Annotated in this window: 33 protein-coding genes and 1 pseudogene (1 of these 34 running past the window's edge); 31 read left to right on the top strand and 3 right to left on the bottom strand. The window is 59.7% G+C overall.

The features are described from left to right. Window positions 1-676 carry the 5' portion of an alcohol dehydrogenase AdhP gene (gene adhP / locus PP263_RS09335; protein WP_308368146.1) on the bottom strand. Its footprint begins 335 nt before the window's first position, so 676 of the gene's 1011 nt are visible here — the first part of the coding sequence; its start codon is at window positions 674-676; its stop codon lies beyond the left edge, outside the window. Between the two features lie 414 nt (window positions 677-1090). On the opposite strand from adhP, the gene PP263_RS09330 reads away from it, so the two are divergent. The 11 genes and pseudogenes from PP263_RS09330 to PP263_RS22700 form a co-directional block, all read left to right on the top strand. Further along, entirely contained in the window at window positions 1091-1702 is a 612-nt protein-coding gene (locus tag PP263_RS09330) for a CoA pyrophosphatase (protein ID WP_308368145.1), read from the top strand. A gap of 182 nt (window positions 1703-1884) precedes the next feature. Further along, window positions 1885-3702, top strand: coding sequence for an ABC transporter ATP-binding protein/permease (locus tag PP263_RS09325; protein WP_308368144.1), 1818 nt, complete (start codon window positions 1885-1887; stop codon window positions 3700-3702). A gap of 188 nt (window positions 3703-3890) precedes the next feature. Further along, complete coding sequence (locus PP263_RS09320) at window positions 3891-5612, top strand: Zn-dependent hydrolase (RefSeq protein WP_308368143.1); 1722 nt, start codon at window positions 3891-3893, stop codon at window positions 5610-5612. Window positions 5613-5848: 236 nt separating this feature from the next. Beyond that, window positions 5849-7309 carry an AlkA N-terminal domain-containing protein gene (locus PP263_RS09315; RefSeq protein ID WP_308368142.1) on the top strand — a complete coding sequence of 487 codons (1461 nt, stop codon included), beginning with the start codon at window positions 5849-5851 and terminating at the stop codon, window positions 7307-7309. Beyond that, a complete protein-coding gene (locus tag PP263_RS09310; protein WP_308368141.1) occupies window positions 7309-7809 on the top strand; it encodes a methylated-DNA--[protein]-cysteine S-methyltransferase in 501 nt (166 codons plus the stop codon). The genes PP263_RS09315 and PP263_RS09310 overlap by 1 nt, the downstream gene beginning before the upstream one ends. 134 nt (window positions 7810-7943) lie before the next feature. Then, the gene (locus PP263_RS09305) at window positions 7944-8474 is read left to right on the top strand and encodes a gamma carbonic anhydrase family protein (RefSeq protein WP_308368140.1); all 531 of its coding nucleotides are present in this window, start codon (window positions 7944-7946) and stop codon (window positions 8472-8474) included. Continuing rightward, a complete protein-coding gene (locus PP263_RS09300; RefSeq protein ID WP_308368139.1) occupies window positions 8474-8677 on the top strand; it encodes a DUF1289 domain-containing protein in 204 nt (67 codons plus the stop codon). Before PP263_RS09305 ends, PP263_RS09300 begins: the two co-directional genes overlap by 1 nt. A gap of 107 nt (window positions 8678-8784) precedes the next feature. Continuing rightward, a complete protein-coding gene (dnaE, locus tag PP263_RS09295) occupies window positions 8785-12342 on the top strand; it encodes a DNA polymerase III subunit alpha (RefSeq protein WP_308368138.1) in 3558 nt (1185 codons plus the stop codon). A gap of 122 nt (window positions 12343-12464) precedes the next feature. Further along, entirely contained in the window at window positions 12465-13421 is a 957-nt protein-coding gene (locus tag PP263_RS09290; RefSeq protein WP_308368137.1) for an acetyl-CoA carboxylase carboxyltransferase subunit alpha, read from the top strand. A gap of 207 nt (window positions 13422-13628) precedes the next feature. Beyond that, complete coding sequence (locus PP263_RS09285) at window positions 13629-13883, top strand: hypothetical protein (RefSeq protein WP_308368136.1); 255 nt, start codon at window positions 13629-13631, stop codon at window positions 13881-13883. 307 nt (window positions 13884-14190) lie between these two features. Continuing rightward, window positions 14191-14502, top strand: a pseudogene (locus PP263_RS22700) (cellulose binding domain-containing protein); the annotation flags it as partial. On the opposite strand, the gene PP263_RS09280 reads toward PP263_RS22700, so the two are convergent. Continuing rightward, a complete protein-coding gene (locus PP263_RS09280) occupies window positions 14469-14720 on the bottom strand; it encodes a hypothetical protein (protein ID WP_308368135.1) in 252 nt (83 codons plus the stop codon). The pseudogene PP263_RS22700 and the gene PP263_RS09280 overlap by 34 nt on opposite strands. On the opposite strand from PP263_RS09280, the gene PP263_RS09275 reads away from it, so the two are divergent. Together PP263_RS09275 and PP263_RS09270 are read left to right on the top strand one after the other, a co-directional pair. Continuing rightward, complete coding sequence (locus PP263_RS09275) at window positions 14719-15654, top strand: glycoside hydrolase family 5 protein (protein ID WP_308368134.1); 936 nt, start codon at window positions 14719-14721, stop codon at window positions 15652-15654. The two genes, PP263_RS09280 and PP263_RS09275, sit on opposite strands and share 2 nt — an antisense overlap. A gap of 226 nt (window positions 15655-15880) precedes the next feature. After that, window positions 15881-17557: a cellulase family glycosylhydrolase gene (locus PP263_RS09270; protein WP_308368132.1), complete on the top strand. Its 1677-nt coding sequence runs from the start codon at window positions 15881-15883 to the stop codon at window positions 17555-17557. Between the two features lie 239 nt (window positions 17558-17796). Here PP263_RS09270 and PP263_RS09265 read toward each other — a convergent pair whose 3' ends face one another. Further along, window positions 17797-18699 (bottom strand): DegV family protein, encoded by a 903-nt coding sequence (locus tag PP263_RS09265; protein WP_308368131.1) that lies wholly within the window; start codon window positions 18697-18699, stop codon window positions 17797-17799. A 962-nt stretch (window positions 18700-19661) separates the two neighbouring features. Here PP263_RS09265 and PP263_RS09260 point away from each other — a divergent pair. The 18 genes from PP263_RS09260 (at window position 19662) to PP263_RS09175 (ending at window position 57425) form a co-directional block, all read left to right on the top strand. Continuing rightward, complete coding sequence (locus PP263_RS09260; protein WP_308368130.1) at window positions 19662-22946, top strand: TonB-dependent receptor domain-containing protein; 3285 nt, start codon at window positions 19662-19664, stop codon at window positions 22944-22946. A 343-nt stretch (window positions 22947-23289) separates the two neighbouring features. Continuing rightward, window positions 23290-25128 (top strand): cellulase family glycosylhydrolase, encoded by a 1839-nt coding sequence (locus PP263_RS09255; protein ID WP_308368129.1) that lies wholly within the window; start codon window positions 23290-23292, stop codon window positions 25126-25128. A gap of 89 nt (window positions 25129-25217) precedes the next feature. Beyond that, entirely contained in the window at window positions 25218-28595 is a 3378-nt protein-coding gene (locus tag PP263_RS09250) for a family 43 glycosylhydrolase (protein ID WP_308368128.1), read from the top strand. A 378-nt stretch (window positions 28596-28973) separates the two neighbouring features. Next, window positions 28974-29918 (top strand): LpqB family beta-propeller domain-containing protein, encoded by a 945-nt coding sequence (locus PP263_RS09245; RefSeq protein WP_308368127.1) that lies wholly within the window; start codon window positions 28974-28976, stop codon window positions 29916-29918. Beyond that, window positions 29915-30583: a hypothetical protein gene (locus tag PP263_RS09240; protein ID WP_308368126.1), complete on the top strand. Its 669-nt coding sequence runs from the start codon at window positions 29915-29917 to the stop codon at window positions 30581-30583. The genes PP263_RS09245 and PP263_RS09240 overlap by 4 nt, the downstream gene beginning before the upstream one ends. 224 nt (window positions 30584-30807) lie before the next feature. Next, entirely contained in the window at window positions 30808-32520 is a 1713-nt protein-coding gene (locus tag PP263_RS09235) for a glycoside hydrolase family 6 protein (protein ID WP_308368124.1), read from the top strand. Between the two features lie 152 nt (window positions 32521-32672). Continuing rightward, entirely contained in the window at window positions 32673-34076 is a 1404-nt protein-coding gene (locus PP263_RS09230) for a cellulase family glycosylhydrolase (protein ID WP_308368123.1), read from the top strand. A gap of 73 nt (window positions 34077-34149) precedes the next feature. Continuing rightward, entirely contained in the window at window positions 34150-36873 is a 2724-nt protein-coding gene (locus PP263_RS09225) for a cellulose binding domain-containing protein (RefSeq protein ID WP_308368122.1), read from the top strand. 118 nt (window positions 36874-36991) lie between these two features. Then, window positions 36992-38530, top strand: a complete 1539-nt coding sequence (locus tag PP263_RS09220; RefSeq protein WP_308368121.1) for an RICIN domain-containing protein — start codon at window positions 36992-36994, stop codon at window positions 38528-38530. A 240-nt stretch (window positions 38531-38770) separates the two neighbouring features. After that, a complete protein-coding gene (locus PP263_RS09215; protein ID WP_308368120.1) occupies window positions 38771-40159 on the top strand; it encodes a DUF1295 domain-containing protein in 1389 nt (462 codons plus the stop codon). Window positions 40160-40798: 639 nt separating this feature from the next. After that, window positions 40799-43606 (top strand): glycoside hydrolase family 9 protein, encoded by a 2808-nt coding sequence (locus PP263_RS09210; RefSeq protein ID WP_308368119.1) that lies wholly within the window; start codon window positions 40799-40801, stop codon window positions 43604-43606. Between the two features lie 60 nt (window positions 43607-43666). Then, window positions 43667-45805 (top strand): cellulase family glycosylhydrolase, encoded by a 2139-nt coding sequence (locus PP263_RS09205; protein WP_308368118.1) that lies wholly within the window; start codon window positions 43667-43669, stop codon window positions 45803-45805. 128 nt (window positions 45806-45933) lie between these two features. Further along, window positions 45934-47529, top strand: a complete 1596-nt coding sequence (locus tag PP263_RS09200; protein ID WP_308368117.1) for a cellulase family glycosylhydrolase — start codon at window positions 45934-45936, stop codon at window positions 47527-47529. 617 nt (window positions 47530-48146) lie between these two features. Further along, the gene (locus PP263_RS09195; RefSeq protein WP_308368116.1) at window positions 48147-48620 is read left to right on the top strand and encodes a GNAT family N-acetyltransferase; all 474 of its coding nucleotides are present in this window, start codon (window positions 48147-48149) and stop codon (window positions 48618-48620) included. A gap of 1503 nt (window positions 48621-50123) precedes the next feature. Further along, window positions 50124-51065, top strand: a complete 942-nt coding sequence (locus PP263_RS09190) for a hypothetical protein (RefSeq protein ID WP_308368115.1) — start codon at window positions 50124-50126, stop codon at window positions 51063-51065. Between the two features lie 146 nt (window positions 51066-51211). After that, window positions 51212-54469 carry a M36 family metallopeptidase gene (locus PP263_RS09185; RefSeq protein WP_308368114.1) on the top strand — a complete coding sequence of 1086 codons (3258 nt, stop codon included), beginning with the start codon at window positions 51212-51214 and terminating at the stop codon, window positions 54467-54469. A 690-nt stretch (window positions 54470-55159) separates the two neighbouring features. Continuing rightward, window positions 55160-56125 (top strand): glycoside hydrolase family 6 protein, encoded by a 966-nt coding sequence (locus tag PP263_RS09180; protein ID WP_308368112.1) that lies wholly within the window; start codon window positions 55160-55162, stop codon window positions 56123-56125. Between the two features lie 208 nt (window positions 56126-56333). Continuing rightward, the gene (locus PP263_RS09175) at window positions 56334-57425 is read left to right on the top strand and encodes a hypothetical protein (RefSeq protein WP_308368111.1); all 1092 of its coding nucleotides are present in this window, start codon (window positions 56334-56336) and stop codon (window positions 57423-57425) included. Window positions 57426-57671: the final 246 nt, after the last annotated feature.

The following is a 57671-nucleotide window of genomic DNA, read 5'->3' as shown; positions in this document are numbered from 1 at the left end:
TCTGCACTTCAGTTACCGGATCTGTATTTTTAGCGTTGAGGGTCAAATCCGCCCCCAGGGAACTGGCCAGTTTCAGCTTTTCATCGTCGATATCCACCGCAATCACTTTCATCCCCATGGCTTTGGCGTACTGAACGGCCATATGCCCGAGTCCGCCAATACCTGAAATCACGACAGTTTCTCCGGGCCTGCATTCGGTTTCCTTCAAGCCTTTATAAACCGTTACCCCGGCGCAGAGAATCGGGGCGGAACTGTCGAACGCCAACCCTCTGGGCAGACGGGCGACATAATCAGCATCCGCCAGCACATACTCGGCAAAGCAGCCATTGACGGAATAACCGGTATTCGACTGCTCTCCACAGAGAGTCTCCCAACCTGTTACGCAATGGTGACAGTGCCTGCAGGCGGTGTGCAGCCAGGGTACCCCGACCCGGTCCCCCTCTTTGACGATCTTTACGCCTTCACCGACCTGAACCACAACACCGGACCCTTCGTGCCCGGGAATAAATGGCGGATTGGGCTTGACCGGCCAATCCCCTGCCGCGGCATGCAAATCGGTATGGCAAACGCCGGAGGCTTCTATTCTGACAAGAACTTTTCCTGGAGAAACATTGGGAACCGTCACTTCCTCGATGGGTAACGGTTTGCCAAATTCATGTACAACGGCAGCTTTCATAGTCCTGGACATTTGTTGACCCGCCTTTTTACTTTGATTCTGTTGGTATGGAATCTGTTCACTAAAGCCCGCAGACCTCTGTCGCCGGGATAACACACGGGGAGTATAGATAGGGCAAACAAGGTTGAATTGAGGTACATCAATCAACAGGTGAATTACCATAGATAGTGTGAAGAGGGCAGGCCGATTACAGCAGTGTTGCCGTCGGCCAGGAGCGAGAAAACAATGATGGGCTAGAGGGTTGTTGTTGGCGCAACCTACGATGCTTATGCTGCCTATAGTGGTTTTATGAGTCGTATTGTGGTTGGTAGGGGCGGAGGTGACAGGTAACGGGAGCAGTCAATTTGATCACTTTTGGCTTTAGCGTATAGTTTGTACAGCCACCTTATGATTTGGTGGTATGAGCGTGACCCTATGTTGGATGTAATCGAAGACAAACTTGCCAAATTACGCGGTCAATTGGTGGAAAAGGTGCCGAAAGGTCCCGATCTTCAAGGGCATGCCGCAGTATTGCTGGCGCTGACCGAAGAGCCGGACCCACAGGTCATCCTCACTCTTCGCGCCCGCCACCTCTCCACCCACTCCGGGGAAGTGTCCCTGCCGGGTGGCCGCTGGGACGAAACCGACCCCTCGCTGGAGTTCACCGCCCTGCGGGAAACCGAAGAGGAGATCGGGCTCCCCGCCGGCCAGATTCGCCTGCTGGGCCCGCTGTGGTCGCGCAGCACCCGCTGGCAGGTACAGGTTACTCCCTGGGTGGGCGTGGTTTCCCCCGATGTGAACCTGACCCCCAACCCCGGCGAACTGGATGCGATTTTCCGCGTGCCGCTGTCGTTCTTCCTGGCCGATCCCCGTATCCGCACCGACCGGATCACTATCGACCAGCGCGCCGTTTACCTCCCCGCCTATCTCTACCGCGGCTACGAAATCTGGGGTTTTACCGCTGGCGTGCTGACCGAGTTCCTGGTCAAGGTACTGGATGCGCCCATAGGCCGTCGGGACGATGTGCCGCTGCGGGCACTGAATTAAGGCGAGCCGCATTGCTCTTGCCTGTAGGAGCGGCCCATGGCCGCGATCCCAGTTTTCAGTCAGCGCTGTGCCGGTCCCGCCGCCGGAAGCCTGTTGACCTCAAGCTTGCTTGAGGGCCTACCCTTACCGCATTGCTGTCAACCGCGTGCGTATAATGCGCGCCAGTTATTCGCGAGAGAGCCATGCCCAGACCCAAATCCGATATCGCCCTGGACCAAGTGCACTGGGGCGCACTGAAGTCCCTGTTCCCCTACCTGCTGGAATTCAAGCGCGCGGTCTCGCTGGCGCTGCTGTGCCTGGTGGGGGCCAAGGTGGCGGGGGTGGGGCTGCCGTTTCTGCTCAAGCATATCGTCGACGATCTGGACAACGCCGGCGGCGCGGCCCAGGCCGTCGCGCTGCCGCTGGGGTTGCTGCTGGCCTACGGTGCGGTGCGTTTTTCCAGCGTGTTGTTCGGCGAACTGCGCGATACGGTTTTCGGCCGCGTGACCGAGCGCGCCCAGCGCCGGGTGGGGCTGGAGGTGTTCGAGCACCTGCACAGGCTGGATATGGATTTCCACCTCAACCGCCGCACCGGTGGCCTGTCGCGGGATATCGAGCGCGGCAATGCGGGCATCGGTTTCCTGATGCGCTTTATGGTGTTCAACATAGTGCCCACACTGGTGGAAATCGCCATGGTGGTGGGGTTGTTGTGGTGGAACTACAGCGCCGCCTTCGCGCTGCTGGTACTGGGCGCAGTGGTGGCCTATATCGGTTTTTCCGTGGTGGCCACCGAGTGGCGCACCCGCTTCGTGCGCGAACTGAACCAGGCGGAATCCCAGAGCAGCAGCCGCGCGGTGGACAGCCTGCTCAACTACGAGACGGTGAAATATTTCGGCAACGAAACCCACGAGGCGCGCCACTACGACCGCGAGCTGGCTTTCTGGGAATCCGCGCGGCGCAAGAACCGTCTATCCCTGTTCGGCCTCAACGCGGGTCAGGCTTTGATTATCGCCAGCGCCATGTGTGGCGCCATGGTGCTTGCCGCCGTCAATGTGACCCGCGACGCGATGACGATTGGCGACTTTGTGCTGATCAACGCCATCATGATGCAGATCTTTATCCCGCTGAATTTTCTCGGTTTTGTCTACCGGGAAATGAAGGGCGCCCTGGCGAATATCGAGAAAATGTTCGCCCTGCTCACGGTGGAGCCGGCGGTAAGCGATAACCCCGATGCTCGTGAGCTGGAGGTGCGCAGCGGCCGCATCGATTTCGAGGAGGTGCACTTCGGCTACCGCGAGGACCGGGAAATTCTCCGCGGCGTCAGCTTCTCGGTGGCGCCGCGGCAGAAAGTCGCCATCGTCGGCGCCAGCGGCGCCGGCAAGTCCACCCTGTTCAAGTTGCTGTTCCGCTTTTACGACGTCAACGATGGTCGCATCCTGATCGACGGTCGGGACATCCGCGAGGTCGACCAGCAGTCGCTGCGGCGCGCCATCGGCGTGGTGCCCCAGGACGCGGTGCTGTTCAACCAGTCGATTCTGGAAAACGTGCGCTACGGCCGCGTGAATGCCAGCGATGAGGAAGTAATGGAGGCGATACGCCACGCGCAGCTTGACGACTTTATCCGGCAACTGCCGGAAGGGGCGGATACCCTGGTGGGGGAGCGCGGGCTGAAACTCTCCGGCGGTGAGAAACAGCGGGTGGCCATCGCCCGCGCACTGCTCAAGCGGCCCCCGATCATGGTGTTCGACGAGGCCACCTCATCCCTGGACAGCCGGTCCGAACGGGGCATTCTCGCCGCCATGGGGGAGATCGCCCGCGAGCAGACTACCCTGGTGATCGCCCACCGGCTGTCCACGGTGGTGGACGCGGATGTGATCCTGGTGATGGACCGGGGTCGTATCGTCGAGCGGGGTGCCCACGGCGAGCTGCTGGCCCGGGACGGCCACTACGCGGCGCTGTGGCGGATGCAGCAGGAGGAGCACAGTGGGGAGGTGTTGCCTTCCGCCGTGTCATCCGCGTAGATACTCTGCTCACCGGTATCCAGTCTAGTGGCTCCTGGGTTCCGGCCTGCGCCGGAACGACGAGTTAATGAGAACCTCATTTGAAACGGAGTTCTTACAACCTGGACTGACCATTCCCCCTTCTTGATAAAACAATGGCGCCGGACTAATGTGGCGCCGGAGTAAAGATAACGACAGGCACAATTCCTATGAAAACGCCGATAAAAACTGTACAGATTGTCGCCACACTGCTGGCACTGATTTTTGTGTGCGCCTGCTCGCCGCGGGAGAAGCAGGCGGAAAACACGGAACAGGCTGAAACTGAAGCCCGTATCGTCGAATCGGAAACGGTACCGGCGGCTAAAAAACAGCCGGTGGAAAACGCCGACGACCGCTTCGATATCTATGCGCCGGTGGTCCTGAATGCGGACCTCTCCGATCTCTCCGACAACCAGCGGCAGATGATCGGCCTGCTGATCGACGCCAGCAAGATCATGGACCGCCTCTTCTGGCTGCAATCCTACGGCCCTGCGGAGGAGCTGTTGTCCAGTATCGAGGACAGCCGCAAACGCGAATTTGCCAAAATCAATTACGGTCCCTGGGACCGCCTGAACAACAACGAGCCCTTTATCGAAGGCTACGGACCCAAACCGCTGGGGGCCAACTTCTACCCCGCGGATATGACCAAAGCCGAATTCGAGGCCTGGAAACAGCCCGGCAAGGATGGCCTCTACTCCCTGGTGCGCCGCAACACGGAGGGCAAGCTGGAACTGGTGCCCTACAGCCAGGCCTACAAGGATCAGCTGACCCGCGCCGCAGAAATCCTGCGCGAGGCCGGCGGGCTGGCGAAGGACGAGGAGTTCGCCAACTATCTGCGCCTGCGCGCCGACGCCCTGGTGAGCGACGACTTCCGTCCCAGCGATATGGCCTGGATGGATATGAAGAACAACGAAATCGACGTGGTGATCGGCCCCATCGAAAACTACGAGGACCAGCTGTTCGCCTACCGCACTGCCTACGAGGCTTATGTGCTGCTGAAGGATAAAGAGTGGAGCGAAAAGCTGGCCAGGTTCGCCGCCTTCCTGCCGGAACTGCAAAAGGGCCTGCCGGTAGCGGAGAAATACAAATCGGAAACACCGGGTACCGACTCCGACCTGAATGCCTACGATGTGCTCTACTACGCGGGCCACAGCAACGCCGGCTCCAAGACCATCGCCATCAACCTGCCCAACGACGAAGAAGTGCAACTGGCCAAGGGCACCCGCCGCCTGCAGCTGAAGAACGCCATGCGCGCCAAGTTCGACAAGATACTGGTGCCCATCAGCGATTTGCTGATTGCCGACGACCAGCGCAAGCACATCACCTTCCCGGCGTTCTTCGCCAACACCATGTTCCACGAAGTGGCCCACGGCCTGGGCATCAAGAAAACCGTTACCGACGGCAGCAATGTGCGCCAGGCATTGAAGGAGTCCTCCTCCGCATTGGAAGAGGGCAAGGCGGATATCCTCGGCCTGTATATGGTGACCGAGCTGCACGAGAAGGGCGAACTGGAAGACGGCGAACTGATGGACAACTACGTCACCTTCCTCGCCAGCATCTTCCGCAGCGTGCGCTTCGGCGCGGCCAGCGCCCACGGCAAGGCCAATATGATGCGCTTCAACTTCTTCAAGGAGCAGGGCGCCTTTACCCGCGATGCCGAAACCGGCGAGTACAGTGTGGATTTCGACAAGATGCAGGACGCGATGACCAAACTGTCGAACCTGATCCTCACCATCCAGGGCGACGGCGACTACCCCAAAGCCAAACAGCTGCTGGACAGCAAGGGCGTGGTCGGCGCCGAACTCCAGGCCGACCTGGACCGCCTGTCGGAAGCGGATATTCCGGTGGACGTCACCTTTATCCAGGGCAGGGAAGTGCTGGGCCTGAAATAGGATAAAGCCGCTGGCACGGCCCCGTTTGTGGGCCGTTGCCATTGGTCCGCAGGTGAACAGTGCCCTGCTGTTCATCCGCGAGAACACCGGCCGTTTTCATATCGACTCCTCAGTCTTTGTGCTCGCTCTCCTTTCCGGCCAGACGCGACACAGAATCTCCTTTCTGTCACTTCCGAAAATGACTAGTACACGATGCCGCCTGCTCCTAAACTGGCCCGCAACCAGAGGAGATTGCCGTGCAACTCGACCACAGTATCTGTTCCAGCGCCCGCCTCGCCCGCGACCGGCGGTTCGACGGGCGATTCTTTACCGCGGTGAAAACCACCCGGATCTTCTGCCGGCCCATCTGCCCCGCGCGGCCGCCGCTGGAGCGCAACGTCACCTACTACGCCACCGCCGCTGAGGCGGCGAACGCGGGCTATCGGCCCTGCCTGCGCTGCCGGCCGGACGCGGCGCCGGGCAGTCCGGCCTGGGGGCTGGTGTCCACCACGGTGCAACGGGCGCTGAAGCTGATGCGCGCTGAGCGGGAGGCCCAGTCCATCGAGACGCTGGCAGACCGGCTCGGGGTCAGCAGCCGTTACTTGCGCCAGCTGTTCGCGGAGCACCTGGGGGTGAGCCCGCTGGCGGTGTGGCAGGCGGAGCGGGCGCTGTTCGCGTTCGGGCTGCTGCGGGATACCGGCCTGCCGGTGTCGCAGATTGCCTACGAGTCCGGCTTCAACAGCCTGCGCCGCTTCAACGGGGTGTTCAAACAGATCTACCGGCGCACCCCCTCGGAGGTGCGCCGGGAATCGGTGGAGGGGGAGGCGGGTGGCGCCGGGGCTTCGGGCATCCGCCTCTACCTCCACTACCGACCGCCGTTTCACTGGCGGGAATTGCTGACGTTTTTCCGCGCCCGGGCTCTCGCCGGTGTGGAGCAGGTGGAGGGCGATGTGTACCGGCGCAGCTTTGCGCTGGACGGGGTGCGCGGTGTGCTGCGGGTGCGCGACCAGGGGTCGAGGAACCGCCTGGTGGTGGAGATCTCCGGGGAGGGCGGCGCGGCGCTCTACCTGCTGAACCAGCGTCTGCGCCGGCTGTTCGACCTGGACGCGGACACAGCGGAGATCACCGCGCAGCTGGCCGCGGACCCGCTGCTCGCGCGGGAGATTGCCCGCACACCGGGCGTGCGCCTGCCCGGAGCCTGGGACCCGTTCGAATACGCTTTGCGGGCGATTCTCGGCCAGCAGATCTCGGTCGCTGCCGCCACCACCATCGCCGGGCGGGTGGTGGCCCGCTATGGCGAATCCTTTGTCGACGACTCGGGGGAGGAGCACCGGTTGTTTCCGACTCCCGAGCAACTGGCGGATGCTGATTTCGACGGACTGGGGCTGACCCGCGCGAGGGCGCAGACCCTGCGCGAATTCGTCGCCGCCACTCTGGACGGGCGGGTGAATTTCACGGAGACGGAACTGGCCGACTGGTGTGCCCGGGTCACCGCGCTGCCGGGTATCGGCGACTGGACCGCGCAGTACATCGCCATGCGCGGCCTGTCCATGCCGGACGCCTTTCCCGCATCCGACCTGGGCATATTGCAGGCACTGGGGGAAAACGGCGAGAAGGCCAAACCGAAGCAGGCCCTGGCACGGGCCGAGAACTGGCGCCCCTGGCGGGCCTACGGCGCGCTGCTGTTGTGGCAGTCGCTCAAGAGCGGAGAAGACTGATGGTTAATTACGAAATCTATTCCACCGAATTTGGCGAGGTGGGTATAGCCGCAGACGACGAGGGTATAGTGGCACTGGAGTTCCACAGCGCCGAGCGCCCCATGCGACTGGAGAAAGACTGGCAGCGACAGTCCACGGCGCTGACCGACCTGGCCGCGCGGCAGCTGGAGGAATACTTTGCCGGCGGCCGCCGGAATTTCGAGCTGCCGCTGAATCCCCGGGGCACGGATTTCCAGCGCAGTGTCTGGGATGAGCTGCTGCGCATTCCCTACGGGAACACCCGCAGCTACCGGGAGCAGGCGGAGGCGCTGGGCAACCTGAAGGCGATCCGCGCGGTGGCAAGGGCCAACGGTGCCAACCGCATTGCGGTGGTGATTCCCTGCCACCGAGTGATCGGTGCCGACGGCAGCCTGACCGGCTACGCGGGCGGGCTGGAGATGAAGGCGCGGCTGCTGACCCTGGAAGGGGCCAGTTTCGTGCAACAGAATCAGCTGTTGTAACCCCCGGGACCGCGGAGCTCCAGCTCCGCAAGGCGGCGCAGCCGCCCCTGGCAAAAGCGCAAGATCCATCCGCTGGCCACAACCCCCTCCGACCGCGATAATAGCGCGCTTGAATGATCGGAACGCGGGGAGAAATGCTGTACAAACTGGGTGAAAAACAACCGCAGCTGGAAGGCGAGGGGCACTATATTGCCCCGGGGGCCCGGGTAATCGGCGATGTGCAACTGCTCGGCCACAGCTCCGTGTGGTTCAACGCGGTGGTGCGCGGCGATTGCGACCGGATCACCATCGGCGAATACAGCAATATCCAGGACGGCGCGGTGCTGCACACTGACCCCGGCATCCCCCTTACCATCGGCAAGGGGGTGACTGTCGGCCACAAGGTGATGCTGCACGGCTGCGGAATCGGCGACTACAGTCTGATCGGGATCAATGCGGTGGTGCTCAACGGGGCCAGGATCGGCAAGTGTTGTATTGTCGGCGCCAACGCCCTGGTCACCGAGGGCACCGAGATCCCTGACTACTCCCTGGTGCTGGGCACCCCGGGCAAGGTGGTCAAAACCCTCGACGAATCCACCTTCGAACTGCTCAAGGCCAGCAGCGATCACTACGCGGCCAACGGCCGGTATTTTTCCGAACAGCTCACCCCGGTTTCCGATTCGTGATGTCAGAGAGAGAAGCGGCGGCCGCGGGGCCGGTAAAATCCCCCTGTATTTCCGTGTGCGCACTCAACAGCGACGATATCTGCGAGGGCTGTTTTCGCAGCGGCGACGAGATCAGCCGCTGGGGCGCCATGAGCGACGACCAGCGCTGGCAGGTGGTGCGCCTCTGCACCGAACGCGCGCGGCGGATGGGCCGCCACTGGTAAAGAATTTTAAAAATACCTTGTAGGAGCGGGCCATGCCCGCGATAACTATCGATCGCGGGCATGGCCCGCTCCTACAGGGTCATTATCGAGAATTAGATCGAAAAAACATGATCCAACCTTTTGTCCACTTAAGAGCCCACTCCGAGTTCTCCCTGATCGACGGCCTGGTGCGCATCAAGCCGCTGGTGGCCCGCGCGGGAGAGCTGCAGATGCCGGCGCTGGCGCTCACCGACCAGACCAATTTCTACGGCCAGATCAAGTTCTACAAAGCCTGCCTGGGCGCCGGCATCAAGCCGATTACCGGTGCGGATTTCTGGCTCAGCGAGGGCGGTGAGGACAAGCCCACGCTGATCACCCTCTATGCGATGAACGGTGAGGGCTACCGCAATATCACCGAACTGATCTCCCGCGCCTGGATGGAAGGGCAGTACCACGGCCAGGCCTATATCCGCCGCCAGTGGCTGAAGGAGTACAGCGCCGGGGTACTGGCCCTTTCCGGGGCCAGGTTCGGCGATGTGGGCCGCGCGCTGGTGGCCGGGCGCACCGCCCAGGCGCGGGACCTGGCCGGGGAGTGGGCGCAGATCTTTCCCGGCCGCTACTACCTGGAACTGCAGCGCACCGGCCGCCCCGGGGAGGAGGAATACCTGCACGGCGCGGTGGCCCTGGCGCAGGAACTGCAACTGCCGGTAGTGGCCACCAACGACGTGCGCTTCCTCGACGAGAGCGAATTCGAGGCCCACGAAGTGCGGGTGTGCATTCACGAGGGCCGCGCGCTGGACGACCCCAGGCGGGAGCGCCGCTATTCCCCGCAGCAGTATTTTCGCACCCCCGAGGAAATGTGGGAGCTGTTCAGCGATATTCCCGAGGCGCTGCACAACACTGTGGAAATCGCCAAGCGCTGTACCTCGCCGATCCAGTTGGGCAAGTATTTCCTGCCGGAATACCCAATTCCCGAGGGCATGACCGAAAACCAGTTCTTCGAGAAGGTTTCCTTCGATGGGCTGGAGCGGCGCCTGGAAAAAATTCTCGACAAGTCCGCGCCGGATTACGCTTCGCGGCGCAAGGTCTACGAGGACCGGTTGCGCTTCGAGCTGGAGATCATTATCCAGATGGGCTTCCCGGGCTACTTCCTGATCGTGATGGACTTTATCCAGTGGGCCAAGGAACACGGTATCCCGGTGGGGCCGGGGCGGGGTTCCGGCGCCGGCTCGCTGGTGGCCTATTCCCTGGATATCACCGACCTGGACCCGCTGCAGTACGACCTGCTGTTCGAGCGCTTCCTCAACCCGGAGCGGGTATCCATGCCCGACTTCGACGTGGACTTCTGCATGGAGAAGCGCGACCGGGTGATTGGCTATGTGGCCGACAACTACGGCCGCCAGGCGGTGAGCCAGATCATCACTTTCGGTACCATGGCCGCCAAGGCGGTGGTGCGCGACGTGGCGCGGGTGCAGGGAAAATCCTACGGCCTCGCCGACAAGCTCTCGAAAATGATTCCGCCGGATGTGGGAATGACCCTGCAGAAGGCCTTCGACCAGGAAGAAATCCTGCGCGAATTCCTGGAAAACGATGAAGAGGCCCAGGAAATCTGGGAGATGGCGGTCCAGTTGGAAGGGGTTGCGCGCAATGTGGGCAAGCACGCCGGCGGCGTGGTGATCGCCCCCACCAAGCTCACGGATTTCGCGCCGCTCTACTGCGACGAGTCCGGCGGCGGCCTGGTGACCCAGTTCGACAAGAACGACGTGGAAGACGCCGGCCTGGTGAAATTCGACTTCCTCGGCCTGCGCACCCTCACCATCATCGACTGGGCCAAGCGCATGGTGGACGAGCAGCGCGCGCGCGAAGGGCTCGAACCGCTGGATATCGCCACGCTGCCGCTGGACGACGAACCCACCTTCAAAATGCTGAAAAAGGCCGAGACCACCGCGGTGTTCCAGCTGGAATCCCGCGGCATGAAGGACCTGATCAAGCGCCTGCAGCCGGATAACCTGGAGGACATGATCGCCCTGGTGGCCCTGTTCCGCCCGGGCCCGCTGCAATCCGGGATGGTGGACGACTTTATCAACCGGAAACACGGCCGCGCCCAGGTGGCCTATCCGGACGCCAAATACCAGCACGAGAAACTGAAGCCGATCCTGGAGCCCACCTACGGGGTTATCGTCTACCAGGAACAGGTGATGCAGATCGCCCAGGAGCTGGCGGGCTACACCCTCGGCGGCGCCGACCTGCTGCGCCGGGCCATGGGTAAGAAAAAGCCCGAGGAGATGGCCAAGCAGCGGGAGATCTTTGAAAACGGCGCGAAGGAGCAGGGGGTCGATCCGGATCTCGCGATCAAGATCTTCGACCTGGTGGAGAAGTTCGCCGGCTACGGCTTTAACAAATCGCATTCGGCCGCCTACGCGCTGGTGTCCTACCAGACCGCCTGGCTCAAGGCCCACTACCCGGCGCAGTTTATGGCCGCCACCATGTCCTCGGATATGGACAAGACCGATAAGGTGGTGACCTTTATCGAAGAATGCCGGGCCATGAAGTTGGAGCTGGTGCCGCCGGACGTGAACCTGGGCAGCTACCAGTTCTCGGTGGACATCGACAACCGCATCATTTACGGCCTGGGGGCCATCAAGGGCCTGGGCGAGGGGCCGGTGGAAAATATCATCGCGGTGCGCAAGGAGGGCGGGCCCTTTACCGATTTGTTCGACTTCTGCTCCCGCATCGACCCGCGAAAGGTGAACAAGCGCGCCCTGGAGGCGTTGGTGCGCTCCGGCGCGCTGGACAGCATCGGCCCCAGCGCCGACGGTGACGACGGCCTGAACTACTCCCGCGCGGTGCTGTTCAACGCGGTGGACGAGGCGGTCAAGGCCGCGGAACAGCAGGCCGCGAACGCCAGCGCGGGGATGATGGACCTGTTTGGCGAAGTGGTGCCCTCCGCAGCGGAGGGGGATGTCTACGCCGAGTTCCGCCGCGCGCGCCCCTGGGGCATCCGCGAGCGCTTAGAGGGAGAGAAGAACACCCTCGGTCTCTATCTCACCGGCCACCCCATCGATGAATACGAAGACGAGCTGCAGCACCTGGTCAAGGCACGTATCGCCGACCTGAAACCGGGCCGGGAAGCACAAAAGGTGGCGGGCCTGGTGGTGGCCATGCGGGTAATGAAAACCAAACGCGGCGACTCCATGGCCATAGTGACCCTGGACGACAGAAGTGCCCGCCTGGAGGCAGCGGTATTCAGCGAGGCCTTTGGCGAGCACCGGGAAAAGCTCGCCAAGGACTCCCTGCTGGTGCTGGACGGCCCCGTCTCCCACGACGATTACAGCGGCGGCCTCAAGATGACCGTCAACAATGTGTCCACCCTGGACGAACTGCGCCAGGGCAGTGTGACCGGTGTGCGTTTGCAGCTGGACAGTGCCACCGCGCCGCGGGGGCTGGCCAAGCGGCTGGCCGCCTGCCTGCGGCCCTATACCAATGGCCCTGGCAGCAACTGCGGTGTCACCCTGGAAGTGGCGCGCAGCGATGCCCGCGGTACCTATCGGTTGCCCGGCGAGTGGAATGTGGAGCCCAACGACCAGTTGGTGCAGTCGCTGCGCGAGCTGCTGGGGCGGCAGAGGGTGGTGCTCAACTACAATGAGCGGCAGGCTCGACTAGCTGGTTCTATCCCGGTAAGCTAGCCGCCATTTTTATACGACCGTTTTCGCGGCCGAATGCAACTTGGCGGCAGGCGAGAATTTTGCGGGTGGCACTGGTGTGACGCTCTAGGCATTATCGGAACAGATTTCAAGGCGCGGATTTCATGAATTTCAATTTTCTCGAATTTGAACAGCCGATTGCTGAACTGGAAAGCAAGATAAAAGAGCTGCAGCATGTGGGCGACGACAACGAGCTGAATATCGCCGACGAAGTGACCCGCCTGCGGGAAAAGAGCGAAAAACTCACCGAGTCCATCTACGAGGACCTGACCCCCTGGCAGGTGGTGCAGGTGGCGCGCCATCCCCAGCGCCCCTATTCCCAGGACTATATCAAGCGCATCTTTACCGATTGGGACGAACTCCACGGCGACCGCCACTTCGGCGACGACAAGGCGATCATCGCCGGTATCGCGCGCCTGGATGGCGTGCCGGTGGCGGTGATCGGCGAGGAGAAGGGCCGCACTGTGAATGACAAGGTGGCGCGCAACTTCGGCATGCCCAAGCCGGAGGGCTACCGCAAGGCCCTGCGCATCATGCAGATGGCGGAGCGCTTCAAACTGCCGGTGCTCACCCTGATCGACACTCCCGGGGCCTATCCGGGCATCGACAGCGAGGAGCGCGGCATCAGCGAGGCTATCGCGCAGAACCTGGCAGTGATGTCGCGCCTGCGAACCCCGATCATCTGCACGGTGATCGGCGAGGGCTCCTCCGGCGGCGCCCTGGCCATCGGCGTCGGCGACCAACTGAATATGCTGCAGTATTCCACCTATTTCGTGATCTCCCCGGAAGGCTGCGCCAACATCATCTGGAAGACCGTGGAAAAAGCGCCATTGGCGGCAGAGGCCATGGGCGTGACCTCCAGCGTGTTGGAGGAGCTGGGTATCGTGGACGAGACTATCCCGGAACCCCTTGGCGGCGCCCACCGGGACCCGGATACCATGGCCGCCCGCCTGAAGGAACGCCTGTCCGCACAAGTGGAACAGCTGCGCAACGTACCTGTCGACGAACTGCTGGAGAAGCGCTACCTGCGGTTAATGAGCTACGGCAACGTCGCTTCCTAGCAATCGAGGTCCGGGGCTGCGGAGCTTCCGCTTCGCCCGGGCGAATCGTGCAATGGCTGAATTGCCGCCGTAGGGTGCGCCACGCGCACTGAATATGGCTCATGCCGGGTCTGTACCGATTGGTGCGCGCGGCGCACCCTACGCCAACTCCTCTCCCTTTCTTCCTTTTGGCATTCAAAATAATCGGTGGATACGGTTTCAGACCGCATGATGGCGGAGATACACTTTTATACTCCGTGGAATTTTGCGGGCATGACAGCGGACGAGAGCTGGGGCAAGCAGTTCTATTATGGGGGTGCCGGCAACCAGTCAACCACGGATACGGCCCATAATCCCGCATGGGGTGAGGAAGACGACCTGAATACGCTGTTTTCCCTGATGAAAAGGATCTGTGTCAGATCCGGTCTGAACCAGGTTACATCGAAAGCCCCGGCGGGATATCCCGCCGGGGCTTTTGTTTGATCCGGATATTACTGCTGTCGCCAAATTCTTCTTTTGTCTTCAGACCCCCACCAGGTAAAGGGTTGCACCAGCTGCTGTGCGCTAACTTGGACCTGGTAAAAGCGTTTACTACTCAAAGCTGGACGACACTCCCAACCGTGTCCGCCATAATTCCCCATGCATAATTATCATATAAATATAATTAATTTGAAGTGGTTCACAAAATGACAGAGAACCTGACCGGCGGCCTCCGTTTGGCGGAATTTTCCTCCAGTTGTTGAATGCCGCATTCAGAGGTGAAATTCGGCAGTAAAAATAAAAACTCACGATGATGGGAGAGATAGAAATGTTTCGATCAATCACTAAGCACCTGTTGATGTGGTTACTGTGTTTGTTCGTACCCTCCGCCTTTGCGGCGCAGGCAACGATGAACATAGTCAGTGACTGGGGCCAGGGGTTCCAGGGAGAGGTAGTGGTAGTCAATGACGGAGCCACGACGATATCCGGCTGGTCCGTCGAGTTCGATATGGCGGTGGATATCAACAACCTGTGGAACGGCGTCATCGTATCCCAGGTCGGGGATCACTATGTGGTCGAGGATGCCGGCTACAATGAGACCATCCAGCCGGGCGGCCAGGTGAGCTTCGGCTTTATCGCCACGCCGGGCAATGTGTCGCCGGTAGCGGTGATCGTCGATGGCGGTGGATCATCATCCAGCTCGAGTTCCAGCTCGTCTTCGAGTTCCTCGTCCAGCTCAAGTTCATCCAGTAGTAGCAATTCTTCCTCTTCAAGCTCCTCCAGCTCCTCCAGCTCCTCCAGCTCCTCCAGCTCCTCCAGCTCCTCCGGCGCAGCGGCCATGTTTAAAGGGGTTAGTTTGGCCGGTGCTGACTTTGGTGAAAGTAACTTACCTGGTGTCTTTGGAACGGATTACACCTATCCAAATCAGGATGAGGTGGATTATTACAAATCCAAAAACATGAATATCATACGGCTGCCTTTCCGCTGGGAGCGTTTACAGCCCACAATGAACCAGGCCTTTGATAGCGCAGAATTTGCGCGTCTTGACGAGTTTGTTACCCAGGCTACCGCCAAGAATATGTACGTATTGCTCGACCCGCACAACTATGCGCGGTACTACGGTAATTTGATTGGAAGCTCCCAGGTGCCTAACAGCGCCTTCGCCGATTTTTGGAGTCGTTTGGCAAACGAATACAAAGATAACTCTCATGTGATTTTTGGCCTAATAAACGAGCCCCACACTATGCCCACCGAGCAGTGGATTAGTGCTGCCAATGCCGCCGCCGCCGCTATTCGCAACACAGGCGCCACCAATTTGATTACGGTGCCGGGCAATGCGTGGACTGGAGCACATTCGTGGAATCACACTTGGTACGGCACCGCTAACGCCACCGCCTTGCTGGATTTTGTGGATCCAGGCAATAATTTTGTGGTGGAAGTTCACCAGTATTTTGACAGTGACTTCTCAGGCACTTCGGAGCAATGCGTTGTACCGGATGCCTCTGAAGTATTGTCCGACTTTACTTCCTGGCTCGCCGCTAACAACTTGCGTGGCTTCCTCGGTGAGTTTAGTGGTGCCTCTAACGACGACTGTAGGATGTCTGTTGAAAGCGCACTTCAGTACATTGATAACAACAGAGAGCACTGGATAGGTTGGACCTGGTGGGCAGGTGGCCCCTGGTGGACATGGGAATCCAATATTCTGGTTATAGAGCCCACCGCAGACGGCAGAGAAGCGCCGCAGATGTCTTGGCTGGAGCCATATTTACCGTAACAACACAAAACCCCGGGCCGGGACAGCCCGGGGCTTACTAATAAGGCGGAAGGGAAGGGCCGGGACCGTATGAGGCAGGGATGCCGATTACGAGCGTACAGGGATGTATTTAAGGGGGGCGCCCAGCCCGTGTCCCGGGAGAGGGGTATCCTTTCCTTCCGACCCGGTAGTAATTAAATCAAGTACCATTCCGACTGACCTTAGACGGAGAGGCTGCCAAAGGGAAGTGCAGAGTTTCGCCAGTTGCTGTCAGCGGAGAAAAGTTTTTTTAAAAAAAATAAAACTCACCATGATGGGAGAAATAGGAATGTTTCGATCAATCAGTAAATGCCTGCTGATGTGGTTGCTATGTTTGTGCGTACCCTCCGCCTTCGCGGCGCAGGCTACCATGAACATCGTCAACGACTGGGGGCAGGGGTTCCAGGGCGAAGTGGTGGTCGTCAATGACGGAAGCACGGCCATATCCGGCTGGTCCGTCGAATTCGACATGGCGGTGGATATCAACAATCTGTGGAACGGCGTCATTGTATCTCATGTCGGGGATCACTATGTCGTCGAGGATGCCGGCTATAACGAAAGTATTCAGCCGGGCGGTCAGGTGAGCTTCGGCTTTACCGCCACGCCGGGGAATGTGTCGCCGGTGCCGGTGATAGTGAACGGCGACGGTGGCAGCTCTTCTTCGAGCTCGAGCTCCAGTTCTTCAAGCAGCAGCTCCAGCTCTTCTTCCTCCAGCTCCAGCTCTTCGAGCAGTTCCAGCAGTTCCTCGAGCAGCAGTTCCGGCGGCCGGTTCCCTAATTACAATATCAACCCCCTTCCCGCAGACATGACGGGAATGAGCAGCAGTGCGCAGGATATTGCCGGCAACATCACGTTGGGATTCAACATTGGTAATAGCTTGGAGGCGACTGGAGGCGAAACCGCCTGGGGCAATCCGATGATTACCGCGGATTTTGTCGGCCTGGTGAAACAGAGCGGTTTCAATGCGATACGGCTGCCCGTTTCCTGGGACCAGTATGCCGACCAAGCCACGGCGGAGATCGACCTGAGCTGGCTGGCCAGGGTGAGGGACGTCGTTCAATATTGCGTCGACAATGACCTGTACGTCATCGTCAATATCCACTGGGATGGGGGCTGGCTTGAGAACAATGTGACTCCGGACAGGCAGGCGGAAAACAACGATAAACAGAGAGCCTACTGGCAACAAATTGCTACCTACCTGCGCGACTTCGACGAGCACCTGATGTTTGCCAGCGCCAATGAGCCCAATGTCGATAGCGCCGAACAAATGTCCGTTTTAATGTCCTACCACCAGACTTTTGTGGATGCCGTGCGGGAAACCGGTGGGAAAAATGCCTACAGGGTGCTGGTGGTTCAGGGGCCGAATACGGATATTACAAGAACGAACGAGCTGATGACCGAAATGCCGGTGGATACGGTCTCAAACCGTATGATGGCGGAGATCCACTATTATACCCCGTGGCAATTTGCGGGCATGACAGAGGACGCGAGCTGGGGCAATCAATTCTTTTATTGGGGCGCCGGTAATCACTCCTCCACGGATACAGCGCATAACCCCACATGGGGCGAGGAGGATGACCTGAACGCGCTGTTTTCCCTGATGAAAACACAATTTATCGACAACGGAATCCCCGTGGTGTTGGGTGAATTTTCCGCAATGCGCCGTACCGGGCAGCTTTCAGGAGATGATTTGGCGTTGCATCTTGAGTCGAGAGCCTACTACCACAGGTTCGTCACGCAACAAGCGAGGGCCTATGGAATGGTACCGTTCTATTGGGACAACGGCGGAACTGGAAACTTCGCCTCGGGTATCTTCGACAGGCCGGCGAATACGGTGTTCGACCAGCAAACTCTGGATGCCTTGATGCAGGGGGCATCAAACTGAAATCTGCAGGGTAAGTGCGCTCTACGCGGCCTTCCCCGGCCGCGTAAGATCTGGCAAAAAACGCCCCCGGCATCAGGGTCTTCGCATGGTGTATATCGCTTCTTTCGCAATAGGTGTCCCTCACGCATTTTCGTCGTTCCGGCGCAGGTCGGAACCCAGATGCCACAGGACTACCGGTACCGGATCACGGGATGACGTTCCCGCGCAGGTATCACGAGAATGGAAGTTTGATTTGACTACTACACCGCCAGAGCCAACGACACAGTCCCCGGCCCCAGGTTGATACCGCCGGACAGGCTCATCACCGAGCGGTAGATTTTTACCTTGTGCTCCCGCGCCACCTGCTCCAACTCCGCAAATCCCGTCATCTCCGGCAGCTGCTCGATTTTGCCGGCAATACTCACCACCACCATGGGCACCAGCAGATCTCCGGCCCGAATTCTGTCCGCCGCCAGCTTGAACAGCGCCTCGGTGCAGTTGTCGTAGCCGCGGAGGGTATCGGTCACGGTACTGCCATCGCTGTGCATCGACAGGATGGGGTGCATATCCAGGTGGCGCGCGGCGACGGCTTTGAGCCAGCTGATACTCTTTTCATTCTTGTTACGCGCGCGCTCGCGCACATAGTAGACATCCCTGATAGCCGCATAGCCGTGGATCTTGCGGCTGAACGCCTCTGCCTTTTCCTTGATTTCACGGCCGCTGAATCCCTTGCTGATCAGCGAAAGGGTATAGAGCGCCAGCAGTCCCTGGCCGGAGAAAAGCGTGCGGGAATCCAGTGTGTGTATGTGAAATTCGTCACTTTCGCCGCGACTGGCGATGAGCCCGCGCGCTGCGGTGAGGGCATTCTTATAAGTGGGGCTGTTGGCGCTGTTGATGGTCTGAACCACTATGTCCCGACAGCCTTTTTTCAGCAGGCCCTGCAGCAGGTTTTCGATCTCCGTGGTTGGGGCTGGCCCGGAAGCTATATGGTGAGACCGGTCCACCAGGGAAAGTGTGTAAAAATGTGCCATCTGTGCCGGATTGCGCTGGTCCCCAAAAGTATCCCTGCCAATGCTGACGGAGTGGGGCAATACCGGAATGGCGAACTTGCGCAGAAACTCATCCGGCAGATCGCACCCGGAATCTACAACTAGCTGGACCATGATGTTCTCAGCGGTTAGTGGAGAGGCTGGGCGGAATCTATCACTGGTGAAACCCCTGGGGGAGTGCAATCCGGGACGAGAAGATTGCTTTTTACTGCCAATATCCGTCGGCGTCCGGATGCTCCGCGTTGTTTCCAATGGCGTTAGTTGGTACGGAAGTGGTAAGAATAATTGTCACGCAGGAATGTTTACCCAGTAAATCGTTTAAATTTATGTTGTTTTTCCCGCCAATCTTTGTCGTGTAAAACTTCTTTGCCTCGCAAAGTGTCCCACATTGCTCCGAGTGCAGTGATAGAGGTAAAGGAATGCGCCCAGCGACCACAAACTTAGTAAAAATATTTGTCCCCGTGCAAACCTGGACGACCTCCCCTGGCACCTCATCCAAAATCCCTCCCCTATAAAAGAAAGGAAAAATTTGTCCCTGCTGGCCGAGTGCATATCAGGTGATAAATATAATAAATAAGACGGATTAGAACGATGATCGAGAGAGAGCAGCCGATATCCTCCCTTGGGAGGGTTGCCGGCAAGTGTCCCCCATTCCGCTACCGAATGCGGACTCCCGCGTTTTTCCGAAAAATGGACGCGGCGGAATTCCCTCCTTATTTGTCTCTTCCATCTTTATTACCACCGGCTGCGGATTATCCACCGGCCGGGATTGTTCGCGATGTAACCCGGTAGTGATGTCCAGCAATGATGTATCAGGGGCCTTTGCGTACAAGTGCTCCGAGGTGAATGGCGCTAAGTTAAGCCAAAAAGCTTGATGCAAAGGGCCTGAGCGGTTCTTTGCGGGGCTGTCTTGGAGAGCGACCCCGCGGACAAGCCTGCAGGGACGTATTCGCGGAGGGCGCCTGGCCCGTGTCCGCAAAGAACGGCCGGCAGCAGGCCCGCCCCAAAGCCTTGACATAGCCATTCGACGTGCCCGAGGTAACAGAACCAATTAAGGAAAGTCACGGAGAGAGAAAATGATTGGTACGAAACCCCTGGCTTTAGCCATTGCCCTGGCGGGTACTGGCGTCGTAGCGCCCGCAATTTCCCAGGAATCCACACCCGCCAGTGAAGGCGGCATGGAAGAGGTTGTGGTCACCGGACTGCGGAGTTCACTGGAACACTCCATCGATATCCGCAGGAATTCCACTCAATTTGTGGAGGCCGTCACAGCCGAAGATATTGGCAAAATGCCGGACCAGAATATCGCCGAAACATTGCAGCGCCTGCCCGGTGTTCAGATAGACCGCCGCGACGGCGAGGGTACCAAAGTGCGCATCCGCGGCCTGGACCAGAATGTCACCCTGCTGAACGGCGAGCGCTTCACTTCCGGCATGGAATATTTCCAGATGAACGAGTGGAAGCAGGAGTACGACGGCTCCCTGGAAGGGGTGCCCTCGGAACTGCTCGGCGGCGTGGAGGTGTACAAGACCCCCGTCGCCTCCATGGTGGAAGGGGGCATGGGTGGCGTGGTCAACCTGAAGACCCGCAGTGCCTTCGCCCTGGATGCGCCGCTGGTGGCCGCCAATATAAAGGGCGATTACGGCCAGGATTCCGGCGATGCGCAGCCCTCCGGTTTCCTGGTTCTGGGCAACAATTGGAACGATAAGTTTGCCGCGATCGTCACCCTCAGCACCACCAACAAGACCCAGCATACGGACTTTATCCAGAACTTCTCGCGGGAGAACAGCGGCATTCTCACCACCAACGGCGACGCGGTGCAGGACGCTTTCGACAGCATGGCCGCGGAGCGGGGCGTCAGCGTGGAGGAGTTGGGTTCGTCGATGACCTTCGACGAGTTCCTGCAGACGGTACGCGACGCCGGCGGCACCCCCTACATGGCTCCCGGCATGTACTACGTGATGGACACCGAACAGGAGCGCGAGCGCATCGGCGGTTCCATCACCCTGCAATGGCGCCCCACCGATTCCACGGAAGTGGGCTTCGACTGGTTCCGCAACGAACTGGAAGTCGTCAACCACCAGTACGCGGTCAAGCACCCCATGGCCACCGACGGATTTGCCGGTTTCGACGAGAGCCAGCCCTTCAGCCTGGATACCAGCGGCAAGGTCGGGGTGGTGGAGTCGGCGGTGTTCAATGCCAACGGTGCCGGTATGGAAACCAGTACCGCCGGGGAGGTGAGCGAATCCACCGCGGACAACTTCGCCCTGCGGGTCAGTTTCGACGACGGCGGTCCCTGGCGGGCCAGCGGCAGCATCAACTACGCAGTGGCCGACCAGAAGCAGCGCGCCGGCTATATGGACTCGCGCATGACGCCCTACAACGTCACCAGTTGGGTGGGCACGGATGCCAGCCCCAGCGGTTGGGCGCACACGCCCAATAACGTGGGGCCGGACGGGGGCAGTTACGGCTATCGCTACAGCGCCGGAGACCGGCCGGATCTGGCGATGCGCAATGCCGACTGGCTGCAGAACCCCGCCTACCGCAACTACAAGTCCGCCTGGGCCCTGGGCTCGGATGTGGAGTACGACAACTGGTCCGCGCGCGCGGATGTGGAGTACGACATCGCCCTCGGGGACCTGCGCACCCTGAAATTCGGCCTGCGCATGGCCGGCGAGGACGTGGAGTTCAATGAACTGCGCTATCTCACCGACTTCTCCCAAACTCAGGGCGCCGCCAGCCCGGCACAGTTCGATGAGGATGGCAATCTGATCGCCGACTCCACTTTTGATCCCGACGCGGATCCGGGCGAGGGCAATCCCGGCATTCAGGAAGCGGTCTACTACGACCTGTGCGGCAACGGTGGCATTCCCGCCAACCAAAGCTGCGATATCGACGGCGACGGCATCGACGACAACCAGCCCTTCGGCCCCTGGGGTTATTTCCACGACTCCGCCATCGGCTCGAAAGCGGGGGAACTGACCACTTCCAGCGGCATTCCCTTCTCCCAGGCGCTCTACGGAGCGGATTTCGACCGCTGGAGCAGCTCCCCGGGTGTGATTCCCTGGCAGAACTTCACCATGAACCCAGGTGCCTACGCCAGCATCGGGGACTTCTTCCCCTCCGGCGGTTACCTGGGCCGGGTGATCATGCCGGATGCCGGTGTAATCACCGACGATGTCTCCGCCTGGCACGACGGCCTGGCCCCCAATGCACCTTCGCAGCTGTTCCTGGTGCCGCTGGAATCCTGGGCCGCGGCACAGACCACCAGCGCCTTTTATGTGGAGGCGGATTTTGTCGGCGAGACGCTGCCCTACAACCTGAATGTGGGACTGCGGGCGGTGAAGACCGATGTGGAAATCACCTCGGTGGTAACTACCCCCCAGGCCAGCCTGCAGTCTCTCGCCACCGACGGCTGGAACAGCCAGGGCGTGTTGCTGGATGGCACTTATACCACCGAAACCACCGAAGAGACCTACTGGGACCTGCTGCCCAGCGTCAATTTCGCGCTGGATACCAGCGAGGACACCAAGCTGCGCTTCTCCGCCGCCAAGGTAATCGCGCGGCCCAACCTGCAGGACATGGGCAAGGGCTTTTCCAAAAACTACACCCGTGTGGATGCGGCAGGCGGTGGTGATTACTTCCAGTTCACCGGCGGCAGCGCCGGTAACCCGCTGCTCGAACCCTTCCGCGCCACCCAGGCGGATATCGCCTACGACTGGTATTTCGGCGACCTGGGCTACGTCTCCGTCGGCGCCTTTATGAAAGCGGTGGACACCTTTATCGCCACCGAGACGCGCACCGAAACCCAGCCGGACTTCAGCCCGGACGAAGTGGGAACCGGCGGCGTCTCCCGCCCAGTGAACGGCGACGGCGGCAGTGTAAAGGGATTGGAATTTGCCCTGCAGCAGTCCTTCGAGAACGGCTTCGGTTATTCCTTCAACTACACCTTCTCCGACAGCAAGACGTCGGTCACCTCAATGACCCACGACGACCTGGGCCTGCCCGGCGTATCGGAAAATGCCTTCAACCTGATGGGATTTTTCGAAAACGAATTCCTGAGCGCGCGGCTGGCCTACACCTGGCGGGACGAATACCTGTCCCCTTACCGCTCTAACTTCGGCCTGGTCAACCACGTGGTGAATACGGTGGAAACCCCGGCGATGGCGGAGTTTTTCGACGCCTACGGCCAATGGGATGCCAATGTGACCTGGCACGCGATGGACAACCTGTCGTTTACCGCCGAGGCGATCAATCTCACCGGGGAGGAACAGACCAGCTATCTGGAATTCTCCGACAACCCCATGACCTACAGCATGTCCGAACCCCGGGTGGCCCTGGGGGTCAACTACCGATTGTAAATTGTGGTGCGAGCTTGGGCGGGAGGTTTCCTCCCGCCGATTTTTTTTCGCACACATTATTGAGGGGGACTTTTCCATTTGAAGCTGTCCGTCCGAGGGATTTTTCGTGCCGGCGGTACTGTTTGAACAAGAGGGTGTAATGGGTTCGTTGCGCCTGTTCACGAAGTCAGAAAGGAGTATGTCGGCGCGCCTGTCGGGTGCCGTGTTCATAGGATGAATTTTAGCGGTAAATATAAAACTCACAATGATGGGAGAAATAGGAATGTTTCGATCGATCAATAAGTACCTACTGATGTGGTTACTATGTTTGTTCGTGCCTTCCGCCTTCGCGGCGCAGGCAACGATGAACATAGTCAATGACTGGGGCCAGGGGTTCCAGGCAGAGATAGTGATAGTCAATGACGGGTCCACGACGATATCCGGCTGGTCCGTCGAGTTCGATATGGCGGTGAATATCAATAACCTGTGGAACGGCGTTATCGTATCCCAGGTTGGGGATCACTATGTGGTCGAGGACGCCGGCTACAACGGGACCATCCAGCCGGGCGGCCAGGTGAGCATCGGCTTTACCGCCACGCCGGGCAATGTATCACCGGTGCCGGTGATAGTGAACGGCGACGGTGGCAGCTCCTCTTCGAGCTCGAGCTCCAGTTCTTCCAGCAGTAGCTCCAGCTCCTCCAGCAGCAGCTCAAGCTCTTCTTCCTCCAGCTCCAGCTCCAGCTCCTCCAGCAGCAGCTCAAGCTCTTCTTCCTCCAGCTCCAGCTCCTCAAGCAGCAGTTCCGGTGGACGATTCCGTGTTGACGAAACCGGCAATATCACCAAGAACGGTGAGGTATTCCCGCTGCAGTGTGGCTCCTGGTTTGGTCTCGAGGGCCGGCACGAGCCGTCCGACGATCCCACCAACCCCAGCGGTGCGCCTATGGAGCTGTATATAGGCAACACCTTCTGGGCCAACGGCAACCAGGGCACCGGTCGCACCATCCAGCAGGACATGAGTGAGATCACCGCCATGGGCGTCAACGTGGTGCGCTTCCCGATTGCGCCGCAAACCCTGGATGCCAATGATCCCCAGGGCCAGGCTCCCTACCTGAAAAACCATGAGTCCGTGCGCGTACCCAATGCGCGTCAGGCGCTGGAAGAGTTCATCCTGGCCGCGGATGCGAACAACATCGAAGTGATGCTGGACGTTCACTCCTGCTCAAACTATGTGGGCTGGCGCGCCGGCCGCTTCGATGCACGCCCGCCTTATGCGGACGCTGACCGCGAAAATTATGACTTTTTCCGCGAGGACAGCTCCTGCGCGGCCACCAACAACCCGGATGGCGTGACCCGCATCCAGCCCTACGACAAGGCCGCCTGGCTCGATACTTTGCGCGAGCTGGCCGAACTCGAACAGGAACTGGGCGTGGATAACATTATCGGCATCGATATTTTCAACGAGCCCTGGGACTACACCTGGGCGGAGTGGAAAACCCATATCGAAGATGCCTATGCGGTCATCAACGAGGTGAGTCCCAATATGCTGCTGTTCGTGCAGGGTATTTCCGGCACCGCCGATAATCAGGACGGCACGCCGGACACCATCACCCAGGTGCCTCACGGCGAGGAATTCACCAATCCCAACTGGGGCGAAAACCTTTTCGAGGCCGGCGCCAACCCGCCGGATATTCCCCGCGAGCGGCTGGTGTTCTCTCCGCACGTCTATGGCCCCTCCGTGTTCGTGCAGAAGATGTTCATGGATCCGGCTCAGCCCGCGTGTGAGGGACTGGAAGGTGATGCCGCCGGCGACGCCGACTGCAATATCGTAATCAATCCGGAAATCCTCGTTCCCGGCTGGGAAGAGCACTTCGGCTACCTGAGAGACATGGGCTACGCCGTGGTAGTGGGCGAGTTCGGCGGCAACCTGGACTGGCCGGACAAAGGCGCGGTGCGCGACCAGAATCGCTGGTCCCATATCCAGCCCGGCATTGTCGACGGACAGTGGCAGGATGCCTTCGTGGACTACATGGTGGAGAAAGACATCCAGGGATGCTACTGGTCCATCAACCCGGAATCCGGCGATACCGGTGGCTGGTACGGCCACGCCTACGATCCCATCAGCAACACCGAGGGTTGGGGTGAGTGGCAGGACTTTGATCAAAGAAAGACAAACCTGCTGAACCGTCTGTGGAGTAGCCAGTAATAGCGGTTTTATAACTCCTGCGGGTGTCTGGCGGCGTCTGCCGCCAGACACCCGCTCATTGCGTTATGAAACCCTGATTGGAGGGGGACATGAACAGAATGAGTGTAAATCGCTGGTCCCGTATTGATGAAAACCGGATAACAACGGTGCTGAAAACCGTTTTCATCACTTTCCTGTTATCAGTTGCAAGCGTTTGCTCTGCCGACAATCCGCTGGTATCCCACGTTTACACGGCAGACCCGGCGGCGCGGGTGTTCGACGGACGAATGTACGTGATCACGTCGCACGACCTGGATACCCAGTCGGGCTACGACATGGTCGACTATCACATGTTCTCTTCGGACGACATGATCAACTGGCGGGACCACGGCGTGGTGTTCGATGTGCAGGCCGACACCAGTTGGGCAAATCGCGCCTACGCCCCGGACATTATTTCCCGCAACGGACAGTACTACCTGTACTTCCCGGACGGCGCGGGTTCGATCGGTGTCGCCGTGAGCGACAGTCCCGGCGGCCCTTTTACCGATCCTTTGGGGAGGCCATTGGTCGACCGGAACACGCCTAACGCCGACGTGCAGTGGCTGTTCGATCCAGGTGTATTTATCGACGATGACGGCCAGGCGTACCTCTACTTCGGCGGTGGCGGGCCGGGCAATGCCCGGGTTATCCGCTTGAACGACGATATGATCAGCACCAGCGGATCGGCCATTACCATCGACGTGCCCTATTTCTTCGAAGGGCTATACATGCACAAAAGGAACGGGACCTATTACCTGTCCTATTCCACCAATCCCGATAACGGGATGCGAATCGACTACATGACCAGCAGCAGCCCGACTTCGGGCTTCCAGTACCGAGGCACGGTGCTGCCCAACCCCTGGGAAAACAACTACAACAACAATCACGCATCCATACTCGAATACGATAATCAATGGTACCTGTTTTACCACAATCGCGTGGTAGCCAATGCGCGGGGTGCCAGTATTTACCAACGATCCATTAACGTGGACCGGCTCTTTTACAACGGCGACGGCAGTATCCAGCAGGTCGACGCGGGCCTGGCGGGCGTGCCGAAGCTAAAAAACGTCGACCCCTTTGCCAGAAACGAAGCCGAAACCATCGACAGTGAGCAGGGCATCGAAACCGAGCACAGCAGCGACGGCACCCTGAATGTGATGATGGACTTCGGAGACTGGATAAAGATCTCCAATGTCGACTTCGGCTCCGGAGTCGGTGGCTTTGAGGCCAGGCTGGCGAGCAACAGCAATACCAGCATCGATATTATTCTCGACGACGTGAACAACCCGCCTGTGGGCACGCTGCAGATCTCCGCCACGGGTGGGCTGCAGAATTGGCAAATACAATCGGCCGATGTATCGGCGAGCGGCCTGCACGATCTTTTCCTGCGCGCCAACGGCCGGGTGAACATGAACTGGTACCGCTTTACCGGCGACTCGGGCGGCAGCAGCACGTTGAACGTGGAACTGGAAAGCCTCTCGGGCCAGAGTAATTTCTCACCGTTTGCCGTGCAGAGCGATTCCGCCGCTTCCGGCGGACAGTATATCGTCTGGCCGGATAACGGCGATCAGGCATTGGGTTCGCCCTCGGACAGTGAACAGGGCCAGGTCGAAGTAATCTTTTCGCTGTCGCAACCGGCGGACGTGCAGTTCCAGGTGCTGGCCAATATGGCCAATGCCAATGACGACTCGTTTTATTACAGTATCGATTCGGGCTCTTGGAGCACACAGAACAACTCCGTGACCAGCGGCTGGGAATCGCTGATGCCCGCGACCTTTTCCAATCTCGGGCAAGGCACCCACATACTCAGAATCAAGCGCAGGGAGGACGGCGCGCGGCTGGACAGGGTCACCCTGATCGCCTCGGCCGGGGAGATCGCAGCGGCCAGCGACTCCGGCCCTGCAACAATCAATATCAATCCGGATACCGAATACCAGCACATCAGTGGTTTCGGCGGCATCAACGTTCCGGAATGGATCGCCGACCTGACTCCGGCGCAGGTGGACACCGCATTCGGCAATGGTCCCGGGCAGCTCGGACTGAGCATTCTACGAGTCAAGATCCCCGCCAATCCCGACGCCTGGAGCGCACAGGTGGCCACGCCGGCGCGCGCGCAGTCGCTGTACGGTGCCACGGTATTCGCTACGCCCTGGTCGCCGCCGGCGCATATGAAAACCAATAACAATGTTGTCGGCGGGCGCCTGGACCCGGATTACTACGACGATTACGCACAGTATTTGCTGGACTTTGCCGATTACATGGCCGGGAACGGTGTGTCCCTGCACGCTGTATCCCTGCAAAACGAGCCGGACTGGGACCCGGATTATGAATCCTGCCTGTGGAGCTCCGGCGAGTTTATTGATTTTCTGACCAGCCAGGGTTCGCGTTTCGGTTCCCTGAAAGTCATGGCCGCCGAGTCCCTGAACTTCAATCCCGCCCTGACCGATCCCATACTGAACAACGCCAGCGCGGAACCCCATGTCGATATTATCGCCGGGCACCTTTACGGCGGTGGTTTGCGGGATTACCCGCTGGCGCGGGAAAAGGGCAAGGAACTGTGGATGACCGAGCACTACACGGACAGCCAGAATCCGGCGAACGCCTGGCCCCTGGCACTGGACGTCGGTAAAGAACTGCACGACAGCATGATGGCGAATTTCAGCGCCTATGTGTGGTGGTATATCCGGCGCAGCTACGGACTTCTTACCGAAGACGGCAACGTCAGCAAGCGCGGCTACCTGATGTCGCAGTACTCCAGGTTTATCCGGCCGGGCTACACGCGTATCGGCGCGACCGCCAACCCGGCTCTGGATGTCTACGCTACCGCCTACAAAAACAGCGACGATATCACGGTGGTGGTCGTGAACATGAACACCTCACCGCGCGACCTGACGTTAAACCTGCAAAATATCGGTACAGGCAGTTTCACGAAATACACCACCTCCGGCAGCAAGAACGTGAGCAACGACGGGATTGTCAATGTCTCGAACCACTCGGCGTCGGTATCGGTGGATGCCCAGAGCGTGACCACGTTTGTCAGCAGTTCCGGCTCATCCGGCAGCTCGAGCAGTAGTTCATCGTCCAGTTCCAGCTCGTCGAGCAGCAGCTCATCGTCCAGCTCCAGTTCCTCGAGCAGCTCTTCAAGCTCCTCGTCGAGCGGCGGTGGCGACGCCTTGAGTTGCAGCGTTGACCTGAACAACTGGGGCAGTGGCTTTGTGGCGAATATGACGGTGACCAACAACGGCGGCTCCACCACCAACGGCTGGGCTTTCGATGTGTCGACCGGTAATCCGATTACGGTAACCGGTTCGTGGAGTGTCTCCCTGTCGGGTTCGGCCAGTCCGTACACGGCCTCCAACGTCGATTACAACGGTTCCATTGCGCCGGGCAGCAGCGCGAACTTCGGCATACAGGGCAGTGGCGATCCCGGTACGGTGACCTGTAATTAGAAAACCAATCCGTTATTCGAGTCGTAGGGTGCGCCGTGCGCACCGAGAACTTCGGGGTCCGCATCAGCCCTGTCTGGTGCGCACGGCGCACCCTACGGAAAAGACCGGAATCGCCATTTTTTAGAGGTGCACTGATTAATTATTTTAGAACAGGCGGTTCTGACCGATTGTGTCCTGGCAGGGCCGCCCACGGGAGAAAATGTGACTCTACAGTTTATGGGGATGAGGTTTTACCCTCGCATTGCGAAAACGTTGCTGTGCTTTGTCTTTGCCGCTTTTCCTCTGTTTTTTTCCGGACCCGGCAATGCCGAAATTATTTTCAGCGCAAAAGTTCTCGGCCCCGTTGCCAATATTTATTCCGTAAACGAATCCGGCGAAGTGCGGAAAATCACCGACAATATCCGCTGGCGGGATCTGGATGCGGATATGTCAGCCGATGGCAGGTTGGTTTTCTCCTCGAACCGAGAGGACAACCCCCGGGTGGACCTGAACAGAACCTCGGAAGACTTCAATATTCATCTAATCGAAAGAGACGGCAGAGAGCCGAAAAAGATTGTTGCCAGCCGCGACCGGGAATTGAAACCCCGGTTTAGCCCCAACGGCCGGGATATCGCCATTATCCGCAGTGGCACCCGACATCGGTTGCTCGTGGCGGGCGCAGACGGAAAGGGTGAACGGGTCCTCGCGGAGGCGGACGAATTGTACGATTTCTCCTGGTCACCGGATGGCCGTCGGATAGCCCTGGCCCGGCGCGACGGAGAGAAATCCGGAATTCTGCTGGTCTCAGCCGATAACTCTGAACCGCCACTTCAATTAAAGAACGTTAACCAGGCCCTTCGCATTGTTTCCGCCCGCTGGTCTCCGGACGGTGGAAAGATCGCCTATATCGTCCATCCCCTCAATGGGGAGAGCCGGCAGCTGTGGGTGCGCCACCTGGACAGCGGTCGCGAACAGCGGATATCCCCCGAAAACCTGCAGATTCAGCAGCCCCCCGATTGGTCCGCCGACGGTAAGCGCTTGCTCTACGCCGCCCTGGCCGACTATCGCTTTCGCTACGACGAGAGCACACACAAAAAGGTATACGAGGGAGCTATGCATATTTATCTCTCGGACCTGGAGGGCAATCACCGACAGTTGACCAGCAGAGAGGCACTGCACAAATCCCCAGTGTTTTCCCCGGACGGCCGTCGTATCGCCTTTCTTTACGCCCCTGAGTTGGACAGCCGACAGCTTTCCCTGCGTACCATGGACAGGGATGGCGGAAACGAGAATGAGTGGTTCGGCTCGGTGACCCGGAACTCCAACCTGAGGTGGGTGCAATGAACGCTATTGACCGCGTGGGCTCTGCTTATTCGCCCTACCTGGCTGTGATTCTGTTGTGTGCAGCCTTCCTGGCAACAATTTACCTGGCTTCCAATGAAGAGCAGCAGACGGAGAATTCCGCATACCGGATGAAAGCCGCCTATGAGGAGACGCCCGCTGTTCAAGCCGTGAAAGAGCGGCCGCGGGAATCCCCGGAACTGCAGCAGTTGCCGGACGCGGTGCCGGTGCAACTGGCAACCGGGGAAGAGGTGCAGATCCTGGGGCAGAAATTGCGCCTGCGGGAAGTTCGCGACAGCGCCGGCAGCGGGGAGATCCGCAACTTGGAATTCGTCTTCCGGCGAGGAATCCTGCCGCGTCGGTTATTCGACGATAACCGCAACCTGGTTGTGAATTACCGGCAGCTCTACCGAAACAACGTCGGCTACGGCGCAGCGGCGATATTCCTCTACTACGAAGTGATAAGTCGGGACTCGGACGGCGACGGCCTGCTGTCGTACCGCGACGGAGTGGATGTGGCCGTGAGTCGGCCGGACGGCAGCGAATACCGGATTTTGGATCAGAACCTGGAGCAGGTGCACGGGGTGGAGTATTTCCCTGCGGAGAATGTCCTGCAGCTCGAACTGGAGGTGGATGGTTCAAGGAGCAACCGAACCTACCCCCTTTGATAGCAAAAAAAAAGCAGTGCGCAGGGTGCGCCGTGCGCGCCGGACCGGAGTCAGGCTATTACTCCCCTCTCCCGCCTGCGGGAGAGGGTGAAGGAAGTATTTCGGTGCAACTGAGGGCACCGAATCAGGGAGCGAATTCCAAAAAGTAAAACAGCAACGATGGGAGAATTAGAATGTTACGGTTACTCAAAAAAAATTTACTGATTTTATGGTTATGCTTCACGGTGCCCTCGGCGTTCGCTGCCCAGGCCACCATGAATATCGTCAACGACTGGGGGCAGGGGTTCCAGGCCGAGATAGTGGTGGTCAATGACGGCGCCGGCACTTTGTCGAATTGGTCTGTGGAGTTCGACATGGCGGTGGATATCAACAACCTGTGGGGCGGTGTCATCCAGTCCCATGTGGGCGACCACTATACCGTCGGGTCCGCCGGCTACAACGATGCCATTCCGCCGGGCGGCCAGGTGAATATCGGGTTTCTCGGCACGCCGGGAAATGTGTCGCCGGTAGCGGTGATCGTCAATGGGGACGGGGGCTCCTCCTCGAGTTCCAGTTCCTCCAGCTCGAGCTCATCGAGTTCCAGCTCCTCGAGTTCCAGCTCCTCGAGTTCATCCAGCAGCAGCTCTTCCAGCTCCTCCTCGAGCAGCAGTTCCAGCTCCAGCTCGTCGAGCAGTTCATCCAGCAGCAGTTCCGGTGGTCGTCTGGACAATCCCTTTGCCGCGTCCAGCAGCTGGTACGTAAATCCGGAGTGGTCCGCAAAGGCGGCGGCGGAGCCCGGCGGCAGCGCCATCGCCAATGTCAATTCGGCGGTGTGGATGGACCGCATCGGCGCCATCACCGACGGCATGGGCCTGCGCGGGCACCTGGACACCGCGCTCGCCAACGGGAATGACCTGTTTATGTTCGTGGTCTACGACCTGCCCAACCGCGACTGCTCGGCGCTGGCCTCCAACGGCGAGCTGCTGATTGCGGAAAACGGTTTCGAGCGCTACCAGAACGAATATATCAACCCCATCGTGGATATTATTTCCGACCCGCTCTATAGCGGCATCAATATCGTGGCGATCATCGAGGTGGACTCGCTGCCCAACCTGGTGACCAACCTGAGCGTTCCAGAGTGCCAGGAGGCCAATGGTCCGGGCGGCTACCGCGACGGCATCCGCTACGCCCTGAACCAGCTCTCGCAAGTGGACAACGTCTACTCCTACGTCGACGTCGCCCACTCCGGTTGGTTGGGATGGAGCAGTAATTTCGGTCCCGCGGTCAATCTGATCGGCGACGTGGTGGAGAGCACCGATGCGGGCTGGGACAGCGTCGCCGGCTTCGTCAGCAATTCCGCCAACTACACCCCGGTGGAGGAGCCCTACCTGCCGGACCCCACACTTACCGTGGGTGGGCAGCCGGTGCGCTCGGCGAATTTCTACGAGTGGAACGATTATTTTGAGGAACTGGACTTCGTGCAGGACTGGCGCCAGGCGATGATCAACCGCGGTGCGCCCACCACCCTCGGCATGTTGATCGATACCGGCCGCAACGGCTGGGGCGGTTCCGGCCGGCCCAGCGGAACCTCCACCAGCACCGACCTGAACACCTACGTCAACGAGTCGCGCATCGACCGGCGCTTCCACCGCGGCAACTGGTGCAACCAGCCCGGCGGCGTGGGCTTCCGGCCCCAGGCCAACCCGCACCCTGGTGTGGACGCCTATGTGTGGGTCAAGCCCCAGGGTGAGTCCGACGGCATCTCGGATCCCAACTTCGAACAGGATCCCAACGATCCCAACAAGAAGCACGATCCCATGTGCGACCCGAACTACGGAGGAAATGAGCGCAACGGCAACAGTATGACCGGCGCCTTGCCCAATGCACCCCATGCGGGCCGCTGGTTCCCGGAAGCTTTCCAGGTACTGCTGGAGAACGCCTATCCGCCGCTGAACTAATAAAAACAAACGGGAAAAACTCCCCTGTAGGAGCGGGCCATGCCCGCGATCGGAATATCCAGATATCCCGGAAACTGATCGCGGGCATGGCCCGCTCCTACCAGGAGATGATCAATCCGGTAATGAAGATTCCCGGAAAGAGAGAAAACAATATGAAAAAACTTATACAAGGCCTGTCGACGGCGGGAATTATGCTGGCCTCGCTAAACAGCTGGGCCGGTTTTTCCATCAATAACGGCCAGCTGCTCGACGCCAACGGCAACCCCTTCATCATGCGCGGCGTCAACCACGCCCACACCTGGTACAACAGCCGCACACCCCAGGCACTCGCCGATATCGCCGCCACCGGCGCCAACGCGGTGCGCATAGTGCTGGCCAACGGCGGCCGCTGGACGCGCAACGATGGCGCCGATGTGGCCAATGTGATCGCACAGTGCAAATCCCTGGCCCTTATCTGCATGCTGGAAGTACATGATGCCACCGGTTGGGGCGAAGACAGTGCGGCGGTGCATATCTCCTCCGCCGCGGAATACTGGACCAGCCCGGATATCCTCGCCGCAATCACCGGCGAAGAGGACTACGTGCTGATCGATATCGCCAACGAACCCTTCGGCAACGGCGTGGGCGAAAGCAACTACGTTGACGGCACCACCGCCGCCATCCAGACCCTGCGCGACGCGGGGCTCACCCACACCATCGTGGTGGATGCCTCAAGCTGGGGGCAGGACTGGGAAGGCTACATGCGCGACAACGCTCCGCAGATAGCCGCCGCCGATCCCCTGGGCAACCTGTTGTTCTCGGTGCATATGTATCAGGTGTACCCGGACAACAATAGCGTGGCCAACTATATGCAGGCCTTCCAGGACATGAACCTGCCGCTGGTGGTGGGCGAATTCGGCCATGAACACCAGGGCCAGCCGGTGGATGAAGACGCGATCCTGGCCCAGGCCGAGGCCCGCGGTATCGGCTACCTGGGGTGGTCCTGGTCCGGCAATACCGAGCCCTACCTGGATATGGCCCTGAACTGGGACCCCAACAATCTCTCCGGCTGGGGCGAGCGGCTGATCAACGGTGAGAACGGCATCGCCCAGACTGCCCAGTGCGCCACCGTTTTCCCCGGCTGCGGGGGCTCGTCCAGCAGCTCCTCGAGCAGCAGTTCGTCCAGCTCCAGCAGCAGCTCCAGTTCTTCTTCCAGCTCCAGCAGTTCCTCCAGTTCGTCCTCTTCCAGCTCCTCTTCTTCCAGCGGCGGAAGCGGCGGACTGACGTGCACCGCGGGCGGTTTGGACGACTGGGGCGCGGGTTTTGTGCTCAACAGCTACACGGTGACCAATACCGGCAGCCAGCCGGTCAGCGGCTGGACTGTGCAGTTGAGCTTTCCCCACGAAGTGAGCATTAGCAACGCCTGGAACGCGCAGCTGTCCGCCAGCAGCGGCAGCAAGCTGACCGTCGGCAATGCGTCCTACAACGGCGCGCTGCAACCGGGCCAGAGTGCCAGCTTTGGCATGCAGGGCTCTCCCGGTGATGTGGGTATTCCGGAGTGCAGTGTGCAGTATTAAGAAAGACAAAACCGGGAGGCGAACTGCGATCGCAATTTATCGGGATGCCCCCAAAACAAGAGGGAGAACGGAAATGAAAAAAAACAATTCATTCATCCGCGCCTGGACCCTGCCGCTGGCCTGCGGCTGGGCGCTGTCGGCGCAGGCACAGATATCCTGCGAAGTGGACTACCCCATCAGCGACTGGAACGGCGCCTACCAGGTGGAAGTTGGCATTACCAACAGCGGCAGCGAACCCATCGAAGGTTGGTCCCTGGAGTGGGACATAGGCGCGGGGGAAACCCACAGCGGCGGCTGGAACGCCGATATCAACCAGAGCGGCACGCGCATCGCCGCGTCCAACCCGGCCAGCCACTGGAACGGCACCATAGCGCCCGGGGCCACCAACAGCTTCGGCATCCAACTGAGCGACGCCCAGCCACCCGCCTTCCAGCCGGCGGCCTTCACCCTGAATGGCGTCACCTGCAATGGCGGCGGTTCGTCGAGCAGCAGTTCGTCGAGCAGCAGCTCCTCCAGCAGCAGCTCCTCCAGCAGCAGCTCCTCCAGCAGTAGCTCCTCCAGCAGTAGCTCCTCCAGCAGTAGCTCGTCTAGCAGCTCATCCAGCAGCAGTAGTTCATCCGGCGGCGGCAGCACCGTCACCCTGCAGGAAAACGCGGCGGGCTTCTGCGGCGCCGACGGCACCATCGACAGCGACCACGCCGGCTATACCGGCAGCGGTTTCGCCAACACGTCGAACGTCAGCGGCAGCGGCATTCGCTGGAGCCTCGACGTGCCCGGCGGCGAATATCTGCTGGAGTGGCGTTATGCCAACGGCGCGGACAGCCGGCCGGGGGATGTGCGGGTCAATGGCGGCATTGTCGCCGCGGTGGATTTTCCCTCCACCGGGGCCTGGGACAGCTGGGCGACGGCGAGCGCGAGCATTTTTCTGGATGAGGGCGAGAACCGCATAGAGCTGTCGGCCACCGGCGCCGACGGCCTGGCGAATATCGATTCCCTTGCGGTGACCGGCAGCGCCCCTCAAGCCGCCGCCTGTGGCGGCACCGGTGGTGGTGACGGTGCCTATCGCATGGAAGCCCTCGGCCGCGGCGTCACCGTGGTGCCGAGCGGTGGCGGCAATCTGGTGAGCTGGCGCCTGCTGGGTACGGATGATCCGGCCGTGGCCTTCAATGTGTACCGCGACGGCCAGAAGCTCAACAGCTCGCCGCTCACCGGCGCCAGCAATTACCGGGACGGCGGCGGCTCGGCGAATGCGCAGTACACGGTGCGCGCGGTCACCGGCGGCAGCGAGGGCGCGGCGGCTTCCGCGGAAGCGGTGTTCAACGGCAGCGGCTACTTCGATATCCCGCTGCAGCGCCCCGCCGGCGGCACCACGCCGAGCGGCGAGGCCTACAGCTATTCCGCCAACGACACCAGCGTGGCTGATCTCACCGGCGACGGCCGCTATGAATTCATCGTCAAGTGGGACCCCAGCAACGCCCACGACAACGCCCACGAGGGCTACACCGGTAACGTCTACCTGGACGCCTACCGGCTGGACGGCCAGCGCCTGTGGCGCATCGACCTGGGCCGCAACATCCGCGCCGGCGCCCACTACACCCAGTTCCAGGTCTATGACTACGACGGCGACGGCAGCGCGGAGATCGCCGTGAAAACCGCCGACGGCACCGTCGATGGAGCCGGCAACACCATCGGTAATGGCAGCGCGGATTACCGCAACTCCAGCGGTCGCATTCTCTCCGGCCCGGAATTCCTCACCATTTTCAACGGCCGCACCGGCGCCGCTATCGACACCGTCGATTACCAACCGCCGCGTGGCAATGTGAGCAGCTGGGGCGACAACTACGGCAACCGTGTGGACCGCTTCCTGGCAGGCACCGCCTATCTCGACGGCCGCAATCCGAGCATGATCTTCTCCCGCGGCTACTACACACGCACGGTGATCTGGGCGGTAGATTTCGATGGGCAGTCGCTCTCCACCCGCTGGATTTTTGATTCCAACCAGGCCGGCAGCCAGTACGAAGGGCAGGGCGCCCACAGCCTCTCCATCGCCGACCTGGACGGCGATGGCCGCCAGGACGTTGTTTTCGGCGCCATGGCCATAGGTTCCGGCGGGCAGCCACTGTGGAATACCCGCCTGTACCACGGCGACGCCCTGCACGTGAGCGACTTCCTGCCCAATCGCCCCGGCCAGGAAATCTTTATGCCCGGGGAGCACAGCGATCAGCCCTCGTCGCGGCTGGTCGACGGTACCAACGGTTCGATCATCTTCCAGACCGCCCCCGGCGGCGACAACGGCCGCGCCGTGGCCGCCAATATCTGGGCCGGCAACGCCGGTGGGGAATTCTGGTCGGCCCGCGTCAGCGGACTGCTCAACGCCAGCGGCAACAGCGTGGGCAGCAAACCCGGCTCGATGAATTTCCTCAGCTGGTGGGACGGCGACGGCGAGCGCGAACTGTTGAACAGTACGCATATCGACAAGTACGACCCCTCGCAGCGGCTGCTCACCGGCTCCGGGGTCAGCTCCAACAACGGCAGCAAGTCCACCCCGGCGCTCTCCGCGGATATTTTCGGTGACTGGCGCGAGGAAGTGGTGTGGCGCACCTCGGACAGCTCGGCGCTGCGCATCTACGCCACCCCGCACGCGACGGAACTGCGCATTCCCACCCTGATGCACGATCCTCAGTACCGGGTGGCCATCGCCTGGCAGAACACCGGCTACAACCAGCCGCCGCACCCGAGTTTTTATGTCGGCAGCGAGGTGACGAACTACCCATGGCCGGATATCCACACACCCTGAGCCCTATCGCTGTTGAGTAATCAACGGAGTGTAGGGTGCGCCGTGCGCATCGCCAGCGTCGAGAGAGCGGTGCGCGCGGCGCACCCTACGCGATAAAAACAAAACAGGGAGAACTTCCATGAACAGATTTATCAGGATTCTGCTCACTGCAACCGCCGCCTTCTGGCTCGCGGCCAACGCGCTCGCCCAGGTCAATCCCGATACCTGGTATATGCTGGTCAACCGCCACTCCGGCATGGCCATGGATATCGAGGGAGGATCCACGGAGGCCGGAGCGCGGCTGGTCCAGTGGAACCCCGCCGAGGCGCCCAACCAGCAGTTCCGCTTCCTCGATTCCGGCAACGGCTACTACCGCCTCGCCGCCCGCCACTCCGGCATGGTCCTGGACGTGTACGAGTGGAATGACGCAGACGGTGCCGACATAGCCCAGTGGGAGGACCTGAACGGCACTAACCAGCAGTTCCGGCTCGACGATATGGGCGGCGGCTATTACCGGCTGGTGAACAACTTCAGCGGCAAGGCGCTGGACAACTGGGACTGGTCCACCGAGGCCGGCACCCGCATCTCCCAGTTCACGCCCACCGATGCCGCGGTGCAGCAGTGGCAGCTGGTTCCCGTCGACGGTGACACCCCCTCCGGCGAGTGTGGCGAAGGCTCACCCCAGGCCACCGTGACCGGCGGCCCCGGCAATTACCAGGTCAATGGCAACAGCGTTGGCGGTGACTATTTCAATGCGATCAATACCGCCATATCCAGCCTGTCGTCCGGGCGCAATTCCCGGGAGCGGGTGACGGTATTCGCCGACGGCTCCATCGGCGCCAACTCCATAGCCCTGCCCAGCCACACGGCGCTGGAGGTGTGCGGCACCATGAACGTGGGCAATGCGGCGGGCAGGGGTGCCATACGGGCGATCGGGGTGCAGGACGTCTCGGTGCCCTTCCTGAAAATGACCGGCAGTCCTTACTTCGGCATGCAGTTCGCCGACGTCCACGGCCTGCACCTGGGCGAGATCGACCTGCGCCTGGACGGCGGCCTGGGCATCCGCTTTGACCGCGACCGGCCCGGCAGTACCAATGTGCGCATGGATTACGTTTACGTCTCCGGCACCGGCAACCACGGGGTGGAAACCTGGAATATCGACGGGCTGGAAATCGGCACTGTCATCGCGCGCAATACCGGCTACTCGGGCCTGCTGCTGAACAACACCCGCAACGCCGTGATCGGGCTGGTGGACGGCGAGGACACCGGCACCGGAACCGGCTACGCCACCCTGCGCTTTGCCAATGAGAATGGCCGCATCAACGGCGGTTACCCCACCAATATCTTCGTCGACCGCGTCATATCCCGCCGCGGCGGGCGGGGTTTCTTCTGCGTTTCCAACTCCGGCGGCGCGGTGGTGAACAACATCGACTTCGCCGACAACGGCAACAACTCGATCCTGATCGAGAACTGCCACAACGTCACCGTGGACGGCGGCGTGATCAATGGCGGCGGCGAACTGCGACTGGCGGCGCGCTCCGAGTTTCCCAACAACAGCGACATCACAATCGCCAATCTGGACGTTTTCAACACCAATGTCCGCGAACAGCCCTGCGGTGAGAACGTCAATTGGATTGACGTGAACGTTCAGGGAGGTAACTTTAACGTTTGTAACTAAAGGGGCACTTACCCTGTAGGAGCCAATGGCTACGAAGCACTGATCTTTTCGCCTGCAAGAAAGCTCCTACAAGGCAGTATTCTTGGTAGGATGGGCAAAGCGCAGCGTGCCCATCATGCCGGGCTGTGACGGGCACGCGTTGCCCATCCTACAAAACCAATAAAAAACGATAACAACGAGAGGAAATCTTCAAATGCAGAGCAGACTTCCATTTTTCAGCGCCGCTATGGGGGATGTCCCTTGTCCAGCGGAGTAGCCAACGCGGCGGCGCTGGCCGCCGCGGACAGGGCAGAGAGCTGGATCACCGACCGCGCCTGGGTCGCCGGCGCCGTCGGCGCCATGGCGGTACTTATCTGCGCGGCGGCCTATAACGCCGGCGGCCTGTTGAACAGCGGCCTCTCCATCGCCGGCTTCCAGGTCACCGACAACCGCCTGGACAGCATTCTCGCCGCGCTGATCATCAGCAGTTGCGCGATGCTGGTAGTGGAACTGCCGCGGCTAAGGCTCTGGCAGGGGCGGGATTTCTTCCGTCTGCACCCGACCCTGGCCCGCGGTCACTGGATGCGCTTCGCCATGGAGGCCCTGGTGCACTATCTGGTCTACCTGGGGCTGCTGGCACTGGTGATTTTCTTTTTCCGCACCGCCGGCGAGTACGGCTTTGCCCGCGGCAACGCCTACTACAAGCCCTGGTTCCGCCTGCTGGACCTGGCCTGGGCCGCCTGGCTCTGGGGCGGCCTGCCCTATGTGTTGCTGACCCGCGCACTCAAGCACTCGCCGGAGGCGGACAGGATGGACCTGGCAAACAGCTGCCTGAAGATGGTCTCGCTGTTCGCATTTCGCTGGCCGAAGTTCGACGAGTACGACCGTAAGAACCTGCGCGCACTGCTGGTGAAACTGTTCTTCGCACCGCTGATGACGGTGTTTTTCGCCGATCAGTTTCCCCATCTGGTCAGCAACGTCGGCTATATGTTCGACGGCCTGCCCGCGGCCATCGCGGAAAACCGCTACAGCCACCGCCAGTTCAACCTGGATTTTTTCAATATTTCCGTGGCCCTGGTATTTTCCATCGACGTGGCCCTGGCCTGGTGCGGCTACATGGTTTCCAGCCGCTGGGTGGACAACCAGACCCGCTCCGCCGAGCCCACGATGCTGGGCTGGGTGGTGTGCCTGTTGTGTTACCCCCCGTTCCAGATGTACCTGGGCCTCTATTACGCCTCGCCGGGGGAACGGGAAGTGTTGCGCCTGGGCAACGCCTGGTTCGTGACCCTGTTCACTTCCATGATGCTGGCCAGCTACCTGATATACATGGCCGCAACCCTGCACTTCGGGGTGCGTTTCTCCAACCTTACCAACCGCGGCATTATCCGCACCGGCCTCTATTCCCTGGTACGCCACCCCGCCTACGGAGCAAAAAACTTCGCCTGGTGGTGTGTGATGTTCCCGGCAATTGTCTACAGTGCCTTCCACGCCGGCTGGAAACTGGCCCTGGCGCAGACCCTCGGCCTGCTGCTGATGACCTGGGTCTATTACTGGCGGGCGATTACCGAGGAGCGCCACCTGAGCGCCGATCCGGACTACGTCGACTACTGCCGGCAGGTGCGCTACCGGTTTTTCCCCGGGCTGCTGTAGCGACGCCCAGACCTTACTGTTGTAGGAGCGGCCGCTGGCCGCGATCGGCTCTGCTAGTGGCACGCGCCGATCGCGGCCAGCGGCCGCTCCTACAAAGGGGGTCGGGAATGAATGGCGCTAAGTCAAGCGATAATCCTGACGCGAAGGGCCTGATGCCGGGGGCTTTTTGCGGGACTGTCTGCGAGAGGGACCTCGCGGACAAGCCTCCAGGGATGGATTAAGGGGGGGCGCCCAGCCCGTGTCCCGCAAAAAGCCCCCGGTAGCAGGACCGCCCGAGTCCTTAACTTAGTGTAGTGCCATTGGGCTCGGGAATTATTTCACGGCTTTCCCGGAAATCGGCAATCCTGCCGATTTGTATCCACCCTACAGCTTATTCATCCAGCGGTTCAACCTTGTGGTTTTCACAAAGTTGAACCTAGTTTGCGTGAATAAATTGTGAAGCTTCACTTATTTAGACGAATGTATAGGTTGCTGCCGTTAGATTGAAAGTGCGGTAATCAAAAAAATAAAACAACAGGGAAGAAGGTCTGAGAGTGCGTCCCCGCGTGCAGTGGTCCGCTGTTTGGATTGTTGCTTGCAGCCGCAGCGACGGCTCAGTTTGTTCAGAGCTTCCCCAACCATAGAGAGTGAGGCTTCTGTATGAAACGATTGATGAGAGTCTGTCAACCGCTGTGCGCACTGGTTGCCGGGGTGACGGTGGCGGGAAATTCCCTCGCCGCTAACTACGGCGAAGCGCTGCAAAAATCCATTTACTTTTACGAGGCGCAGCAGTCCGGTCCCATCCCCTCCTGGAATCGCAACGAGTGGCGCGACGATTCCGGCATGACAGACGGCGCCGACAACAATGTGGACCTGCTGGGCGGCTGGTACGATGCCGGCGACCACGTGAAGTTCGGTTTCCCAATGGCCGCCAGCGCCACCCTGCTGGCCTGGGGCGTGGTGGAGAACCGCGATGCCTACGCGCAGACCGGCCAGCTGCAGCATATCCAGAACAACCTGCGCTTCGTGGCCGACTATTTCGTCAAGGCGCACACCGCGCCCAACGAACTCTGGGGGCAGGTGGGCAACGGCGGACAGGACCACGCCTGGTGGGGCGCGGCGGAAGTCATGCCCATGGCTCGGCCCTCCTACAAGATCGACGCCAGCTGTCCGGGCTCCGACCTGGCCGGGGAAACCGCCGCGGCGCTCGCCGCCATCGCCATGGTGTTCGAGCCCACCGACGCTGCCTACGCGGCGAACCTGCTGAGTCACGCGGAACAGCTCTACAACTTCGCCGACAACTTCCGCGGCGTATACAGCGACTGCATCACCGACGCCGGCACCTTCTACAAATCCCACAGCGGCTACAACGACGAACTGGTGTGGGGCGCCGCCTGGCTCTATCGCGCCACCGGCGACCAGGCCTACCTGGACAAGGCGGTGAGCTACTACGGCAACCTGTCCACCGAGCCCCAGCAGTCCATCAGGTCCTTCAAATGGACCCACGCCTGGGACGACAAGAGCTACGGCAGCTACGTGCTGATGGCCCAGCTCACCGGTAACGCCGAGTACCGCGCAGACGCCGAGCGCTGGCTGGACTTCTGGACCACCGGTTACGACGGCCAGCGGGTGACCTACACCCCCGGCGGCCTCGCGCACCTGGACCAGTGGGGGGCCGCGCGCTACTCCGCCAACACCGCGTTTATCGCTCTGGTGTACTCGGACTACCTGCAATCCGCGGACCCGGACAACGGCCGCGCGCAGACCTACTACGATTTCGCCGTGAGCCAGATGGAATATTTGTTGGGGGAAAACCCGATGAATATGAGTTACCAGATCGGCTATGGCAGCGTCTACCCAACATCCCCGCACCACCGAACCGCTCACGGTTCCTGGAATGACAACCTGCAGGACCCGGTGGACAACCGCCACACCCTGGTGGGTGCCTTGGTGGGTGGTCCGGACACCAACGACAATTTCGTCAACGACCGCGGCGACTATGTGCTCAACGAGGTGGCCACCGACTACAACTCCGGCTTCACCTCCGCGCTGGCGCGGCTGTGGCTGGACTTCGGCGGCAACCCCATACCCGAGGCCCAGTTCCCGGCGCCGGAAGAGCGCGACCTGGAATTGTTCGTGGATGCCAAGCTCAACTCCAGCGGCCCGCGCCACACGGAGATCAGTTCCTACGTGCACAACCACACCGCCTGGCCGGCGCGCGTCACCGATAACCTGAGCCTGCGCTACTGGATCGATATTTCCGAACTGGTGGATGCCGGCTACGGTCCCGAGGACCTGATCCTCACCAGTGCCTACAGCCAGGGCACCGGTTACACCGGCCCGCACCCCTGGGGTGATCCGGCGGACAACCTCTACTATGTGGAAGTGTCCTTCGCCGGTGTGGACATCTATCCCGGCGGCCAGTCCGCGTCGAAAAAGGAAACCCAGTACCGCGTCGCCGTGCCCGAGGGCGCGCCCTGGAATCCGGACAACGACCCCTCCTGGGACGACTACACCAGCAGCCATAAACAGGCGCCGATGATCGGGCTCTACGACAACGGCCAACTGGTATGGGGCCAGGAACCCGGCGGCGGCTGCGGTGGCGATACCGGTGTCAACTGCGCGCCCAGCGCCCACAGCCAGAGCCTTTCCACACCCTACGAAACCTCCCTGTCCATCACCCTGAGTGGCAGTGACAGCGACGGTACCGTTGCGGACTATACAGTAGCCAGCGGCCCCGCCAACGGCACGCTCGAAGGCAGCGGTGCCAGCCGCCTGTACACCCCGGCGGCGGGTTTCTTCGGCACCGACAGCTTCACCTTCACCGTCACTGACGATCAAGGCGCGACGTCTTCGGCCGCCACTGTCTCCGTCAACGTGGAAGCGCCGGAAATTCCCGCGGTCAATATTTCCAGCCCGGCGGAGGGCGCGCGCTTTGCACTGGGTGCGGATATCCCGGTGCAGTACAACCTGCAGAACGCCGAGGGCGTCAACCTGTACCTGGACGGCGCGCTGGTGGCTAGCGGCAGCGGCTCCGGAATACTGGTGGTGCCGGCGCCCGCGGAAACCGGTCTGTACCAGTTGGAAATCGTCGCCACCGAAGGCGGGGAGGAACTGACCGCGAGCGACAGCGTCACCGTGGAAGTCTACGAGCCGGTGGCCGGTGCGGTGAGCTGCACCCCCGGCAACGCCGACGTATGGAACAGCGGCTTCGTACTCAACAGCGTCACCGTGGCCAACGAGGGCGATACCGCGGTCCAGGGTTGGGAGATAACCCTTACCTTTGCCGAGCCGATCGGACTGGTAAACGGCTGGAGCGGCAATTTTGACCTGTCTCCGGACGGCCTGGTTCTCACCGTCTCCAACGCCGAGTGGAACGGCAACCTGCAGCCGGGCGGCAGCACCAGCTTCGGCTTCCAGGGCAGCCACGGCGGCAACTTCCAGACGCCGGTGTGTGCGGCCAACTGATCTTAAAACGCGGGCGGCGATCGCCGCCCGCCGTTTCCCCAATAATCGACGGAACCGATCATGAAACTTCTACTCACCCTGGCGGCTTCGGCCGCCCTGTTCGCTGCTGCCCAGGCCCGGGCGGCGGAACCCCTTCCCGACGACGACTGGCTGCACGTGGAGGGCAATAAAATCCTCGACAAGCAGGGCAACCAGGTCTGGCTCACCGGCGCCAACTGGTTCGGCTTCAACGCCGGCGAGCGGGTTTTTCACGGCCTCTGGGCCGCCAACCTGGAAGGCCGCATGCGCGACCTGGCGGAGCGGGGCATCAACCTGCTGCGCGTGCCGATTTCCACTGAGCTGATCTGGGAGTGGCAGAACGGCATGGCCGCGGTGCCCAACATCAACGCCCATGTAAACCCTGAACTGGAGGGCATGACCTCCCTGGAAATTTTCGACGAAGCCGTGGCCCTGGCGAAAAAATACGGGGTGAAAATCCTCGTGGACGTGCACAGCGCCGAGGCGGACAACGCCGGCCATTTCTACCCCATGTGGTACGAGGGTAGCCTGGACAGCGAAATCTTTTACCAGACCTGGGAGTGGATGGCGGACCGTTACAAGAACGACGATACCGTTATCGCCTTCGATATCGAAAACGAGCCCCACGGCAAACCCTGGGCGGACAACCCCTACGCCAAATGGGACAGCTCCACTGACGTCAACAACTGGAAGTATGCCTGCGAAACCGCCTCCAAACGCGTGCTGGCAATCAACCCCAACCTGCTGGTGCTCTGCGAGGGGATAGAGTCCTATCCCAAAGATGGCGTCAGCTGGGGCGGCGGCGCCGGCCCGGACTACCACAATTATTGGTGGGGCGGAAACCTGCGCGGCGCGGCCGATCACCCCATCGACCTGGGAGCCAACCAGGACCAACTGGTTTACTCCCCGCATATCTACGGCCCGTCCGTTTATCAGCAGCCCTGGTTTGAGCCGGACTTCACTTACCAATCGCTGATAGAGGACGCCTGGCGGGACAACTGGTTCTACCTGCACGAGCAGGGCATATCGCCGCTGTTGCTCGGGGAGTGGGGCGGCCACCTGGATGGCGGCCAGAATGAAAAATGGATGGGCTACGCCCGCGACCTGATCGTGGAGCACGGCCTGCACCACACCTTCTGGTGCCTCAACCCTAACTCCGGGGATACCGGCGGCCTCTGGCACTACGACTGGACCACCTGGGACGAAGACAAATACGCGCTGCTAAAACCCGCACTCTGGCAGGACGGCAGCGGCAAATTTGTGGGCCTGGATCACCGTGTGGTGCTGGGCAATGCCGAAGTGGGCACCAACGTCAGCGAGTACTACCAGGGGCAATTGCCCTCGGTGGCAATCACCGCACCCGCGAGCGGCAGCCAGTTCCTGCCCGGCTCGCAGATCGCTGTGCAATACACCCTGGCGCAGGCCGCCGCGGTCAATATTTACCTGGACGGCACCCTGCTGCAAACCGCCAGCGGCGGCAGCGCTGTTGTCATCGCGCCGGCGGTCGAGGGCAGTTACCAGCTGCAACTGGTGGCCGTGGACGGCCAGGGGCAGGAGCTTTCCGCCAGCGATACCCTGTCCATCCGCGTGGTCGATGAAGTCGTACCGGAGCCCGCAGTGGAAATCACCGCGCCGGCGGACAACAGCCGGGTGGAAGCGGGTAGCGAAATCACCGTCTCCTACACCCTGGAAAACGCCGCCGGCGTAACCGCATCCCTGGACGGCAACAGCCAGACCGCAATGGGCGGCGACAGCCTGGACCTCACCGCGCCGCTGCTCGACGGTTTCTACCCGCTGGATGTAGTCGCAGTGGACAGCAACGGTGAATCGTTGGGCGCAAGCGACAGCGTCACCATCGAAGTGTTTACACCGGTCTCCGCAGAACTCGACTGTGAACTGGGCACCAGCGATATCTGGAGCAATGGTTTCGTACTCAGCAATATTGCGATAACCAACCGCGGCGCGCCCATACAGAGCTGGCAACTGGTACTGAGCTTCGACTCCCCGGTAAGCGCCATCAACGGCTGGAGCGCCAACTTCTCCCTGTCCCCCGACGGCCACACCCTCACCGTCTCCAACCTGGAATGGAACGGCAATTTGCAGACAGGGCAGACAGTGACCTTCGGCTTCCAGGGAGAGCACGGCGGAGACTTCGCACTACCGGCGTGTTCCGCTAACTGAGGAACCTCCGAACCTGTCTCGTCATTCCGGCGAAGGCCGGAATCCAGCACACGGAACTCATTGGAGCTCCCGGATTCCGGCCCGAGATAACATCCCTTTTCAGATATCCCCAACCCGGGAAAATCAAAATGAAAAACCAAACAAAAGAAAATCCCCCTCACCGTCGGTGGTCCACCGTCGCCGCAGCACTGCTACTGGCTCTGCTCGCCAACACCACCCTGGCAGTAGAACCCCTAACAGTAAACGGCAACCGCATACTCGCCGGCGGCCAGGCACGCAGCCTCGCCGGCCCCAGTTTTTTCTGGAGTAACACCGGCTGGGGCGGCGAGCGGTTCTACAACACCGGCGCGGTAAGCTGGGTGAAAAGCGACTGGAATGCCACCCTGGTGCGCGCCGCCATGGGCGTGGACGAAGAGGGCGGCTACCTGGAAGACCCCACCGGCAATAAGAACCGCGTGGTCGCCTTGGTGGATGCCGCCATCGCCAACGATATGTACGTCATTATCGACTGGCACTCCCACCACGCCGAAGACTACACCGCCCAGGCGGTGGCGTTCTTCGAGGAAATGGCCCAGACCTACGGCCACCACGACAACGTAATCTACGAGATCTACAACGAACCTTTGCAGGTCTCCTGGAGCGGCGTGATCAAGCCCTACGCGGAAACCGTGATCTCCGCCATTCGCGCTATCGACCCGGACAACCTGATCATCGTCGGCACACCCACCTGGTCCCAGGATGTGGACGCGGCCTCCTGGGACCCGATCCGGGGCTACGCCAATATCGCCTACACGCTGCACTTCTACGCCGGCACCCACAAACAATACCTGCGGGACAAAGCGCAGACCGCGTTGAACAACGGCATCGCGCTTTTCGTTACCGAGTGGGGCGCCGTCAACGCCGACGGTGACGGCGGGGTGGACTATGGCGAGACCCAGACCTGGATGAATTTTCTCGAGGACAACAACCTCAGCCACGCCAATTGGGCTCTGAACGATAAAGAGGAGGGCGCCTCCGCACTGGTACCCGGCGCCAACGTCTCCGGCGGCTGGGGCCAGGACCAGCTCACCGAGTCCGGCCGACTCGTGCGGGACATCGTCCGCAACTGGGACGGCGGCGGCTCCGCCTGCGGCGGCAACTGCCCACCGGTGGCCGACAGCCAGAACCTCTCCACCGCCTACCAAACACAATTGTCGATCACGCTGAGCGGCAGCGACAGCGACGGCAGCATCACCGGCTACACCCTGCAAAACGGCCCCGCCAACGGCAATCTCAGCGGCAGCGGCGCCAACCGCCTCTATACACCCAACAGCGGATTTTCCGGCAACGACAGCTTCACCTTCACCGCAACCGACAACGCCGGCGCCACCTCAGAACCGGCCACCGTTTCCATCACCGTGGGAACACCGTCCGGCAACGGCGGCGTGACCTGCGAACCGGGCACCGCGGATGTATGGAGCAGCGGCTTCGTGCTCAGCAATGTCACCGTCACCAACGGCGGCAACTCCGCCATTGGCAGTTGGCAGGTAACCCTGCAATTCCCCGAAGCCGTAGTGCTGACCAACGGCTGGAACGGCAACTTTAATATGTCCGCGGATGGCAGGACCCTGACCGTTTCCAATATCAGCTGGAACGGCAACCTGCAACCGGGGCAGTCCGCCAGCTTTGGTTTCCAGGGTAATCACGACGGCAGCTTTCAGATGCCGGTGTGTAGCGCAAACTGACCCGGAAGCGCGGGCGGCACTGGCCGCCCGCTGCTAGCTCGAAACTCGAAACATCCACCATCCAGTAGCCAGCATTTTCGCACCCAAAGACCACACCTTCGCCAAAGCATCTGCCACCATCGTCATTCCGGCGACTCGTTAGAGCAGCGAAGCTCACGCCGGAATCTAGAAACCCACCACCTTCGAAATCGGAGGAACACTGGAATACCAAAATGCATTATCCAGAGTTCCCTGCCGTGTCACCTGATGTGATGTACCAAAGTACCAATTAATAAGTGAAACCTTGTTCTAGATGCTCTGATGATTGCCGGGTGTTGTGGTCAGTGGGCAGGAAAACTGATCGTGAGGCCGATATATTTGACGGTAGTGGTTGATGTGTAAAAAGCTAATTAAATCATAAGTTTACAATCTGAAAGTGAGTTGGGGATATGAGTCTCGGTGATCATTTTTATGGTGGCAACCGAGTATGGTGAACTGGCTGTATGCTTGATGTTTTCTGGCTTACGGTGCATTCTTGGGCAGTTTGTCCCAGTTGAGATATGAGGCGGGAGATGTCAGTCTGTGAGACTACGATATAAATGTTATGTTTGCGACGAGATACCGAGAATGGAGTATTGATGAGTTTAGATGGATTGATTGTGCGGGAAGCAAGAGTTGACGACTATCATTCTCTCGCGGCATTGGAACAGAAAGTGATTGACGCTGAGCGTCCGTATAATGCGTCTCTGAAAGAAAAAGACGCCTACTACTACGACATCGAAAAACTGATTTCTGATCGTCATAGTAGGTTGGTCGTTGGAGAAGTTTCTGGTGACATTATCGCTACAGGGTACGTTCAGGTCCGCCACTCAAAGCCTGCCTTGGACCACGACAACCATGGATATTTAGGTTTTATGTATGTGGCAGAGGAGTACAGAGGGCTCGGGTTAAACAGGGTCATCTTGGAAGATCTGGTCAGTTGGGGCCAACAACGAGGAGTCACCTACTTTTATCTTGACGTATATGCGGAGAATAATTCCGCTGTTCGAGCATATGAGAAGTTTGGCTTTCGAGGTTCTCTGCTAGAAATGAAGTTGAACCTGGAGAGTTGATTCAAAACATAACCAAGCCAGGCTCGTGCCGAGATAAATCCGAAGTCTTGGGGCGAATTTTTATAAATTCGGAAATTGGCTAATATTACCCAGTGGGTGCAGGTCAGGGCTCACGCCTGGACCTCAGTCCCACCACGACCAAAGCCTAGCCAGCAGGTCAGTAGTGAAGCCCGGGTGCGATCTTGGTAACAAGGTGTGCGGAGCAAGGGTGGAGCGAGAGTGTAGGCCATTTATTGAGCCCCGAAATATTGTAGAGTGGCGGTCATTTGGATAACCATTGATAGATGGGAAAGCTAACGGTTTGCCTGTGTACCGGAAAGCAGCAGTCTCAGTAACGCCATGGCAAGTTGCTGCGACACCGCTGGGGTCTGAGAACATGGCATGCGCTTACAGGGGTAGCTCGGGCACTCGGGGCGTACGGGCTTCCGGGGTCCGATTGAGTCCTGGCTCAGATAACCGGCAATGGTGGACCGGTAAATAAATACACCGGGCTTCGCGAAATGATCTGCTGCACGTCGCGGAGAGTCCAAACCGGAAATACGAACAAACAGCGGAGAGACACCAGGTATTGGGGGCCGATAGCGAGAGTGAAGAAACCCAAGAAGCGAGGTCGGAAGTCTTAGTCGACAATAGTACCGTTAGTAGGTGGGGAACCTTTTGTCCGTGGGACCCACTGTAGGGAAGTGAAGACCGGAGAAGATGGCTTGATCATGGAACCAGGAGAGAGACGTTGAGCTCGCAAATCCTGTCACTGTAAATGGTCATATAGGCGAACAGAACGTTTGTCGCGCAGCTTGGAGCACAATGAGCGATGGGCGTTGCTGCAGGACACAAACATCTTCTAACAGGGAACGTGCTGAAGAACCGGATGACTTAAAGGTCAAGTCCGGATCTGTGGGGGGCGTCGCCCGAGAGGGCGGCTCCTACCCGGAACGGCGACGTCCACCACATTGCGGCTGCGCCTCCATTCCGTAGCCGCGCGTATATAAAATCGGGTCAGCAGCGGTTGTATGACGTTAATTCATTTGGGTGGATATCATGTCAGAATGTTGATCTGACCCTGTTTATGCAGGGGTTCCTTAAGCAAAACCTTTTTTCAAACTGGTTCCTGGAGCTATTGTTCTTGTAGTAAAACCGTACGGCTTCATTTAGTCCCTCTTCGTCGCGGTTAAATAAAGCACGCGGCACTAAACAGGGTGACCAATCAAAGGGAGTTTTGATGCGTCATATCATTTGCCTGTCACTGGCAGTAGTTGTGAAGCCGTTTCTAGCCAATGTATAGAGCTCTCTTCTATTTTTGATACTACCACTGCCCGGATTGCACATATTGGGTTCGGAATGTTCTTTTTCCTATATTTACATGAATGTCAGGTCGATAAATAAGGTTATATTGAAGCGACTGGAGACTTTTAGCTATTCTGTGTCAGCCATTTATCGGTTAGAATCATTTCTCAAAATCAACGTGAACTGCATCTCATTTCTTGAGGGGATAAGGAAAATCTAATGAAATATTTGTGGATTCTAATCTTATTTTTTTCATCAAGCTCATTTGGATCAGCACTGTTAGAAAACTCGTCAAATATAGCTTATGTGAATGGAGAAGATGGAGCTGGGCGTACTATATTGGATCAGCCTCAACTTGAGGGGAACCTGAAAAGTGTGCTTTTGACAAGTGGTGGGGCTGCCGTTGATGGAACTAGAGCGAACGACTGTTCACTGTTAAGGCAATGGTTTTGCGGCGGAATTTTATATACAACGACCACGGAAGGATGGTTTAAGGATTTTACGATTTTACCAAGTAGTGGTGGTGATCAACAAATTAAAATTACGCCCTACAGGGGGAATTTAGTTTTAGGTGAGGACTTGGCTTTCCCGTTGACCATTTATATGTCGGAAGTTTCGGACAGTGTCGATAATAAAGATGTCAATGCCAATAAACTTATAAATTCAGAGCAAGGCAGGTTTAACTTCAATTTAAAATATGCTGGACGTTATAGAATAGGTAGATTTTGCAAGTTCGATGACCCCTCTGAAGGGAATTGTGCTATCAGTGCAACTGCAGGTATGCGTTACTTAGGTTTGCGGCAGATTAACTCTGAAGATGAGTTAGAAATTAAGCATTATTGGGGCTCATATGTTGAAATCGCAAATACTTGGTTATTCAAAGTACAGGATGCTGCGCTCGAAGGATTTATTGGTGAAGTAGCTGTAAAGTTAGATGCCACCTACTTGTCACAAGATATTGATGACGGAGTGAATTTATTTCCTGGAGTTACAGACTCTTCTGGTAATCTCATAGACTTCGAAGAGAGTTTTTGGTCTTACGGGGCAACAGTTACTTTCAAACTAAATGAAAAATTTAGTATAAGATCTCAGTACATAAGATCTGACCAGAACGATCTCTTGGAGGAAAGGACAACTTTTGGGATCACCTACGATATTTAATCGTTGAAACGAAATGGGAAACAAATAATTGTAGTAAGTTAAATTCCGCTGCCCCTTGTAGTAAACTGAGCGGCTTCATTTTACCTCGCTTCGTCGCGGTAAAGGCATGCGGCACTTGGCGGGAGGATCAATCAAGGGAAGTTTTGATGCGTCATATCGTTTGCCTGTCACTGGCACTTCTTTCTATATCTTTGCCCGGCCTTTCAGCCGATTTCATAACCGTCGACCCATCCAAATTGGTGATAGAGCCAATCGGCTGTACGGGGAAAGGCATAGTGCCCTGCAATGCCGGTCCAGGGGTGGGCCCCAGCAGTATTCCGGCTGACCCTCCTTCCAACAGCGGGCAATGGACCGAGCCGGATTTCGCCGGCCGTACGTTGTTGCTGTTCGACGACAACGGGGCGCCCCTGCCGCTGATTCATCCGAATCGGGATTCCAGGCTGGCCGACGCTCCCGGTCTGGCGCAGCTTCTGCAAAACACCGGACTCGATCTCTCCGGCGCGCCGAGCGACTGGAAACTGTCGCTGGCACACGACACGGGGCATGGGCCGATCATCCTGCGGATACAGCGGATCTTTAACGGTTCACCGGTGATCGGCCAGCATTTCAATATCGTGATGAACCGCGCGGGCGGCGTTACGGCGGTGACCGGCGGCTTCGATCATATGGCGGAGACCCCGGAGTCGGAAGATGCGGGACTACAGTTGGCGAATTCCGCCTACGTCAAATCGCCGGAGGATATGATCCCGGCGCTGATTGCCGACATAACCGGCGGGCGCCAGCAGCCGCACGGGAAGACAGACCGAGCGCAGCAGTGGCGCGCGCCGGCGATGATGAAGAACACCTCTTCACGCCCGATCGAAGCGCGCAGCGTTATTTGGTCCGACAAGGGCCGGCTGGTGGACGCCTTCCGCATCGACATACCACCGATGGTCGATGCCGACGGACGGCCTGTTGCCGCCACCTATTACGTTGATGCCGACGGCGCGATCCTGGGGAAGATTAATAACATTCACCACTATGAACCCTTCCGTTATCGCATTTACGGCGATACGGACGGCTATCCATACGACGATCCCTATGGCCGTATCCTTCCCCATCCGAGCGGCATGCCCACTGGTTACAAGCCGGCGGCGCCGGCACTTCAGTCGCTGGTGGAAGTCTCCGAGTTGTCGAACCGGCACAACGACCCCTGGCTGCCGGACGGCGCGACCGAGACGGTGGGCAACAATGTGGATGCCTTCTTCAATTCGCTGATTACGCCGGAAGGTACGCTAGGCGATTACGATTCGCCGCAGGACGGTCCCGATTACCGGCCCCAGGACGGCGATTTCCGCGCGAAGGTGACTGCGCCCGGCGTATTCGACTACGTCTATAACGTAGCGCATGCACCGGACGACTATTTCCAGGATCCGCTCGATCCCGATCCCGCGCCGGTTGATCCCGTCCCGACGGACAGCCCGCAGCTCAATGCCAAGATCGTGCACGCCTTTTACGTCAACAACTGGCTGCACGACCTGTTCTACGACGCCGGTTTCGATGAGGCCGCCGGCAATGCCCAGGCGGATAATTTCGGCCGCGGCGGACTGGACGGCGATCCGATGTTGGTTCACGCGGGATATTACAGTACTTTCATTTACACGCCGGAGGACGGTGTTTCGCCGAATATGCGGCTCGGTCTTAACCGCTACAGCACCTCGCGCCGCGGTGCATCCTTCGATCTGGCCGTCATCGGTCACGAATGGACGCATTACATGGTGCGCCGCTTGGTCGCTGCCGGCATCTATATGGACAACATCCAGGGCGCCGGCCTGAATGAAGGCTGGTCGGATTTCATCGGTCACTTCCTGACCGTTGAAGCGTCGGACGGACTACCGGCCGGCGCCAAAGCTTGGGACGGCACCTACGCGGTCGGTGTCTATTACAACCGGGATTACGAGCTCGACTATTATGACGGCGTCGGCGCGCCCGAGGACAGTTACTACTACGGCATCCGGCGGTATCCACTGTCCGTCGACATGACCCGCAACCCGCTGACTTTCCGTCACATCGAGCACGGCGTAGCCCTGCCGGCCGGGCTGCCTTTCTTCGACTGGAAGGGACGTTCGCTGTTCAATGCCGAGTATCACAGCGCCGGTGAAGTCTGGGCCGTCACCCTTTGGGAGGCGTACCACGATTTGCTGGAGCAGCGCAGGGATCTGTCCTTCGCGGAAAAACGCCGCCGCATGGCCGAGTACCTGGTGGCCGGTATGAAAGCCACCCCCGAAAACCCGACCTTCCTGGAGGCGCGGGACGCATTGCTGGCCGTGGTGCGGGCCTCGGACTTGAGTGATTACAGGATTGTGCAGCGGGCGTTCGCCCGTCGCGGCATGGGCGCTGGCGCACGGGCACCTGCGCGCGACGCGTCCGACAATGCCGGCGTGCAGGAAAGCTTTCATCAGGGCGAAGTTGCGCTGACTGTCACGAACATCCAGGTTACCGATCGGGGGTATGGCAGGGACGGCGACGGCATCTGGGATAACGGCGAGCTGCCGCTGGTGAAAATGACAGCTCGAAATACCGGATTCCGGAAAGTGGAGGATGCAAAATTTTACGTGCAACTCGAATTCGACGACGGCCGCTTCCTCACCCAGGGACCGTTCGACTTCCCCGCCATGCAGCCGGGCCAGCGTGCACACTTCGCACTGCCGATTGCCGGCACCATAAACAAGGCGGGTGTCCATGAAGCGCATGAGATACGTATCATGATCAGCCACTATTCAGGGCCGACCTATCCGCAAAACATCTTCAGGGACCGGACATTTGTCAACTACGACATAAAGCGTAACAGCAGGTCCGATGAACTCTATTTCGAGGAAACCTTTGCCGCCTGGGAGACGGCACGCGAACCTGGGGGATACGGGTCTCTGTTGGCCGACGTCAAATGGGAACGCGGTGAACTCGACGGGACCCCGGTGTACCGGGCCATGAGCCGCAATGCCGGCTTCCGGGGTTACCTCGTCTCACCGCCGCTGAAAGTCAGCGCCAACCGGGATTTCGAAATCCTGCTCAAGCATGCCTGGGACTTCCGGGACCCCCGCTACGAAGTGCGGGGCAACGGCTTCGTGGAGATCAGTACCGACGGCGGCGAATCCTGGTACATTCCCGATGCCGCCAATATGGAGTTCACTGATGAATCGCCGGACTATCCGGCGATGACAAGAACCAATCTGAATCTGGGTCGGGCGTATGCCGGTCAGACCGTGCTGATCCGCTTCCAGGCGAATCTTTATTACATGGCCACGCCGCATGACGCGACTGAAACCGGCTGGGCCATCGGCGGCATCGAATTCCGGGGCATCGACAATCGGCCGCTGCTGGCGGTGATGCCTCACCCGAATGACGGTCACAACCCCTGGTGGTAACCCGATGCAGGAACAGCGATTGCCGCCATTTTCGCGCCATTGACCCGGGCAGGCCACTTTTGTAGGAGCCTGCTCGCAGGCGAACAACTACGGAGCTCCGTTCCTGTTCGCCTGCAAGCAGGCTTCTACAGGAGGTGCTGAGTCTTAACTCACAGCATCGTAGCTAGAGCAGCGACAGCTGAGGCATGGTGCGGGAGCGCCATCCAATCCAGAAACTCTTCCTCTGTCCGGACTTCAGATTCACCGAAAGAAAGCCTGAGAGGCAGTTACACGCCATGCCAATGGATCCCGGTGACCGGACGCCGTTGACTCGAAATTTGAACTGATTAACACCTTCGCCCTTCCTGCCAAGATTCATAGTCCCAAAACTTGACAAGCGACTGAAAGACAATCACGATAATAAAATATTCTATTTTAATGGAGTATGAAGTATAAAATATTCCAAGGAAAGGATACCTTATCATGTCAACACATTCCTCCGACGAGCCAACGCTTCTCACTCGCCGTCAGATTCTGCCGCGTGCCCTTATGGTTACAGGTATCTGGAGAACCGCTTTCGAAATTTGTTGGGCGTGCATAAGACGCACTAACAAAACGGCGGTTGTCGCCCCTTCGGGGCTGGGGCGGTCTTTCCCTACTTCGCAGCTCCAAGTCCGCCCAAAACTGGGTGTTACGCACACAGGTGAATAAATGAAAATTTCTATTCTATTGTTAATTTTCCTTAGCGTATTCGCAGGAAAAACTTATTCAAACGATACCTCACAGGCGGTCAATGAGTTCTACACCGACCCCGGCTCCAACGCCTACAAGTGGGTGGGGTTGAACGGCGGCAGCGCCAACGCCGAGACCATCAGGACCCATATTGCCGAACGGGCCGGCGGCAAGTGGTACGGCACCCAGCACGACCAGCCGTGGGATGTGCAGCCGGTCGGAGAGTATGTCTCCGACGCCGCGGCGGTCGGACAGATCCCGATCCTGGTGGCCTACAACATGTACCAGCGCGACTGCGGCGGCGAATCCAATGGTGGCGCGAGTTCGAAGCAATCCTATAAGGCCTGGATCGACGACTTCGCCTCGGCTATCGGCGACCGCAAGGCTCTCGTTGTCCTCGAACCCGACGCCCTCACCCAATACCTGGTGTGCAGCAACATCGACAAGCCCGCCCGTCAGGAACTGCTGGCCTACGCGGTGAACTCCCTGGCTACCAAGACAACCAATGCCCAGGTCTACCTTGACGCGGGCAACGCCGAATGGCCCGGCGATGCGTCCTCCATTGCCGCCGCCCTCCAGGAGGCCGGCGTGGAGAAGATCGAAGGCTTCGCCCTCAACGTCTCCAACCACTACGAGACCTACAAGTCCTACGACCGGGCCGGGACCATCAACCACTTCCTCGGCACCAGGGCCGGCTATGTGGTCGACACCAGCCGCAACGGCGCCGGCAAAACCGACACCAGCGAGAACAGCTGGTGCAACCCCAGGGGCGCCAGGCTGGGCGAGCACTCCAGGTATACCCCCGAAGGGCCGGCCGACGCGGTGCTGTGGCTGAAGGTCCCCGGTGACTCCGACGGCAGCTGCAACTACGGCGAGGGCATCCCCGCTGGACAGTTCAGCGAAAAGCTGGCCATGGCCCTCATAACGGGCGAGTACGACGAATAGCTCCGACTCTCACAGGATCCGAGCGGTTCACCCCCAAATTGATCCAAGCGATGTAGGAGCGGCCGTTGGCCGCGGTCGATGGTGGGCTGCCGGCGAGATTGATCGCGGCCAACAGCCGCTCCCGGCCGGACCGCTCCCGGCCGGACCGCTCCCGGCCGGACCGCTCCTACATAGGGTGGGTAGTTACCAATCGAGAAGGTTAAAGCTGATGAAACTTCTACCTATTTCCTTATTTTCTCTAGCGGTCATGCTGAGCCCTCCGGCGTTCGCCGGCGGTCTGACCGACGCGTCGGACACCGTGGCCGCGAAATTCCAGCTCGGAGTCACGCATGAACGGCACAGTGCCGACTGGTGGGGCGACGAGGAGGCGGTGGCAGATGCCAAGCAGATCCTCAGCAGCGTCGGTCCACTGCAAAACCAGCATCTGATGGGCTTCGGCGCGGTAAATCCGTGGCCGGAGCAGCACTCCGACCAGCGGGACTGGCAGAGCCTGGACGAACGGATCGAACTCATCGAGGAAACCGGTGGCACCCCGGTGATCACACTGTGCTGCGCGCCCGGGTGGATGACGCCCGGTGGCGAGGACTGGCCGGACGAATACGAGGCTCCCCAACCGCAGTTCTACGACGACTACGCGCAGTTGGCCGCCGAGGCCGCGCAGCGGTATCCGCAAGTCAGGTACTTCCAGGTGTGGAACGAATTCAAGGGCTTCTGGAACAACGAGGCCAATCGGTGGGACTACGAGGGATACACCGAGCTGTACAACAAGGTATTTGCGGCGGTCAAGGAGGTGCGCCCGGACGCCGAACTCGGCGGCCCGTACCTGTCGCTGAACACCTATACCTACTGTACGCACGACTGCTCAGACCTGGAAGGGCCTTGGGGAACGGTCGATCAGCGTGACCTGGCCGCCATGGAGTACTGGCTGGCCAACGCGATCGGCGGCGAGTTCTTCACCGTCGACACTTGGTCATCGACAAATGATGGATACCACCCAACGGAGGTGGAGACCTACCAGAAGTTCCAGGCTATCACCCAGTGGATTACCGATCGCACGGAACTGCCGGTGTGGTGGTCGGAGTTCTACGCTCCGGAGAGGGCCGGCAGCGAGGCCAGTACGGTGGGCCTGCTGCGTGCCGCCATCGAGGGCATGCGCGATGGCGGGGCCGCGGTCGCACTTTTGTGGGGCCCGGAGTGCCAGTCTGAGCTGCCCTGTATCTGGACGGCCACCGATCAGGCCGGTGGCGGCCAGCCCACCGAATACCTGCCACTGGTCCAGGAATTCTCCACCCACCAGTAACGCGCGTGCTTGGCTATCCGCTCTCGCTTAGGCGAACTCCACGCAGTTGCGGGTCCGCGCCTGGGCTTGGAGTCCGGCCACCTCGTGGCCGGATATGAGTGCGATTTCGTCGAGACCCAGTTTCTTTGAGATCGAGCTCCTCGACGGCGGCGCCTATTCGATCGTCGCCTACGCCAGGGGCCAGTGCCTAGGTGACGATTGCCGCCCGTAACAAAGACTCGAATTTGAACTGATTAACATCTTCGT

Origin of the sequence: Microbulbifer sp. TB1203 (genome assembly GCF_030997045.1) — a bacterium.
Lineage (GTDB): Bacteria > Pseudomonadota > Gammaproteobacteria > Pseudomonadales > Cellvibrionaceae > Microbulbifer.
This window is presented reverse-complemented; position numbering and strand designations above follow the sequence as displayed.

Excerpts from the sequence above, each read along its gene's own strand:
- PP263_RS09330 (WP_308368145.1), top strand. The coding sequence starts at position 1,091 with ATGTTGGATGTAATCGAAGACAAACTTGCCAAATTACGCGGTCAATTG.
- PP263_RS09325 (WP_308368144.1), top strand. The coding sequence starts at position 1,885 with ATGCCCAGACCCAAATCCGATATCGCCCTGGACCAAGTGCACTGGGGC.
- PP263_RS09320 (WP_308368143.1), top strand. The coding sequence starts at position 3,891 with ATGAAAACGCCGATAAAAACTGTACAGATTGTCGCCACACTGCTGGCA.
- PP263_RS09310 (WP_308368141.1), top strand. The coding sequence starts at position 7,309 with ATGGTTAATTACGAAATCTATTCCACCGAATTTGGCGAGGTGGGTATA.
- PP263_RS09305 (WP_308368140.1), top strand. The coding sequence starts at position 7,944 with ATGCTGTACAAACTGGGTGAAAAACAACCGCAGCTGGAAGGCGAGGGG.
- PP263_RS09300 (WP_308368139.1), top strand. The coding sequence starts at position 8,474 with ATGTCAGAGAGAGAAGCGGCGGCCGCGGGGCCGGTAAAATCCCCCTGT.
- dnaE (WP_308368138.1), top strand. The coding sequence starts at position 8,785 with ATGATCCAACCTTTTGTCCACTTAAGAGCCCACTCCGAGTTCTCCCTG.
- PP263_RS09290 (WP_308368137.1), top strand. The coding sequence starts at position 12,465 with ATGAATTTCAATTTTCTCGAATTTGAACAGCCGATTGCTGAACTGGAA.
- PP263_RS09285 (WP_308368136.1), top strand. The coding sequence starts at position 13,629 with ATGATGGCGGAGATACACTTTTATACTCCGTGGAATTTTGCGGGCATG.
- PP263_RS09275 (WP_308368134.1), top strand. The coding sequence starts at position 14,719 with ATGTTTAAAGGGGTTAGTTTGGCCGGTGCTGACTTTGGTGAAAGTAAC.
- PP263_RS09280 (WP_308368135.1), bottom strand. The coding sequence starts at position 14,720 with ATGGCCGCTGCGCCGGAGGAGCTGGAGGAGCTGGAGGAGCTGGAGGAG.
- PP263_RS09265 (WP_308368131.1), bottom strand. The coding sequence starts at position 18,699 with ATGGTCCAGCTAGTTGTAGATTCCGGGTGCGATCTGCCGGATGAGTTT.
- PP263_RS09260 (WP_308368130.1), top strand. The coding sequence starts at position 19,662 with ATGATTGGTACGAAACCCCTGGCTTTAGCCATTGCCCTGGCGGGTACT.
- PP263_RS09255 (WP_308368129.1), top strand. The coding sequence starts at position 23,290 with ATGAACATAGTCAATGACTGGGGCCAGGGGTTCCAGGCAGAGATAGTG.
- PP263_RS09250 (WP_308368128.1), top strand. The coding sequence starts at position 25,218 with ATGAACAGAATGAGTGTAAATCGCTGGTCCCGTATTGATGAAAACCGG.
- PP263_RS09240 (WP_308368126.1), top strand. The coding sequence starts at position 29,915 with ATGAACGCTATTGACCGCGTGGGCTCTGCTTATTCGCCCTACCTGGCT.
- PP263_RS09230 (WP_308368123.1), top strand. The coding sequence starts at position 32,673 with ATGAAAAAACTTATACAAGGCCTGTCGACGGCGGGAATTATGCTGGCC.
- PP263_RS09225 (WP_308368122.1), top strand. The coding sequence starts at position 34,150 with ATGAAAAAAAACAATTCATTCATCCGCGCCTGGACCCTGCCGCTGGCC.
- PP263_RS09220 (WP_308368121.1), top strand. The coding sequence starts at position 36,992 with ATGAACAGATTTATCAGGATTCTGCTCACTGCAACCGCCGCCTTCTGG.
- PP263_RS09210 (WP_308368119.1), top strand. The coding sequence starts at position 40,799 with ATGAAACGATTGATGAGAGTCTGTCAACCGCTGTGCGCACTGGTTGCC.
- PP263_RS09205 (WP_308368118.1), top strand. The coding sequence starts at position 43,667 with ATGAAACTTCTACTCACCCTGGCGGCTTCGGCCGCCCTGTTCGCTGCT.
- PP263_RS09200 (WP_308368117.1), top strand. The coding sequence starts at position 45,934 with ATGAAAAACCAAACAAAAGAAAATCCCCCTCACCGTCGGTGGTCCACC.
- PP263_RS09195 (WP_308368116.1), top strand. The coding sequence starts at position 48,147 with ATGAGTTTAGATGGATTGATTGTGCGGGAAGCAAGAGTTGACGACTAT.
- PP263_RS09190 (WP_308368115.1), top strand. The coding sequence starts at position 50,124 with ATGAAATATTTGTGGATTCTAATCTTATTTTTTTCATCAAGCTCATTT.
- PP263_RS09185 (WP_308368114.1), top strand. The coding sequence starts at position 51,212 with ATGCGTCATATCGTTTGCCTGTCACTGGCACTTCTTTCTATATCTTTG.
- PP263_RS09180 (WP_308368112.1), top strand. The coding sequence starts at position 55,160 with ATGAAAATTTCTATTCTATTGTTAATTTTCCTTAGCGTATTCGCAGGA.
- PP263_RS09175 (WP_308368111.1), top strand. The coding sequence starts at position 56,334 with ATGAAACTTCTACCTATTTCCTTATTTTCTCTAGCGGTCATGCTGAGC.